The sequence below is a fragment of the Roseibium sp. genome, from assembly GCF_965229775.1.
GTDB lineage: Bacteria > Pseudomonadota > Alphaproteobacteria > Rhizobiales > Stappiaceae > Roseibium.
In genome coordinates, this window is sequence record NZ_OZ245929.1 from 2,152,529 (window position 1) to 2,209,054 (window position 56,526).

A 56,526-nucleotide genomic window follows, 5' to 3' on the forward strand; every position below is an offset into this window, starting at 1 on the left:
TCTCCGTCGCGATCATGGCGACAGGAATGGTGTTTGTCATCGTGACCCGTCACATCGATCTGTCCGTCGGTTCCCTTCTGGCGACCGTTGCCGCTGTCATGGCGGTGGTGCAGACGGATCTTCTTGCACATCCCGATGTGCTGGGGCTGGGTCATCCGGCGATCTGGGTTCTTGCACTGATCGCCGGGATCTGTGTTGGTGTCGCGATCGGCGCCTTCCAGGGCTGGATGATCGGCTATCTCGGCATTCCGGCTTTCATCGTCACGCTGGGCGGTCTCCTGGTGTGGAGAAACGTGGCCTGGTTCATTACCTCCGGCCAAACGATCGGCCCGCTGAACGAGACCTTCACCATGCTCGGGGGCATCGGTGGCACCATGGGCGAAACCGCGTCGTGGATCTTCGGTCTTCTTGCGGTCGGTATCGTGCTGTGGCTTCAGGTCGCCTCGCGCCGCCGCCGCGCCTCCCACGGCTTTCCGGTCAAGCCGGTCTGGGCCGAGCTTGCTCTGGGAGCAATCACGACGGTCGCCATTCTCGGCTTTGTGGCGATCCTGAACGCCTATCACATTCCGGCTGCACGGCTGAAACGGATGTTTGAGGCGGTTGGCGAAACGATGCCGGAAGGGCTTGAGGTCGGCTACGGCATTCCCTACTCGGTGGTGTTGCTGATCCTTGTGGCGGTTGCCATGACGGTGGTTGCGCGCCGCACGCGTCTCGGGCGCTACATTTTCGCAACGGGCGGCAATCCGGACGCGGCAGAGCTGTCCGGCATCAACACGCGGTTCCTGACGGTCAAGATCTTCGCGATCATGGGCGGCCTGTGTGCGCTTGCCGGGGCCGTTGCCTCCGCCCGTCTCGGGTTCTCGACAAATGACATCGGGACACTGGACGAACTGCGAGTCATCGCGGCGGCCGTGATTGGCGGGACCGCGCTCGCCGGCGGCGTCGGCACGATCTACGGCGCAATCCTGGGCGCATTGATCATGCAGTCCCTGCAATCCGGCATGGCGATGGTCGGTGTCGACGCCCCGCTGCAGAACATTGTGGTCGGCGTGGTTTTGGTCGTGGCCGTCCTGGTCGATATCATCTACCGCAAGCGCACGGGAGAGTAAGACATGGCAACACCTCTCGTAGAAATGAAGGACATGTGCATTTCCTTTGGCGGGGTGCACGCCGTCGATCATGTGACGGTGGATCTGTTCCCCGGTGAAGTTGTCGGACTTCTGGGCCACAACGGTGCCGGCAAGTCGACCCTGATCAAGATCCTCTCCGGGGCCTACAAGGCCGACAGCGGCCAGATCCTGATCAATGGCGAAGAAGCGCATATTCACTCGCCGAGGGACGCACGCTCCTACAACATCGAAACGATCTACCAGACGCTCGCTCTGGCGGACAATCTCGATGCCGCGTCGAACCTCTTTCTCGGTCGTGAGCTGACGACACCGCTCGGGTTCGTGGATGACGATGCCATGGAAGCGGAAACCCGCAAGATCATGGGCAAGCTCAACCCCAACTTCAAGAAGTTCCACGCTCCGGTGAAGGCTCTCTCCGGCGGTCAGCGCCAGTCGGTTGCCATCGCGCGTGCGGTCTACTTCAACGCCAAGATCCTGATCATGGACGAACCGACCGCTGCGCTCGGCGTGCACGAGACGCAAATGGTGGCCGAACTGATCGAGGAACTGAAAAAGCAGGGGCTCGGCATCTTTCTGATCAGCCACGACATCCATGACGTTTTCGCGCTCTGCGACCGCCTGGCGGTGATGAAGAACGGTCAGTTGGTCGGCAGCGCGAAAACCACGGACGTGACCGACGATGACGTTCTTGGCATGATCATCCTCGGCAAGTGTCCTCCCGGAGCAACACCGGGCCCGGGCGCACTTGTGGAAGAAGAGGCAGCAAGCTAAACCGGACCGGCCTGCGCTGGAATGTGCGCAGGCCGGTTGCATTCATGCATTTTGGAGCCGTGACCCCATGACGGGGACCGGCTTTCCTTTGAGCGAATTCTGAGGAACGCACCTCATGTTTATCGGTCTCGATATCGGCACAAGTTCCGTCAAAGCCATCCTGCTTGGTGAGGATCAATCCCTGATCGCCTCGGCGACCTCTGATCTCACGGTGGAGCGGCCGCATCCCGGCTGGTCCGAACAGGATCCCGACAGCTGGTGGCGCGCCTGTGAAATCGTGCTCGACGCCCTGAAGGCCGAAGCCCCGAAGGCGCTCGCTGGCGTCAGGGGCATCGGCCTCTCCGGTCACATGCACGGTGCAACGCTGCTCGATGGCGGCGGCCGGCCGTTGCGCCCCTGCATCCTTTGGAATGACGGCCGCTCCGGCCGGCAATGCGAGGAACTCACGCGCAGTGAACCGAAGTTTCAGACGCTGGGCGGCAATCTGGTGATGCCCGGCTTCACCGCCCCCAAGCTGCAATGGGTGCGCGAAAACGAGCCCGAGATATTCGCCAAGACGGACATGGTCCTGCTTCCCAAGGACTACGTGCGCTTCAAGCTGACCGGCGAGTATGCAGGTGACATGTCCGACAGCGCCGGAACATTGTGGCTGGATGTGGCGCGGCGAGACTGGAGTGACGACCTGCTTGCCGCAACCGGCCTCGACCGCAGCAAGATGCCCCGGCTCGTGGAGGGCTCCGAAAGCTCCGGAACGCTCAAACCGGATCTCTGTGTGCGCTGGGGATTTGACACGCCGCCGGTCGTTGCAGGCGGTGGCGGTGACAACGCGGCGTCGGCCTGCGGTGTCGGCGCGGTCGATCCCGGATCCGCCTTCGTCTCGCTTGGAACCTCGGGTGTCCTCTTCGTGACCAATGACCGGTTTTCACCGAATGTTGGGGGTGCGGTGCATGCTTTCTGCCACGCCGTGCCGCAGACCTGGCACCAGATGGGCGTCATCCTGTCGGCAACAGACAGTCTCAACTGGCTGGCGGGGATCCTGAAGAAATCGCCTGGAGAACTGACGCAGGCACTCGGGCGCGTCGCCGGTCCCGCGTCGGTGTCGTTCCTGCCCTATCTCGGCGGCGAGCGCACGCCGCACAACGACGTCGATATCCGCGCCGGTTTCGCCGGCATCTCGCACGAAACCGATGATGCCGTTTTGACCCATGCCGTCCTCGACGGGGTCGCCTTCGCGCTGAAGGACTGCCTGGAAGCGCTGAGCGTCGCGGGCACCCGGATTGACCGGGTTCTCGCGGTGGGTGGCGGCTCGCGCTCGCACACCTGGCTGGAGATCATCGCCAGCCTCTTGAACGTAACCGTTGATGTTCCGGTGGACGGCGATTTCGGCGCCTCGCTGGGGGCCGCGCGCCTCGGGCAGGCCGCCGCGCTCGGATCAACGGACGGGGTCTTCGGCAAACCGGCGCTTCAGACAAGCATCGATCCGGTTCCGTCCCTTACTGAACACTACGCCGAGGCCTACGGCCATTGGCGCAAACTTTATCCGGCATTCAAGCAAGCCGGCTTCTGAGGAGCAAGATATGAGCACTGGGTTCTTTGGCGATCTGCAGCCAATTCAATATTCCGGACCAGACAGCCGCGATCCGCTGACCTACCGGCACTACAACAAGGACGAAGTCGTTCTTGGCAAGCGGATGGAAGATCATCTGCGCCTGGCCGTTTGCTACTGGCATAATTTCTGCTGGCCGGGCGGCGACCCGTTCGGCGGGGAAACCTTCATGCGTCCGTGGATGGCGCCGGGCGGCGACCCGATGGAGCAGGCCCGGTTCAAGGCGGATGTCGCCTTCGAGATGTTCCAGATCCTCGGAATGCCGTTTTTCACTTTTCACGACCGCGACATTGCACCGGAAGGCGCGACGCTGGCGGAAAGCAACGCCAACGTGAACGCCATTGCCGACATCTTCGAATCAAAGATGGCCGACACCGGCATCGGGCTTTTGTGGGGAACGGCGAACATGTTCTCCAACCGCCGCTTCATGGGCGGCGCCGCGACCAACCCGGACCCAGATGTCTTTGCCTATGCGGCTGCCCAGGTGAAGAACGCCATGGATGTCACTTACCGCCTGAAGGGACAGAACTACGTGCTCTGGGGCGGCCGCGAGGGCTACGAAACACTGCTCAACACCAATGTGAAGCAGGAACTCGACCAGCTCGGCCGGTTCCTCAACATGGTCGTGGAATACAAGCACAAGATCGGCTTCACCGGCACCATCCTGATCGAACCCAAGCCGCAGGAACCCAGCAAGCACCAGTATGACTACGACGTTGCCACCGTGTTCGGCTTCCTCAAGGCCTATGGCCTCGAAAACGAGGTCAAGATGAACATCGAGCAGGGTCATGCGATTCTGGCCGGTCATTCCTTCGAGCATGAACTGCACATGGCACGCTCCCTCGGCATCCTGGGGTCCGTCGACATGAACCGGAACGACTACCAGTGCGGCTGGGACACGGATCATTTCGGCATGAATGTGCCCGAACTGGCACTTGCCTACTACGAGATCCTGATGGACGGCGGATTTACCACCGGCGGAACCAATTTTGACGCCAAGCTGCGCCGCCAGTCCCTCGACCCGGTTGACCTGATCCAGGCCCATGTCGGTTCGGCCGATGCCATTGCACGCGGCCTGAAGGCGGCGGCGGCCATGATCGAGGACGGCCGGCTGAAAGGCTTCGTGGATGATCGCTACCAGGGCTGGAAAAAGCCGGAAAACGCGGAAATCCTGAACGGTGGCTCGTCGCTCGAGGCTCTCGCGGACCGCGTCCACGGCACCGACCTGGAACCGCAACCCAGATCCGGCCGCCAGGAATATCTGGAAAGCCTCGTCAACCTGTTCGTCTGAGGTCAGGTATCATCCTGGTCCGATCCGTCATTGCAGGGCCTGTCCCTGCAATCCTTGCCGCTTCTGTGCGCCGGTCCGCAGTCAATGAGCTTGTCATTCCGGCTGAAGCAAAGCGGAAGGCCGGAACCCAGTAACCACCTGTTTCGCCTTCTTGTGACAATCACGAACCAAGGGGAGTACTGGTTCCCGGTCTTGCCGCTCGCGCGGCAAACCGGGACGACACCGGGGGTGCCGACAGGGTCAATTTTTCATTGCCGTCATTTCAGCCCACTCCGTCATTGCAGGGCTTGATCTGGCGACCCATTCCGTTCGGTCCCGGATCGGAAACCTCATCGAGCAGCGCTGGATCGGCATGGATGCCATGGTCGAGCCATGGCATGACCGGCGTGGCTTTTCAGCATTGGACACCTCTGCCACCGGTGGTCATTGCAGGGCTTGACCCTGCAATCCATTCCGTTTGCGCTCGGATCGGAAACCTCATCGAGTGGCACCGGATCAGGATGACCTTCGAGCGTGAAAACCTCATCCTGAGGAAGCGCGCAGCGCTGTCTCGAAGGATGGGCCCCGCCCTGCGAGTTTGCCGCCCATCCTTCGAGACGGACCTTCGGCGCTCCTCAGGATGAGGATGTATTCGGGGCCGAGGTCCATGCATTCATCCCCTTCAAGCCGCGGGTGGCTTCTGCTGCGCTTTCTGACGCCGGCATTTTTGCGAGCAGTAGCGTACCTCGTCCCAGGACTGTTCCCACTTCTTCCGCCATGTGAACGGCCGTCCGCAGGCGGGGCAGGTCTTCCTGGGCAGGTCGGATTTCCTGCGCATCTTCATGAGGAACTTTCGAACAGGTCAGCCTGCTCCGGTGAACTCGTCGCGCGCGTGCGGCGCCTGGCGCGCTCCTGGCCGCGCATGGGTATGCCGCTTTTCCGGCTGCCGTGCTTTTGCTGAATGTCCGCCGCCTTGCCGCGAAACGCCTGCCCTTTCCTGATGGCCCAGACCTTCTCGCGCGCTTCCTTCGCTGCACTCAGGTGATCGACGACCGGAAACGGGTAGGTCTTACCGAGAATCTTTCCGGCCCCGTCCGCCTTCCAGGGCTGATGAACAAGCTGGCCGTCGACGCCTGCAAGTTCCGGCACCCAGCGGCGCACGAACGTGCCGTCCGGATCCTGGTCCAGTCCCTGTTTGACCGGATTGTAGATGCGGATCGTGTTGATGCCGGTGGTGCCGGATTGCATTTGCACCTGGGGCCAGTGAATGCCGGGCTCGTAATCCGTGAACAGCCGCGCCAGATGTTCCCCGGGCGCCCGCCAGTCCAGCCAGAGGTGATAGCTGGAAACTGCGATCAGCATCGCCCGCATGCGGAAATTCATCCAGCCGGTCGCCGCTAGGCAGCGCATGCATGCGTCGACGAATGGCAGGCCGGTTTCGCCCGCCTGCCAGGCGTTGAGCCTCGCTTCGTCCGGCATGGACGGCCGCAGGCCGTCATAGGTGCTGTGCAGGTTCTGGTGCTCCAGCCGCGTCTCGTCTTCCAGCTTCTGCATGAAATGGCAATGCCAGTGAAGACGGCCCGAGAACGACCGCATGGCGCCCTGCCAGGTCGTGCGGCCGGCAAAGGTGCTTTGCTTCAGCTCGCGCTGCCGCGCCCAGGCCGCCTGTGCGGTTTCGCGCATCGAGACCGTGCCAAAGGTCAGGTGCGGCGACAGTCTTGAACATGAATCGAACGCGCGCACGGGCGTTGCCATGGCGGCGCGGTAGGTCTTGCCGCGTGAAAACAGGAAGCTCTCCAGCGTGGAGAGCGCATGGGACCGGCCGCCCTGCTGGCGTTCCGGGCAGGGCACGTCGGCAAGTCCAAGCTCCTGAAGGCCGGGCGCATGACCGGGATCGATCCCCGGAAGCGGCTCCAGATGGGGCGGTTCGACCGTCGCCTCGGCCATGAACCCGTCCCACTTTTGGGCCCAGCCGTCGCGGCTTCTCAAGCCGCGCAGGACACCGGTCTGCCGGCATTCGGTCCAGGCGACCCCCTTCGACCGGCACCAGCCGGCAACACGCTTGTCGCGTGCGAACGTCCAGGCATTCCCCGTTTCCTCGTGAGACCACAGACCCGCGATCGGATGCGTGCTGGAGAGCTCTTCGAGAACGCCGGTGACGTCTCCGGTTCGAATGATCAGGGCCTGGCCGAGCCGGGCCAGCTCCCGCCTGAGATCCTGAAGGCACTCAAGCAGGAAAGCGAAATGCCGGGCTGATGCATCCGGCAGCTGCCAGAAGTCCGGTTCGAAGACGTAGAGCGGAACAACGGGATCGCCGCGCAGGCTGGCGCGTTTGAGCGCAGCGTGATCCTGCACGCGAAGATCCTTTTTGAACCAGACGACCTGTACAGCTGTGCCCAAGGCTAATCCGCTTGAAAGTGGGTTGCGATGCTCTTTCTACGCACGAGTTCCGCAACGGATCGCGGCATCTCCGGCCCAGCCTGGGGTGGGATCACAGACCCTCGAAAAAGCGCTTTCCGTCCGGATCGGAGAGATCGTGCAGCCGGTTGGCCGCATGGCGGGCAAAGCGATGGGTCACCGACTTGCGCGTCGCCGCGGCGAGCTTGTGTTCCGGCGCGTCCCTCAGGATTTCCGCACCGAACCCGTCGGAAACAATCAGGCCGGTATCCTCGGGAAAAATTTCGAGGGGCACATCGGGGTGGGTCGCGAAAAACAGGCGGTCGCAATGTTGCCGGTAGTCGGGCCACTTGGTGTCGGCGCGAAAGTCGGCAATCGAGGATTTCACCTCGACGATCCAGAGCTCGTGTTTCGGGCCAATCGCCAGCAGGTCGGCGCGCCGTGCGGACGCAAGCGTGACTTCCGCCAGGCAGGAAAAATCAAGCTGGCGCATCAGCCGCGCGGTGCCGCGCCAGACCTTGAGTGCCGTTTCCGACTGGCGGCCATCGACCAGGGGGTTGTCCAGTCTCAGGCGTCCGGCAGCGGGATGCGTTTCCTGTGTCATATGGAGTTTGTTCCATCTTTGTTCACATATTGCAAGAGCCGTCATTTGGAAACTTCCGTAGCGGTCCCAATTTGACTGTTTCAGGATTCAGGCCGTGTCGTTATGCTGCAGTTGCCAGGCCAGGAGGGGGAATGCGCTTTAATCTGATTTGGCAGGGAGTTCTGCTCTCTGCACTGCTTGCTTTGCCATCGACAGCCGGTTTTGCCGCCAAGGGAGACCTGAAGGTTCAGGTGCCGAGATCCGCACCCCTGCTCCAGGGGCGGACCCTCGAACTTCGGTTTGCCGATTTCGCACAAGGCATCTGGGTCAGGGATCCGGGTGATTGCCCGCCGCCGAGCATAGACCGCAGTGCGCCGGGCAGTGCGCTTGCCATTTATCGCGGCCTCTGGGAAATGCCGGACCGCATCTGTCAGGTCTATGGGGCCGAACTCGGGGGCAGGGACACGCAACGCGCGGCAATCAACTGTCTCTTGAACAACGGCGCGGAATCGATCGAGCTGGTCACGGTTCAGCCGAGGGGAACCGGCGGTCTCATGGTGCAGGAAGGCGAGCGCCCTCCGGTTCATTTCCGTTTTTGCGAGAAGATCACACCGGTCCTGAAAGCGACGGACGAATAAGCGCCGGCACCTCGTTCACCGAACCGGGTCAACCGGGCGCGCCGGCGCGCCTTGCCGGCGTGCGCGCGCCAGCCTTTTGCACAGCCGGCGGATCGAGCGTGCGCAGGGCGTCATACTGGCTCAGAAAAACGTGCCCTGTCAGCTGATCCGGGAAATCCGACCGGTTCAAACGGTCCATCACGGGTCCCTTGACCTCCGAGAGATGGAATGTGACGCCTGCGTCAAAGAGCCGGTGATTAATTTCCTCAAGGCTTTCGAGCGCGCTTGCGTCGATCGCGTTGATGGCCGAGCACATCAGGATCACGTGGTCGACCTCGGGGCGTTCTGCAACGAGGGCATAGATCCGGTCTTCGAGATAGCGTGAATTGGCGAAAAAGAGGCTCTCGTCGACCCTGACAGTCAACACCGTCTCACCGGTCACGACCTTGTGCCGGTCAACATTGCGGAAGTGCTCTGATCCGGGGACGATGCCGACGATGGCCATGTGCGGACGGCTGCTCCGGTAAAGATGAAGGGCAATGGACAGGGCCACACCGGAGATCACGCCGGGCTCCACGCCGAAGAGCAGCGTGACGGCTATCGTGGCCGCCATGGCTGAAAAGTCGCTTTTCGAATAGTGGAACGTTCGCTTGACGGCGCCGAAGTCGACCAGGGCGAGAACCGCGACGATAATGGTTGCCGCGAGCGTCGCCTGCGGCAAATGAGCCAGCAGCGGCGTCAACAGGAGGGTGGCAAACGCAATTCCGGCCGCTGTGAAGGCACCTGCGGCCGGTGTCGCCGCCCCGGCATCGAAATTGACGACCGAGCGCGCGAAACCGCCGGTCACCGGATAGCCTCCGGACAAGGCCGAGGCGATGTTCGCCGAGCCCAGTCCGATCAGTTCCTGGTCGGGTTCGATCCTCTGACGTTTCTTCGCGGCAAGCGTCTGCGCCACGGAAACCGATTCCACGAAACCGATGACGGAAATCAGCAGCGCAGGGCCGGCGAGCGCCAGCCAGAGCTTGCTGTCGAAACCGGGCAACTGCGGAACCGGCAATCCGGAGGGAATATCGCCGACGACGCGCACACCGCGGTCGCTCAGGTGCAGGGCGTTCGAAAGAACCGTTGTGGCAACAACCGCGGCCACGGGACCCGCCTTGGTCAGGATGTCGGACAGGAACGGGGCCAGTCCGAGGCCGAGCTGCGTGGATTTCAACCCTTTGCGCACCCAGAAGAGAAAGGCTGTCACGGTTGCGCCGATGAAAAACGTGATCCAGTTGACGGCGTCCAGGTGCTGGGCGAGCGACAGCAGGATTTCGGTGAGCGTGTGGCCGTGTGCCGGGACGCCGAGCACATGTTTCAGCTGGCTTGCGGCGATCAGGAGACCCGAGGCGGTAATGAACCCGGAAATCACCGGGTGACTCAGGAGATTGGCCAGGAAACCGAGGCGCAGAAGGCCCATGGCGATCAGCATGAGGCCGGAGAGGAACGCCAGCACGATCGCAGCGCCGAGATATTCGGGTGTGCCCTGCTGCGCGAACTCGCCGACCGCGGAAGCGGTCATGAGCGACACCACGGCGACGGGCCCAACGGCAAGAACCCGGCTGGAGCCGAACAGCGCGTAGGCAACCAGTGGCAGGATCGAGGCATAGAGACCGACCTCCGGCGGCAGACCCGCCAGCAGCGCATAGGCGAGCGATTGCGGGATCAGCATGATCGTGACGATCAGCGCTGCCACCAGATCACGTGTCGCCGTTTCTCTCGTGTAGGACTTGCCCCAATCGAAAATGGGCAGATAGCGCGTGAGCCGGATCATTGACGGGCCTTGATGGAGACAAGCGGGGTGCCGGGCAGGACACAGTGGCGTCCCGCCACGGCCGGTTGGGGCGTGGTTGTTCAGTTCGGATGGTCGCCGGATGCCGGCCGGGTGCCTGCTGCCGTTACCGACAGCCTGGAACCAGTAGTCCCTAGAGCGCGTTGACCGGCACTTTCAGAAACGTCTTGCCGGTTTCGTCTGCCGGCGGCAGCTTGCCGGCACGCATGTTGACCTGCAGCGAGGGAATGATCAGCTTTGGCATGTCCAGCTGAGCGTCGCGCTCGGTGCGGAACTTCACGAATTCTTCCCGGGTCTTGCCGCCGCCGACGTGAATGTTGTGGGCCTTTTCGTCGCCGACGGTGGTCTCCCACTGGATATCGCGCCCGTTGGGGCCGTAGTCGTGGCACATGAACAGGCGCAGATCGTCCGGCAGCGCCAGAACCTTCTGGATGGAATCGTAAAGCTCGGCCGCATCCCCGCCGGGGAAGTCGGCGCGGGCCGAACCGCCGTCGGGCATGAAGAGCGTGTCGCCGGCGAATGCGGCGTTGCCCATCACATGCACCATGCAGGCGGGTGTATGCCCGGGCGTTGCCATGGCAAATGCCGTCATGTTTCCGATCCGGTAAGTGTCGCCGTCCTGGAACAGCCGGTCGAACTGACTGCCGTCGCGCTGGAACTCCGTGCCCTCGTTGAAGACCTTGCCGAAGGTTTCCTGAACGACCGTGATCTTGTCGCCAATGCCCAGTTTGCCCCCGAGGCGTTGCTGGATATAGGGCGCACCGGAAAGATGGTCGGCATGGACATGGGTTTCGATGAGCCATTCCAGGTCGAGCTTGTTGGCCTCGACATAGGCGATCATTTCGTCTGCGTGATCGTAGGTGATCCGCCCGGCGGCGTAGTCGATATCCATGACGCTGTCGACGATTGCGCAGGCGTTTGACGTCGGATCTTTGACGACGTAGCTGATCGTGTTTGTCGCGGCATCGAAAAAGGCCTTCACGTCAGGCTTTGTGTCCATGTCGACAGGGTAATTGGAACGGGGCATGTCGATCTCCCTGTAAGCAGTTGAGCGCATGGAGTGTCAGGCTCCGGCAGGCTGTTGTCCGGCAACGATCCGGGTTGTCCACCTGGCTGCGAGCATCCCGGCGGCAATGGCGGCAGCGGTCAAGAGCGGCCCGGCCATGCCCAGCCCAAGCACCGGCACAAGCCCTCCCGGGCAGAAACCGCTCATGCCCCAGCCGATGCCGAAGACCGCTGATCCACCGATGAGTTTCATGTCGAGATCCTGCCTAGTCGGCAGGGAAAACCCTGTTGCGAAGAGGGGGTCGTGCATCCGGAAAACCAGACGGTAGCCGACAGCGGTGACCAGGAGCGCACCGCCCATGACGAACGCCAGGCTCGGGTCCCAGGTGCCGGCAACGTCGAAGAAATTCAGGACCTTGGCAGGGTTGCCCATCCCCGACACCAGAATTCCGGTGCCGAAAACGAGGCCGATGGCAAATGCGGAAAGGACTTTGAGCATATCATACTCCAATCACGTGTCGGATCAGGAAAACGGTGCCGCCGGCCGTTGCCATGAACGTGAGCGTGGCGGCGATCGATCGGATGGAGAGGCGCGACATGCCGCACACGCCGTGCCCGCTGGTGCAACCGGAGCCGAAGGTCACGCCGGCTCCGATGAGAAAGCCGCCGGCTATGAGAAGCGCGGGCGACGACGGGATGCTGATGTCAGGAAGGTGTCCCGTCAGCCCGAGAAAGACCAGGGGACTGAGTACCATTCCGGCGACGAAGGCGGCGCGCCATGCCCAGTCCTGGTTCAGCCGGAGCGTCAGAAGTCCGTTGACCACACCGCTGATGCCGGCGATGCGCCCGAGCGTTGCCATCAGCGCAACGGCGGCAAATCCGATCAGGATGCCACCTGACAGGCTTTGAAGAGGCGTGAATTCAGTCATGGCTCATCCCTTAGATCTTATATTTTCGAATATATGAATATATTGGTTGCACTTCAAGCCCTTTTTGCGCTTCGCACCAGTGTCAGAGGCCGTGAAGGGGAGATTCGACCCGAAGGGGATTTGCCCACGTCCCGACAACGCTCTGCAAAGCAAGCCCTTTTGAGGCCTACTTCTTCGGATCGTCAGCCTGGGTGTCTGTTCCGGCCGTGCGTTTCGGATCGACAAGGCCCAGGACGACCCTGGTGCCGTCGGCACGGGTCTGTTGCGCAGCACCCGGGATGAGCAAGGCCGGATTTTCGGAATCGGGTGGTGTGTAGAGATCGGTTCTCGGACCCGAAAACTCGCCCATCGGCCTGAGGATGTTCTCGTGCACGACGCTTCCGAGGAACAACGGCTGCAGGCTGCCTTCGTCGAAAACCTGATATCGGCTCGGCCAGAGCCGCAGCACCCAGCGCCCGCCTTTCTCCTCGTCCGGGTCCTTATGGATGAGGACAAGATCCGGCTGTCTGCCGTTCTGGGTTCTGGGCAGGATCGGCAGCGAATCCGGCGGTGTCTGTCCCTCGACGAAACCACCCGCGGTTGTCAGGTTCCATTTCGGCGGGCGCTGCCATCCGTCTTTCTCCGCGATCGCGGCAAAGGCATCCAGCGGCCCCGCATACTGGATCACGAGCGGCTCTTCCCGGTCACCGTTGAGTTCGACGCGCCGGTCCGGAAGGGACCGCCATTTTCCCTCGCGCCACTCCGACGCCGTCAGCATCTCCTTGTGAACCTGCGGCTGATAGGTCACCAGGGCCTGGTTGAACGACGACCAGATATGCCAGCCGCCAAACGCCGTCAGGGTCGTGATGACAAGGGCGGCGAGTGTCGTCCGTCCGATTTTCTCGTTGTGGATCGGACCGAAGACGAACGCGAAGGCGGACACCATCGCCGTTCCGAACAAGAGGCCGGCCAGCACGTCCGACATCCAGTGCGCGCCAAGATAGATCCGCGAAAAACCGATGGTGATGACCAGGGTCGCGGACACGGTGAAAACCGTTGCCTTGAGCCAGCGGTTCAGATCATGCGCGATCAGAACGGCGCTGATGCCGAAAAGCACTGCGGTCAGCGTGGCGTGACCGCTCGGAAAGCTGTACGCATCTGCCCCTGCATAAAGTTCGATCGGGCGTGAGCGGTGCAGGATGAGCTTGAACAGGGGAACGAACATCGCCGTTCCGGCCATGGCGATGATGAAGCCGATGCCCCGACGCCAAGCCTTGCGGCCAAACAGATAGGCGGCAACGACGACGGTCACTGCCGTGACGACGACGCCGTCTCCCAGCATTGTGAAGAAGACCATGATCTTGTCGCCGGCCTGTGTGCGCAGGCTGTCGAAGAAATTCAGGATTGCCAGGTCGGCACGCACCATGGGTTCGCCCGGTGACACTTCGCCCACAATCCAGAAAAACGCCGGCATGGTGATCAACAGCAGCAGCGCGGAGGCGAGCATGCCTGCCGATCTCGGATGCGCGGGATCGAAATTGCGGGCAATCCACTGCGACGGGCGGTCCGGCCGTTTCGCGAACCAGGACACGATCGCCGCGTGTGCATTGGGAAACAGCGGCAGGATGATCAGGATCAGCCAGCGCCCCAGCATCACGATGAGGAAGATGATCAGCAGCAGCGCCCCGAGAACGAAGGCAAGCCGCCCGCTGATCTGACCGATCGCATTGAGTGCGGACCCGGCGATGATGCCAGGGCCCATGTGGGCAATCGTCCAGGCGAAAGCGGATGTGACGTTCACCACCGAAAACCGGGTGAAGTTCATGCCTGCCATCCCGGCAATTCCGGGGACCACGGATTTCACACCAGGCACGAAGCGACCGAAGAACACGCTCTTGCCGCCGTGGCGCTCGAAAAACTTCTCGCCGCTGACGATCATGTGCTCGTACTTGTTCAGCGGCCACATGCTCTTGATCCGGTCCTTGAACCGGTAGCCGATCCAGTAGGAGATGGCATCGCCTGCCGTTGCCCCGAGCGTTGTCCAGATGAACAGGGGCACCGGATCGAGCTTTCCCAGTCCGACCAGCGTTCCGGCACCGACCAGCACGACCGTTGTCGGCACGAACAGTCCGATGATGAAAAGCGCTTCTCCCATGGCAGCGAGAAAACAGATCAGGCCCGCCAGCCCGGGGTTTTCGGCAATGAAGGTCAGAACGGGGTCTATAAAGTCTGTCACGGACGCCTGTCAGTCTGACTGAAAATCAACATTTCAATGCACGCATGTCATTCCGTACAAGGTTCCGCAACGGTACCACCTGCGGACATGCATACGCAGTCTCATATAAGCGCCGCCACTCACAACCAACAGGAAAAAGTGTCTTTTCAGGGTTTCGCGCAGTTTGATCTGCACCATGGTCTTTTGGTGTCGGCTGGGACAAGATGCACTCAGCACGCTTTTTCAGGAGCCGTCGATGTTCGAATCTGCCCGCTTGCCGCAAAAGATGTCCAAGAAGGAATTCAAGAAGCTGGAGCCCGAACTCAGGGAACAGCTTCTTGCAGCGCAACTGCCGATGATCGAAAAGCAGCCCTTTTCGACACTGATCCTGGTGGACGGTCTGGATGGCGCCGGCAAGGGCGAGGCGGTGGCCCGGCTGTATGGCTGGATGGATGCCCGTCACCTCGTTTGCAATGCCTATGGAGAGCCCACCGACGAAGCCCGGCTGCGTCCGCCGCTTTGGCGCTACTGGAGGGACCTTCCCGCAAAGGGTGAAACGGCGATCGTGTTCGGAAGCTGGTATCAGGCGGTCCTGAGAGACTTGATCTACAAGAAAATTGACGAAGACGCCTTTGAAAAGGCGCTCGTGCGCATTCGCAGGTTCGAGGAGATGCTGTCCAAGGAGGATATCCTCATCCTGAAATTCTGGTTCTACTTGCCCAAGGACATTCAAAAGGAGCGTCTGAAGACCATCGAGAAGAAAAACAGCGCGCGCCACGTGCTCGCGGACTGGGCGGCGCTCAAGCACCACAAGAAGGCAAGTGAGGCCGGCGAAAAGATCGTGCTGGAGACGAGCAAGGGATATGCACCGTGGTTCGTCATCCCGTCCCAGGATGCCGAGTATCGCGATGCCGCCCTGGCACAGACGGTTGCCCGCAACATGACCCTGAAACTGGAGGACGGCGAAGCCGCATCCATCGCGGCCCCGCCGGTTGTCGGTGGTATCCAGAAGGAATCCGCCGTCGACAACATCGATCTCACGGCGTCTCTCGACAAACCCGAATACGAAGAAAAGCGCCGGGAATATCAGGACCGGCTGTCGGAACTTTCCGATCGCAAGTCCATGTCGAAGACCGGCGTGGTTCTGGTGTTCCAGGGCAACGATGCCGCGGGCAAGGGCGGTGCGATCCGCCGCGTGATCCGGCCGCTTGACCCGCGCATTTACAAGGTGCACCCGATTTCAGCCCCGTCGGACGAAGAAAAGGCGCGGCCCTATCTCTGGCGGTTCTGGCGGCGCGTACCGCGCAAGGGGCATTTCGCCTTCTTTGACAGGTCCTGGTACGAACGGGTCCTGGTCGAAAGGGTCGAGGGGTTTGCCGGGCATGACGATTGGCTCCGGGCCTATAACGAAATCAACGAGTTCGAGCAGGAACTCACCGATTTCGGCTACATCATCTGCAAGTTCTGGCTTGCGATCTCGGAAGACGAGCAGCTCAGGCGCTTCAAGGCCAGGGAAGACACGGCCTACAAGCAGCACAAGATCACCGACGAGGACTGGCGCAACCGGCTGAAATGGGACCAGTATGCGATTGCCGCCGGTGACATGGTTGACCGGACATCGACCCACTATGCGCCCTGGACGCTGGTCTCCTCGGAAAACAAGAGGCACGCACGTATTGAAGTCCTCAAGACAATCTGCGAGCGCCTCGAGGACAGGCTATAGCCCGCGTCTTCTTTGCTGTTGCGGATGCCCTGAGCTAGTTACCTGAATCTGAAGTTCGACTCACTTTGCAGTTGGCTTCGAACGAACTTAAAATTCACCGCGCTAGGTCGGAATGGAGTGAAAGTCGCCGAAAAGCGTTCTGGCGACTTTGACCAGATCCCGCGACATGTGTTTCGAGATGGCGCTTGCATTTATCAAATTGGCGCCTTCGGACGGCGTAATCTCCCGGCGGCGGATCAGCATGTCCACCTCTTCGAAGATCCGCGCGTCCAGTTGCGCGGCCTCCTTGCGCAGAGCCTTGAAGGCAGCATGGGTGCGCGTTTCGGGCGCCTGCTCGAAAAGGGCGAAAAGGGAGCGCAACAATTGCCCGATCACCAGTCGGATTGAATCCATCTCGCGAAGAAATGCGATATTCGGATTGTCGGTTTCCCGCGTCGCAATGCGGTTCAGGATGGCGCTGTTCTTAAGGATGTCCAGCATTCTGCGGTCCGCGACCCGGATCCTCTGGATCTGTCCCCTTTGCTCTTCAGAAAGATCCTGGTTGGCAAGCATGCTGGACGAATAGCTGAGCATTTCCTCAAAAAGCGGTTCGATCCGCTTCAGGAAAAGTGACCCGGTATCATAAGGTTGTATCTGTCCGGCCTTGCCGATTCCCTCTGCCAGGGGCGCGGCTGATTGTATCTGCGTGCGGGAGAGTGACAGCCCGTGGGCAACACCTTCGAAAATGGAATTGCTGTAGAGGCGGCGTGACTCTTTCAAAAATGCATCGATTGCCGTTTCCGGATATCTCATGGATGACGGTGTCAGGTATTTCGGGACGGCGAATTCCATCTCCGGATCAGGTTTTTCGGGTATGGCTTTCGTCACGAGACCTGCAAGGGGCCCGACAAAGCCAATCTGCAGCGCAACATTCAAAACGTTGAAGATGCTGTGAAAAAGCGCGAGGCCGAGAGGAACCGCGGCGGCATTTGTCAACGGAGAGCCGCCGCTCAGCAGCAGGGCCGAGTGGTCGACAAGGGAGACGAGCGGCTGCAGCAGGATCAGCGCCCAGATCACGCCGAACACGTTCACGATCAGATGCGCAAGCGCCGCCCGCTTGGCATTCGTGTTCGCAACCAGGGCGGCGAGATTTGCGGTGATTGTTGTTCCGATGTTTTCGCCGAGAATGATCGCCGTTGCCGCTTCGAAAGGAAGCCATCCCTGACTGGCTGCAACAATGGTGATGGCCATGGTCGCGCTGGAGGACTGGAGCACTACGGTGAGCGCCGTGCCGATCAGCAGGAACAGCAAGGTCGAAACGAAACCGTATCCTGAAACCTGTTCGATAAACTCGTATACGGCCGGATTATTCTGAAGATCGGGAACGGCGCCTTTCATGAATTCCAGGCCGATGAACAATATGCTGAACCCGATGATGACAGCACCCCATTTCCGCGCCTGTGACGATGACATCGAAAACAGGACGAACCCGATCGCCATGAGCGGAATCGCGATCGCCGTCATGGAGACGCCGAAGCCGAGAAGGGCGATGAGCCAGGCGGTGAAGGTCGTGCCGATATTGGCGCCCATGATGACCGGAATGGCCCCGGTCAGCGTCAGAAGCCCCGCATTGACAAAGCTGACGACCATGAGCGTTGTCGCCGACGAGGATTGGATCACGCAGGTAATGAAAATACCGGTAAACGTGGCTTTGAACCTGTTCGAGGTGAGTCTTCCGAGGGTACTTCTGAGGCGTCGTCCGGCAAGTTCCGAAAGGCCGTCGCTCATGACTTTCATGCCGTAGAGGAAAAGTCCGAGAGCGCCGGCGAGGTTCAACAAGATGATCATGGCTATTCGTTCTCAAGTCCGGTGAATGGACGGCGCGCTGCAAGCGCGGTCCTTCCGGGTAGAGAGGATAAGGGTGAAGGTTTAAAGACCCTAGTGCGGTGAAATTGAAGTTCGTCTCACCGGGCAGCCTGCTTGGTGCGAACTAAAGATTCGAAAGGATGACTAGATCGCACCGGCAAGATAGTCGATTGCGGCCTGAACACCGCCCTTTCCGTGGGGAATGGCAAGCCGCTCGAAGCCGAGTTCGATGGCCGACAATGTCCCCAGAAGCATGACCGCGTTCACGTGACCCATATGGGCGATGCGCACGCCCTTTCCGGAGAGATCCCCGATCGTTCCGCCGATCGTGACGCCGCAGACGGTTTTTGTGAAGTCGCGAAGCGCGTCCGCGTGCCCGTTCTCCAGCCGGACGACGGTGACGCTGTTGGAACGGGCGTGCGGTTCGCTGATGTTGAAATTCACCGCGCCCGCCTCGGACCAGCGCGCGACGGCCCTGCGGGTTGCTTCACCCAGAAGGGCGTGGCGGTGCCAGGCTTTCTCGAGCCCTTCCTCGAAGATCAGCTCTGCCGCCTTCTGAAAGGCGTAGAGCAGATGTTCCGGCGGTGTGCCGCAATATTTCTGATAGTGCTCCGGTCCCTGCCGGAAGGTCCAGTCGGTGTAGTTGGTCCTGAGATCCGCCGTTTCATGGGCCTTGTCCGCCTTCGGGCCGGCGGCGACGAAGGAGAGGCCCGGCGGGCACATGAGACCCTTTTGCGAGCCGGTCAGGGCGATGTCCACGCCCCAGGCATCCATCTCGAAAGGCATGCAGCCGAGGGATGCGATTGTATCGACCATGAACAGGGCCGGATGTCCCGCCGCATCGATGGCTTGCCGGAGGGCCGCGATGTCGTTCCAGACACCGGATGCCGTGTCGACCTGGACCACCAGGATCGCTGCAATTTCATGGGTTGTGTCCCGCCGGAGCCGCTCCTCCAGTCTCGCGGGGTCGACACTCCGGTCCCAGGACCCTTCCAGGACTTCCGCCTCCAGACCGCTGATCTCTGCGGCCTCGCCCCAGCCAAGCGCGAATCTTCCCGATTCCAGGACAAGAATCTTGTCACCCCGCTTCAGGGTGTTGCAGAGCGCGGCATCCCATGCACCGTGGCCGTTTGCGGCATAGATGTAGGTTCTGCCCTCGGTGCGGAACAGCCGTTTCAGGCTATGCAGACAATAGTCCGTCGTTTCCAGCAGCGGGCCTTCGTAGATGTCGACGGCCGGCCGGTGCATTGCCCTGAGCACTTCTTCCGGAACGTTGGTCGGTCCGGGAATCATCAGAAATTCTTTGCCGTGGCGAAGTGGCATTCGGTTTCCTTTTGCGAAATGCGGGTTCGGGCCGGAACAGGCCGCCAAGCCGAAACCCGATGGAAGGGCAGCTGACAGAAAATTGCCCGCTCCTCCGCAAAGGTCAAGGGAGCTGGCCAAGATCGTGAAGGCGAAGAGAGGCAAGCCACGCGGCAACGCGGTTTCCTTGGGTTCGGAGGCGGGCAGCAAGCGCCTCGGGAGTCCATCAAAACGACATCAGATAGGGTTATGTTAACGCCGGTTGATGTAAGGATCTTGCGTGCTGTCTCGCTGGATCTGCGTTTTCCTGCAAGGCAGATGTCATGAAGTCGCAAAGAAAATGTCTTGTTTCCGCTAGGTAAATTCTTCAAGTTGGCGGTAACCTGGTGTCGTCGGTTAGGCGTTGCAGCATGATTTTGGTTGAAGAAGGACAGAGCCCGCTGATCCTGTGCCTGCCTCACAGCGGCACGGACGTCCCGAAACCCGTGTCCGCCAGGTTCAATGCAACCGGGCGCCTGCAGGCCGATCTGTCGTGGCGGCTGGAGCAACTGTTCGGCTTCGGCACGGATCTGGGCCTGACGGTGCTGCGGTCGTCGATTTCGCGCTATGTCGTCGACGTCGACAAGGATCCGGCAACGCCTCTGTCGGCTGCCGCTGATCCCCTGGCCGCCCTGTGTCCGGTCACCACCTTGGACGGAAAGCGGATTTATCACGACGGGGAAGAACCGGGGCCGACCGAAATCGAACAGCGCCTTCTGCTGTTTCATTCCCCCTTTCACAAGATGCTGCGGCAGCAGATTGACCGGCTGATGCGCAGGCACGGGGCCGTCGTCCTTGTCGACTGCCAGTCGATGCGCTCGCACATCAAGGGTGTCACGGGCAAGGGCCTGCCCGAATTGAGCATCGGCACCGCCGACGGTGCCTCGTGCAATCCCGATCTGCGGAATCTGTTTGTCGGAACGCTGAGCGGGTTGAAAGGTCTTGATCTCGGTGTCGACGATCAGACCAGGGGCGGCTTCATCGTCGACTCCTTCGGCAGGCCGGAACGCGGCGTGCATGGGCTGACGCTGCTGATCGCTCAACGCGCTTATCTGCGTCATGAATCGCCGCCGTTCGAGCCGGACAAGGGGCACATCGCGCGCCTGCACAAGGTGTTGTCGGAGTGTTTTTCCAGTCTGATCGACTGGGCGGAAGAAGCAGGGCGCGAACGAAAGCGCATGTCTGCGGACATGCGGCCCGCCGATGTGCCGCATCAGGACGCCCCGGCGCCGGATGACCCCGGCGAAGACGGCAAAACCGCTTCGCACGCAGGCGATGATGGTGTTGCGGAGGAAGAAGAAGAGGTGTCTGCCGAAGCGCCGGACACGGAAGCGGACCGGGACGATGAGGTGCCCGGCTCGGAGCCGTTGGTCAAGCAGGAAGCTGCGTCCGACAACAATCCGCCGGTTCCCCTGCTCGTCGCCGAATGAGGCGTATGGTTCCGGAGGGACCAAAACCGCAACCCGACACACGGGGACGGCCGCGTTCGGCCTTGCGGACATCAACCGTTCACCGCCTGTGTATCTGAAAAGCCTTGGCGCGCAGGCAAAGCGCGGGGTGAACCCGCGCCGTGCTTCGAAGTTCGATCAGAAGAAAGCCTGGAGACCGGTCTGCGCACGTCCGAGGATCAGCGCATGGATGTCGTGCGTGCCCTCGTAGGTGTTGACGGTCTCAAGGTTCTGGCTGTGGCGCATGACATGGTATTCTTCCTGGATGCCGTTGCCGCCATGCATGTCGCGCGCCTGACGGGCGATATCGAGTGCCTTGCCGCAATTGTTGCGCTTGATGATCGAGATCATCTCCGGCGACACCTGCCCGGCATCGAACAGCTGGCCGACCCGCAGGGCCGCCTGCAGGCCCAGTGCGATTTCGGTCTGCATGTCGGCCAGTTTTTTCTGGAACAGCTGGGTCTGCGCCAGCGGCCGTCCGAACTGTTCGCGTTCCAGCCCGTATTGGCGTGACCGCATCCAGCAGTCTTCCGCAGCGCCCATGGTCCCCCAGGCGATGCCGTAACGGGCCCGATTGAGGCAGCCGAACGGCCCCTTGAGGCCCGACACGTTCGGCAAAAGCGCATCTTCGCCGACGTCCACGTCGTCCATGACGATTTCGCCGGTGATCGATGCGCGCAGGGAGAGTTTGCCGCCGACCTTCGGTGCGCTCAGGCCTTTCATGCCCTTGTCCAGCACGAAGCCCCGGATGGCGCCGTCATGGGCCTCGGACTTGGCCCAGACCACGAAGACGTCCGCGATCGGTGCATTCGAGATCCACATCTTGCTGCCGGTGAGCCGATAGCCGTTATCGGTCTTGATCGCGCGGGTGCGCATGCCCGCCGGATCGGAGCCCGCATCGGGTTCGGTGAGGCCGAAACAGCCGACAAATTCGCCGCTTGCCAGTTTCGGCAGGTACTTTTGCCGCTGCTCTTCCGAGCCATAGGCGTAAATCGGATACATGACGAGGGAGGACTGCACGCTCATCATGGAGCGGTAACCGGAATCGACCCGTTCGATCTCGCGGGCGACCACGCCGTAGGACACATAGGATGCGCCGGCGCAGCCGTAGTCTTCCGGCAGGGTGACGCCAAGCAGTCCGAGCTCACCCATTTCGTTGAAGATCGCCCGGTCGGTCGTCTCTTCGCGATAAGCGTCGATCACGCGCGGCAGCAGCTTTTCCTGGGCGTAGGCGCGTGCCGTGTCCTGGATGAGTTGCTCGTCTTCCTGCAGCTGGTCGCGCAGATGGAAGGGGTCCTGCCAGTCGAAGGCTCCGCCCCCGGATGGGCTGGATTTGATCTGTACGGGTGCATTCATGGATCTTCTCCTGTGCCGGATACCGGCAATCGTATCGAAGGCTGCGCGGTCGTGTAGATCACGACATGGCTTGAGATCATTCTGATTTTGCCAGTGTGTCCTGTTTTACGTTTGCGTTAAAGCGAAACCTGGTTCAACATTCATGACCAAATGGAATGAACCGGGATTTTGAATGAGACGCGCCTTTATTCCTTCTGCCGACACGCTGATTGCCTTTGAATGCGCTGCGCGCCATTTGAGCTTCACGCGTGCGGCCGAGGAACTGCACCTGACGCAAGGCGCGATCTCAAAGCAGGTCCGGCACCTGGAAACCAGGCTTGGCGTGGAGCTTTTCAGGAGGGTGCGCCAGCGCATTGTCCTGACCGATGCAGGGCGAATCTATCTTCACGACATTCGCGGCGCCCTGGAGCAGATGACATCCGCGACGCGCCAGGTGATGTCCTATGCGGGCAGCGCGGATGTCCTCAATCTTGCGGTTCTGCCGACATTCGGAACGCGCTGGCTGGCGCCGCGCCTGGCGGAGTTCGGCCGAAAATATCCCGATGCGGGCCTCAATCTGAGTGTCCGTCTGCAGCCGTTCGATTTCGATGAGGAACCGTTCGACGGGGCCATCCATCACGGTGATCCGGTCTGGGCGGGCGCAATTGCGGAACGGCTCTTTGCCGAGGAAGTCATTCCTGTTTCCTCCCGCGCCTTCAAGGAGCGGCATGACATCCGTTCGCCGCAGGACCTGGCCCGTGTCCCCCGTCTGCAGCTTGCGACACGGCCGCTGGCATGGCGGCAATGGTTCGACCTCGCCGGGGTCGAAACAGATACCGCCTTTCAGGGCGCGCGTTTCGAACAATTCGTCATGATCTCGGAAGCGGCGATACATCATGCCGGGGCGGCCCTGATGCCGAAACTGTTCATCGAGGATGAACTGGCATCCGGCCGACTTGTGCGCCTGTTCGATCTTTCACTTGATCAGCAGACCGCCTACTACTTCGTTTATCCCGAGGGCCGGACCATGCGGCCCGTCGTGTCCGCTTTCCGGAAGTGGTTGACGGAAGAAGCCGAAACCGCTCGGGTAAGACGGGAGACAATGCTTCCCGAATGAGCCGTGGTTCGGCGAGGTGCGATGTGACTGGAGCGTTATGAGACAGACGGAAAAACAGCATCTCCGGGTGATCCTGAACGGAAAGTCCGCGGGCCGGACCGATATCCGCGCAGCCATCAGCGCAGTGCGCGACATGGGCCATGACGTGTCGGTGCGGGTGACTTACGAGGCCGGCGACACCGCGCGCCTTGCACGGGAAGCCCTTGCCGACCACGGGTCCGAGCGGATCGACACGCTGGTGAGCGGCGGTGGCGACGGCACCATTCACGAAGTGGTCGACAGCGTTCTGCATGAACTCGGCACCGGCGACAGGCCCCCGTTTTCGTTCGCCGTCTTGCCGCTCGGAACAGCCAACGACTTTGCGCGTCATATCCGGCTGGACCCGGCGGATGTATCCGCCTGCCTGCGCTTTGCGGCGCGGGCGGGCGCCAAGCCGACGGATGTCGGTGAGGTCAATGGATGCTGTTTCGTCAACATGGCGACGGGCGGCTTCGGGACCCAGGTGACATCACAGACCGACCCGAACCTGAAACGGGTGCTGGGCGGGGCTGCCTATCTGTTCACCGGCCTGCACCGTTTTTCGGAATTGTCGGCATGCGAAGGCCGGATCGAGGCCGAGGATTTTGCATGGGAGGGGGCCTTCATCGCGCTTGCCATCGGCAACGGCCGCAGGGCCGGGGGCGGCATCCGGCTTTGCCCGCGCGCCAAGCTGGATGACGGTCTGCTCGACCTCACGATCATTCCGTTCCCGAAGTCCGGAAAGGTGTCGGACCTGCTGGCGACGCTGCTGGAGAGCGGCGTTGACGGCATGAAACACGGCATCGTGCAGCGCAAGGCGCGCAACATCGAAATCCGGACAGCGAAAACGGTTCAGTTCAACCTGGATGGCGAGCCCATGAATGGACAGGATTGGAAGATTGGGATAAGGCAGCACCAGATAGACATGCGGCGCTGACCGCACCGGAACGGCCCGGCCGACGAAGAAGATCCAGACGCCAACATGGACGAGTACCAGCTCAAGAACCTCCTGAAATTCGCTCTTCCGCGTTTCGGGATCGTCCCCCGGAAACACCTTCTGGTGCACATCCCGAAGAACGGCGGCATGGCAATCCGCGAGGCGCCGGCGCTGAAGGACAGGATCGTCATCGCCCATCGAAGACGCCTCGTCAGCAAAGCCTATGCCGATGACCTCAAGGGCTACATGGCGTCAAACGGGATGCACCCCGGATACGAACACGCGCGTTTGAGGGATATCGACATATCCGTTCGCAAGGGCACGATACCTTTCGCCGTCATCCGCAACCCATGGGCCCGGACCTTTTCCCGGTTCAAGTTCTACATCCAGACACGGCAGAGCCACGAACTCGACTTGCAGATGACCAGGAGCGATTTCGCTCGATTTCTCGAGACGCGGCACGAGTGGGGGCAAAAGGATTTTTTCTGGCACCGGGCATCGCTGGGCTGGTACCCGCAACACGACTACCTGGTCGATGAGGCGGGAAACATTGCCGTCGATATACTGCGCCAGGAACATCTCGGCCGGGAAGTGGCGGATTACTTTGGCATTCCGGACAGCCTGGAGCGCAAGAACGTTTCAAAGAACGCCGGTTCCGATTTCAGGGACTTCTACGACGAGACCAGCATTCGGATCGTCGCCGACTGGTACGCCACGGAAATAGATGTGTTCGGCTTCGATTTCGATACCCCGGCACAAAGGGCGACCCGGTTCTCATAGCCGTCGCCGTGCCGAACATCCGCCGTCCGCTCAGCTCTGCTCGGGCTTGACCCAAACACTGGATCCGTCTTCGACCGTCTTCGTGATACCGCGTTCGTCGCGATGCTGCCGGCCGATGTCGCGTGCCACATATTCACGCCGTTTGCCGATAAACCTGTTCCTGAATTTCGACGTGAAGCTGTTCAGGGCCGGGTTCAGATAGTTCAGCTGCTTTTCGGGATCCAGTGTCTCGTCCAGCAGCTCCGAGCAGCGCAGCGCAAATTCCCGGCGCACGAAACTCGGGCTTGTCGTGAAGATCGGGCGTTTCTTGTTGACGCTCTTGCCGAAGTCGCGGCCCAGAACCACGAACCGGCTCGGCTCATAGTGAAATCTCGACCGGTACCCCCAGTTCTTTTCGCGGGTCATGAGCGTGATCTGGGCAACGCGCCGCTCGTGTGCAGCCGTGAATTCCTCGCTTGTCACCTCCCGTTCAAGCATCCAGTCGTCTTCCAGGTGAAAACACCACGCGCTCCGGGGCTGGCTCCAGAGCCATTTTACGGCACGGGTGAAGTGCGGTTTTTCGGGCGTGCGCGTGACGACATTTTTAAAGACGCTCCGGCAGATTGCCTCGCAGGCGGCCACTTCGTCGGGACCGCCTTCAAAGGGGTCGATGTTGACGAAGCAGGTTTGCAGTTCGAAATTCTTGAAAAGAAACGCAGAAAAGCTCTTGAGCGTTGTCTCGAGCAGCGCTGGGCGCGCACCGGAAACGAGAGTGACATCCAGATCTGGTTTCAGGGACATTAATCCATCTGGCGAAAAACGGGTTGGGGCCGGTTCGTTCATGGCCGGCCGCAAGGATGACCACCTTATGCCAAGGGCAAGAAGAGAAATCCAGTGGAACTTGTGAGGGTCTTCGGGGTCAGGGAAAGATATATCGGGACCGTCGTTGCCGGGTGGATATCAGGCCAACCCCGCTTGCTCACGGTAATTGAAGGCATTCAGAGGGAGATGGACATGCCGGGTTTTGTTGCTTCTGAAGGCCGCTTGCGTTAACTGGGCGGACCGAGCCGAACGCGAACGTGAGTTCCAACGGATCGACGACCAGAAGCGGACCCAACGAAAAGCAACGAGCAAATGACCAAAACCGCCCTCGTGACCGGAATAACAGGCCAAGACGGTGCATATCTCGCGGAACTTCTGCTGGGCAAGGGATACACCGTCCACGGGATCAAGCGCCGGTCCTCCTCCTTCAATACCGGCAGGATTGACCACCTGTATCAGGACCCTCATGAGAGCGACGTCAGGCTGCACCTGCACTATGGCGACATGACGGACGCGACCAATCTGATCCGCATCATGCAGGAAGTCCAGCCCGACGAGGTCTATAACCTTGCCGCCCAGAGCCACGTTCAGGTTTCCTTCGAGACGCCCGAATATACCGGAAATGCGGATGCGCTCGGAACACTGCGTCTCCTCGAGGCGATCCGGCTGCTCAACCTGACACAGAAGACCCGGTTCTATCAGGCGTCCACATCGGAGCTTTACGGCAAGGTCCAGGAAATTCCGCAGTCGGAAACGACGCCCTTTTATCCGCGCAGTCCCTACGCTGCGGCCAAGCTCTACGGATACTGGATCGTGGTGAACTACCGCGAGGCCTATGGCATCCATGCCAGCAACGGGATCCTGTTCAACCACGAAAGCCCGATCCGCGGCGAAACCTTCGTGACCCGCAAGATCACCCGCGCGGTCGCGGCCATCAAGCTCGGGCTGCAGGACCAGTTGTTCCTGGGGAACCTGGACGCGGAGCGGGATTGGGGACATGCCAGGGACTATGTCGAAGGCATGTGGCGGATCCTGCAGCAAGACAAATCCGATGACTATGTTCTGGCAACCGGAGAAAAGCACTCCGTACGCGAGTTCGTCGATATGGCGTTTGCGGAAGTGGACGTGACGGTCAGGTGGGAAGGAACCGGCGTTGATGAGAAGGGGTTCGACGCGGACACCGGCAAACTGCTCGTCTCTGTTGACCCCCGCTACTTCCGCCCGACCGAGGTCGACCTGCTGATCGGCGACGCCAGCAAGGCCCAGCGCGTGCTCGGATGGGCGCCGCAGACGTCCTTCGAAGATATGGTGCGGCAAATGGTGCGCTCCGATCTGGAAGCCCTGCCGCGGGAGCTGAGCGGCCGCGGATTGCCGGCGATCAAGGACGGGCAATGAAGGGCAGGCTGCATGCAGGCGAATGACCGGAAGGGACATGAGGTCCCGAACAAGTGCGGCCTTGCAGGCAAGCGCATTTTTGTCGCTGGCCACAATGGCATGGTCGGTAGCGCGATCGTGCGTCGCCTCCAGGCGGAAAACTGCGAGATCCTGACGGCAGACCGCAAGGAGCTTGATCTCAAGCAGCAGGCCTCCGTCGACGCCTGGATGGAGAAGACGCGGCCCGACCTCGTCTTTCTGGCAGCCGCGAAAGTCGGCGGCATCGCGGCCAACGATACGCGTCCGGCAGACTTTCTATACGACAATCTGATGATCGAAGCGAACCTCATTGAGGCCTCCTTTCGCGTTGGCGTTGAGAAACTCCTGTTTCTTGGGTCGTCATGCATCTATCCGAAATTCGCCGATCAGCCGATCGTGGAAGACTCTCTCCTGACCGGTCCGCTGGAACCGACCAACGAATGGTATGCGATCGCGAAGATCGCCGGCATCAAGCTGGCACAGGCCTATCGCAAGCAGCATGGCTGCGATTTCATCTCCGCAATGCCGACCAATCTTTACGGACCGGGCGACAATTTCGACCTGGAGACCAGTCATGTGCTCCCGGCTCTCATCCGCAAGGCGCATGAGGCGAAGCTGCGGGGAGACAGGGAACTTGTCATGTGGGGAACCGGTTCGCCCAGACGGGAATTCCTGCACGCGGACGACTGCGCGGATGCCCTGGTATTCCTCATGGAGAACTACTCCGGGTATGAACACGTCAATGTCGGCAGCGGAACGGACTGTTCCATCCTGGACCTGACGAAGCTGGTCTGCCGCGTGGTCGGGTTCGAAGGCGAAATCACGCACGACCTCAGCAAGCCGGACGGCACGCCGCGCAAGCTCATGGACGGCAGCAAGCTCAAGGCCATGGGCTGGCAACCGCAGCGCGCCCTGGAAGACGGGATCAAAACGACCTACGAGTGGTTTCTGTGGGCTGAACAGGTCCGCACTGCGACCGCTTAGAGAGAGACCAGAAACGGCGTTTTTCAAAAACGCGCGTTGGGGAGACAGGGCAGCCGTGAACCGAAAGTGCGAAATCAAGGTCAGGAGGCACGCTTGATCAGGGCCGGGTTCGTTTCATCGGCGCCGCAATGGCATTGGGAACGCCAGTTTCCAGGATCCCGGCCGGTCTGGGACGATGTCGAATTCGTCTTTTCAGGCGGCTTCGATAACTGCGACATCGTCTTCGTCTACGACGCCGTACCCGATGACCTGTCAGGCCGTCTGAGTGCGCTGCGCAGCATGTTCATTGCCTCCGAGCCGGCAAGCGTGAAAACCTACCACCACGGCTTCCTGGCGCAATTCGACCGTGTCCTGACGACGGACAGAAGCACGCGGCATCCAAATGTCATCTTCGGGCAATTGGCATTGCCATGGCATGTCGGTGTCCGGGACAAGACCGGCGCCATGCTGGCAGAGCCGATGACACTGGATGATTTCGAGGGGTTTCAGCCCGCCAAGACGAAATCGGTCTCCGTCGTCACATCGAACAAGGCATTTACGGAAGGCCACCGAGCCCGTCTGGAATTCGTGCGCAGGCTGAAGGCCTATTTCGGAGACGAGATTGATCTCTTTGGCCGGAACATAAACGACTTCGGCGACAAGCTGGAAGTGCTCTCCGCGTACCGGTATCACATTGCGATCGAGAACAGCAGTTATGACGACTACTGGACGGAGAAACTGTCGGATCCGTTCCTCACGAATACATACCCCATCTATTACGGCTGTTCGAACATCTCGCAGTACTTCGACCTGCGCGCTGTTTCACCTTTCGACCTTGCCGACGAAGACGGCGCAATCGAAACGATCAAGCGGCTGATCGAATCGGACGAGGCGGAACGCGTCGGCGAGCACATGCGCGAAGCGAAGCGGAAGGTTCTCCGCGAGTACAACATCTTCGCCGTTCTGGCCAAGGCAGCAACGACGGGATGGAGTGGCGCGGCCGGGCGAAGGCACAGCCTCTTTGCTGAAAAGGAGCATGTGAAAAACAAGACGCGCTTCAAACTGAGGAAGATGATCAGCGCGGCGAGAAACAGGCTTTGATCCGCCTGGTCGGCGCAATCCTTGCAAGGTTCGTTTCGTGAAAGGCCCGGCCGCCGGCGCTCGAAACGGTAGCTACCTGCTCCAGTTTTCCCAGACGAACGTGTAGCACCAGTCGCATTTGTGGGTTTCGCTCAGCTTCTTCAAGATCGCCCGGCGCATCTTCTTTGCATCCTTGATGAAGGTGTGGAACTGCACCTGGATGTTGTCGATTTCGGTGATCATCGGATCCGACATCATGTGCGGCAGCAGATCAAACTCGCCGCCCTCGATATTGATCTTGATGAGATCGATGTGGTCGACCTCAAGTTCCCGCACGACCTCCGAGAATTTCCGGATGGAAACCGACGTTGACGCGTCCTCCGGCTGGCCGAGTTTGGTCGAGGACGCATCGGCGGCATCCGAAAGACTGACCGTCTCGTTCAGGTGGCCCAGGCCGAAATTGAAACATCTGACCTTGTCGTTGTTTTCGAAACGCGCGACGCACGCGTCGTAAAAGTCCTTGCTTGGCTCGAATACGTAGACATGGCAGTTGTAGCGGTCCGAGATCTTGTCCGCGAAATCACCCTGGTAACCACCGACATCAAAGACCACCGAGGTTTCGTTCAGGTCGTAGTCGAGCCGCAGCGTTTCGTCTCCCTTGTCCGCGAACCACCTGCGAACTTCCGTTGGGAACGGGTCGCGCAGGATCCAGACGCGATACGCCCGCTTCGCCTTGTTGGTCAGCTTGCGGACCTTTCGCTGGAAGTAGGTCTCGCCGGCATTGCCTGAAGTGTTGGACATGGACGTCGCGCTCGATGCTGTCTTTGATACCGCAGTGGGTGAAAGGTGTGTCTCGCTACGATGGCAATGCGCTGCGATCAAGTGGTTTTTGAAGATTGTTTGAAGATTCGGGAGGTCAAGCCAATTGCAAACGCGCTCATCCCGGACCGTGTTGTGCAACACGTGCATGTAGGCAGGTGACCGCCGCTGCACGGCTCAAAACGAAAGCCGCGCCGGTCTCGAACGTTCTCCAACGGCAATTTGCCGACAATTCGGGGCAAAGGTAGTTGACAAGTCGCGCGCGAAGAGGCCTAAGCACAGGCTAATCTGTCCCCGCCGGTGCAGGTTCCATCCTCGGCGGCGCGAAGTCTTTTTCACACGGTGCATGAAAAGCGGGTGCAGCGGTCGGGAACGCACTGTCAACGACACATTGCTGCGCATGCCGGAACTGGAATGTCGAGAACGAGCGATTCATCGGAGATTTTTCTCCGCCGGATGATCACGATAAGGAAACTCGAAGAGCGGTTGCTGGAGCTGTTCTCGAGTGGACGGCTTGCCGGCACAGTGCATACCTGCATCGGGCAGGAGGCCTGTGCGGTCGGCATCGCATCCGCTCTGGATCTTGACCGCGACATCGTCTTTTCAAACCACCGCGGCCACGGTCACTACATCGCATATAGCGATGACGTCGAGGGCCTGATCGCAGAGGTGATGGGCCATCCGGACGGGGTCTGCGGAGGCATCGGCGGCAGCCAGCATGTCCAGCTCCGGAATTTCTATACCAACGGGATACAGGGTGCGGGTGCCCCGATCGTGGTCGGCATGGCGCTGGCCGAAAAACTGAAGGGAACCGGCAGCGTCGCCGTCGTGAACCTGGGGGACGGAACCTTCGGCGAAGGCGCCCTCTACGAGGCAATGAACATCGCTTCGCTGTGGGACGTCCCGATGATTTTTTCCGTTGAACACAACCGGTATGCCCAGACGACACCGTTTGAGCTGCAGCATGCCGGTGATCTGTCCGGCCGCGGCGAAGCCTTCGGCATCGAGACCCATCGATTGGACGGCATGGACGTGCATGCGGTCGCAGAGGCGGCATCCGGCGCGGTGGCACGGGCCCGCTCCAGCATGCGCCCGCAGCTGATCTTCATGGAAACCTACAGATTTGCGCCGCACTCCAAGGGCGACGATTTCCGCGACCGGAGCGAGATCGAACGGTACCGGCAAAGGGATCCGATCAATCTGCTCGCCAGGCAGGCCGGGCTGGAGGCGCAGGTCGGCGAGATCGAAGCGGAGGTCAAGGAGCGCCTCGACGGCATCGTTCACCGGCTTTCGGAGGATCGCCCGTGACGCTCTACATTGACAGCGTGAGAGACGCGCTGGACCGCTGCCTGGCTTCGGATCCCACGGTACACGTGATCGGCGAGGATATTCTTGATCCCTACGGCGGCGCGTTCAAGGCGACGAAGGGTCTGTCGACGAAGTATCCGGAGCGCCTGCACACGACCCCGATTTCCGAAAGCGCCATTGTCGGCGTTGCGACCGGCATGGCAATGCGCGGATTGCGGCCGGTGGCCGAGATCATGTTCGGCGATTTCATGACGCTTTGCGTCGACCAGATCGTGAACAGCGCAGCGAAGTTTCCGCTGATGTACGGCGAAAAGGTCAAGGTGCCGACCGTGATCAGGACGCCCGTCGGCGGCGCGCGCGGATACGGACCGACCCACAGCCAGAGCCTTGAAAAGCTGTTTTTCGGCGTTCCGGGTCGCGATGTCGTCGCCCCCAGCCGCCTTCACAATCCAGGCGATCTGCTGGAGAAGGTGATCCTGAAAAGCGAGGTTCCGACGCTTTTCGTGGAAGACAAAGGGGACTATCCGCAGCACCTTTATCCTGACGCCTTTTCCCGCTTGTCGGTGACGGAAATCGAGGGCAAGGGCAAGCTTCCGACGGTAATTGCGGCCAACTTTCCGGAAAACGCCGTTCCCGACGTTGCGATCGTCGGATACGGGGGGGCCGCTTCGTTGTCGGCAGCCGTCCTTGATGAGCTGGCGGATGAGGAAATCCACGGTGTCCTGATCGCGCCTGCCTGCATCAACGACATCGAGACGCTTGACAAGGCCATCGGGCAGATACCAAGGAATGTGCCGGTCCTGATCGCCGAACAGGGGACGCTGGGATTTGGCTGGGCCGGCGAGGTCATGGCGCGCATGCTGGAAAGCGGAGCACCGCCCAAGCAGGTTGTGCGCCTTGCGGCCAGACCTGTCGCCATTCCGGCCGCCCGGCATCTGGAAGCGGATGTGATCCTGAACGAAGCGGCGATCAAAAACGCGATTTTCGAGGTCCTGTCATGACCACTGACATTTGTGTGCCCTTTCTGGGGGTCAACGACACGGAAGCCCAGCTTCAAGACTGGTTGGTGAACCCCGGAGACAGGGTTTCCCCGGGCGATGACCTTTGTATCCTGGAAACGACGAAGGCGACGATTGAAGTGTCCGCGGAAGTCGAAGGTTTCGTCTTCCCGCTCGCGCAGGAGGGAGACACCCTGAAGGTCGATCAGGTCATAGGCTTCTGCTCGGAAGATCCCCGATTTGATCTTGAGGGCCACCTTGCAGCGCTTGCCGAGGCATCATCGTCGATCCCGGCGCCGACCAAGAAGGCGGAACTGCTGATCGCCAGAAACGGTCTCGATCTCGGGAGTGTCCAGGAATTCGCGGGCGACAACCGGGTCACCGAACAGGCCGTTCTGGATTTCATGGCCAGGGACGTCGGAGACAAGGCGCGCCTTGGGTTCGATACGGGCACCCGCGTCGGTATCATCGGCGGCGTTTCCGGGGGCGGTGCACTAATCGTTGCGGACGCGCTCGCCCGGATCCCCGCACTCCATGCGGCGGCAATCTACGACCGCGATGACCGGTTTCACGGCAAGTCCGTGCTCGGGCTACCGGTGGCCGGCAATCTGGACATGTTCCTGAGCGACGTGTCGGACGGAAAGGTCGACGCGGGCGTTCTTGCTTTCAACAGCAATCTGGAAGAACGCGATCGCGTTTTCAATTCACTGGTCGAACAGGGCGTGCGTTTCGTCAACGTCATCGATCCGAGCGCTGACATCCGGTCCGGCGTCGAACTGGGCGTTGGAAACGTTATTCTGGGACATGTCTATATCGGTGCGGGAAGCCGCCTGAAGGACAACAATTTCGTGTCGGCGAATGTTGCGCTTGAACATGGCAACGTTCTGGGATCGAGTTGTGCCTTTGGTCCGGGTGTCTTCACCTCCGGAAATGTTTCGATTGGCAACAGGGTAAGATTCGGAACGGGTATTTTTGTCGAACCGGGTCTCAGCATAGGCGACGACAGTGTGATCGGTTCGGGCCGGACGATTGTGACCGGCATCAAGGCGAATACCAGGCTCACCTCACAAGCCAAGGCTTGAACTGCAAGGAACGACAAGGTGTCGAACGAAGAATTCTCCCTCCGCGATCCAAAGAACCAGAACTCGAATGAGCATCGGTACCGGGAAGACATCGGCCCGTATTTCGAGCAGTCGCGCGGGACGACGTTGAACAAGCTCGAAAACTTCACCCGCTTCGTGCCGCGACAGACGCTTGCTCTGTTTCTGGCGAAGAACGCGCTCTTCGAGCAGATCGTCAACGTACATGGGTCGATCGTCGAGTGCGGCGTGTTCATGGGCGGCGGGCTGTTTACCTGGGCGCAGCTCAGCGCAATCTACGAGCCGGTGAACCACAACAGGAAAATCATCGGCTTCGACACGTTCGACGGGTTTCCCGAACTCACCGAAAAAGACGGGGCGAACGAGAACGGAGACGGGGAGTTGTCTCATCGCAAGACCGGGGGCTATCGCTTTGATGGTGAGGAGGAACTGCGCGCGGGCGTCAAACTCTATGATCAGAACCGCCTTGTTGGCCACGTCAACAAGATGGAACTGGTAAAGGGGGACGCGCTGCAGACGATTCCCGAATATGTCGAAGACAACCCGCACACGGTCGTGTCGCTGCTTTATCTTGATTTTGATCTGTTCGAGCCCACCATTGCCGCGCTGAAAGCCTTTTTGCCGCGCATGCCGAAAGGGGCCGTGATCGCGTTCGACGAACTGAACCAGTCCTACTGGCCCGGCGAAACACTTGCCGTGATGGAAGCGGTCGGCCTGAACAATCTGCAGGTCAGGCGGTTTCCGTTTACGCCGGCGCTGTCCTACGCAGTCATCGATTGATCGTTAAGAGGAATTCGAGGTTTTTATGTCCGATCCGTATCATCAGTTCCTCAACGAGGTCTCCGGGAACATCGCCGCCCTCGGCGAAGACCGCGCGCTGCATCAAAAGACCCGCGACTGGCTGCTCCACTCCGCCATTCACAAGTACTCGTACAACTTCTCCTGGCTCGGCAGGCCGATAATCCAGTATCCGCAGGATATCGTCGCCTTTCAGGAACTGGTCTGGCAGGTCAAACCCGACCTGATCATTGAAACGGGCATCGCGCACGGCGGATCACTGATCCTGTCCGCGTCCCTGCTGGCAATGATCGATCTTTGCGAGGCAACCGAAAGCGGAGAGCTCCTCGATCCCCGCAAACCCAAGCGCACCGTGCTCGGGATCGATATCGATATCCGGCCGCACAACAGGGCCTTCATTGAAGCCCACCCGATGTCGGCACGGATTGACATGCTGGAAGGGTCGTCGGTCGATGAGGGGATCCTGTCGCAGGTGCGCGCCGCAGCCGGCTGGAAGGGAAAGGTCCTCGTGTCCCTGGACAGCAACCACACCCACGAGCATGTCCTCGCCGAACTTGAAGCCTATGCGCCGCTGGTCACCAGGGACAGCTATTGCTGCGTTTTCGACACGGTGATCGAGGACCTGCCGCCCGAGCTCATTCATGACCGGCCCTGGAAAAAGGGCGACAATCCCAAGACAGCCGTCTGGGCGTTCCTGGAACAGCATCCCGAATTCGAAATCGACAAGTCGATCGAGGACAAGCTGCAGATCACCGTCGCGCCCGACGGGTTCCTGCGCAGGACCGCGGACTAGGGTCAGGCCGTTGTTTTCAGCGTAGGAATGACCTGACGACGTCGGCCACGCGGTCGATATCCGCGTCGCTCATGTCGTGATAGCTGGGCAGGTTCACGGCCCTTTCCGGAACATCCCATGCAACGGCGTTTTGCTTTTCGGGCGTGAACATCGGCAGGGAGGAAAGCGGATAGAAGAAGACCCGGGCATCGATGCTGGTCTTCTTGAATTCTTCCAGAAGCATGTCCCGCGTGACGCCCAGATCCCGGTCAAACACGACCGTCGGCATCCACGCGCCGTTTACGGTTCCGGGAGGTTCGGGGTTCAGCTGAAGACCCTGATAGGTCTCCAGTTTTTCCCGGTATTTCGAAAAAATCTCGCGTTTGCGCGCAATCAGGTCGTCGATCCGCTCCACCTGGGCAAGCCCGATGGCTGCCTGAATGTTGGACATCTTGTACTTGAAGCCGAGTTCGTCGGGCCAGAACTGTTTGGGCTGGCTCCGGGACCTGCCGTGGTTGGACAGGGTCAGCACCTTTTCGAAGAGACCGGTGTCCGACGTTACGAACATGCCGCCTTCACCGGTCGTGAGTGTTTTCGTGCCGTGGAACGAAAAGGTACCGAACGTGCCGATCGATCCGGCGCGCCGACCCTGGTACTGGCTTCCGATGGCCTCCGCCGCATCCTCGATCAGGTAGAGGCCGCGCTCTGCAGCGATCTGCTGCAAGCGCCCGACATCGCAGAGATTTCCGTATAGGTGCACCGCGAGAATTGCCTTCGTGCGCTCCGTGATGGCCGCCTCGACCTTGTCCGGGTCCAGGCACCAGCTTACCGGATCGATATCGACGAACACCGGCGTCGCGCCGAGATGCCGGACGGGCGCAACCGAGGCGATCCAGTTCGTGTCGGCAAGGATGACCTCGTCGCCCGGGCCGATACCGAGGGCGGCCAGGCCCATATGCAGTGCGCCGGTACAGCTGGACGTCGCGATTGCGTGTCCCGTTCCCAGGTGCGCCGCGAAGGCCGTCTCGAATTTCTTGAGATAGTCATAGCAGCGCTCACCCCAGCCGTTTGCGGCGGCGTCGGTTGCATACGCGACTTCCCGGTCCGTGATGGACGGCTTTGTATACGCGATACGGTTTGTCATGAGAGTCTGAGTTCTGGAACTGCCGTGACGAACTTTACCGTGTCGGGCAGTTGCCCGGCAAGTTGCGAGCGCACTTCGGCGGCGATGTTCCATGGCAGGATCAGGACGTAGTCGACGTGCCGCTCGCTGAGCATGTCGGGCGGGAAGATCGGGATGTGGCTGCCGGGCAGGAACTTTCCCTGTTTTGCAGGAGCCGCATCGCAAACGAACGAGACCAGGTCCGGCCGCACGCCCGAGAAGTTAAGCAGGGTATTGCCTTTGGCCGCCGCTCCGTAGGCCGCAACCTTCTTGCCGTTCCGTTTGGCATCCAGCAGAAATTCCAGCAACTGGTCCTTGATGTTCTCCGCGCGCTGCTGAAAGTTCTCGTAGAAGTCCGGGGTGGTCATCCCCCGGTCGTTCTCTTCCGCCAGGAGACGCTGCAATGCGTCGCTATCGCGATGTCCGCTGTTGGAATGACATCCGTAGATCCGCAGGCTGCCCCCATGGGTCGGCAATTCCTCGACATCGAACACCCTGAGACCCGCCGCGGCAAAAATCCGGCTGACGGTTCCCAGCGAGAGATAGGAAAAGTGCTCGTGATAAACCGTGTCGAACTGGCAGAATTCGACCAGCCTCATCAGGTGCGGAAACTCCAGTGTGATAACGCCGTCCGGTTTCAGAAGCTGTTTCAGTCCCTTGGTGAAGTCGTTGATGTCGGGAACATGGGCATAGACGTTGTTCCCGATGATGAGATCGGCTTGTCTGCTGTCATCCGCGAGTTTGAGGGCAAGGGCTTCGCCGAAGAACTCCTGCAGGACATTGACACCGAGGGCTTCCGCCGCCTGTGCCGTGGAACGGGTCGGTTCGATGCCCAGTGACGGGATGCCGGTCTCGACGAAGTTTCGCAGCAGATACCCGTCATTGGACGCGACCTCGACAACGAAACTGTCCTGCCCGAGGCCGAGGCGCTTCGTGATCATCTCGCTGTAATGCGCCGCGTGGGTCAGCCACCCTTTGGACGTCGAGGAGAAATAGGCGTAGTCGTTTGCGAACAGGCTCTCGGCGTCCGTGTAGTCTTGCGTCTGAACCAGAAAACATGTGTCGCAGACCATCAGCCGGAGCGGATAGGTGACCTCCGGTGCAGACAGGTCGGAGGCTTCGAGATAGGCGTTCGACGGCGGGGCATATCCGAGGTCGAGAAACTCGCGGTGAAGCTTCGTTCCGCAATGGCGGCAGGTTTGAGTCATGCAATGGGTTCCACCTGGGAAAGGGGCGGCAGGGACTTGTCGCGGTCTGACAGGGTGCCGATCTCCAGAGGCCAGACGATGCCGACATCCGGATCGCTGAACAGCAAGCCGCCTTCGTGTTGCGGGCTATAGCTCTTGGAATGAAAATACAACAGCTCCGCGTCATCGGTCAGGGTCTGGAACCCGTGGGCGAAACCTTCGGGAACATAGATCATCTCGCCCCCCTCCGCAGTGAGCGTCACCGAGGTCCAGCCACCGTAGGTTGGCGAGCCTTGCCGCAGATCGACAATCACGTCGAAGACGGCTCCCTGCATGCATTTGACCAGTTTGGCATCGGCCTCAGGGGGGCGCTGGAAGTGCATGCCGCGCACCGTGCCATTCGTTGCGCTGTGCGAGACATTGCATTGCGACCAGTCTTTCGAAAGCCCGTGAGCGGCAAACTCCTCTTCGCAAAACAGGCGGGCGAAAAAGCCGCGGCTGTCGCCCTTGCGTTCGAGATCGAGCCTGTAGGCGCCTTCAAGGGGAAGCGGCGTGAACTTCATGATCCTGTCTCGAAAGCTGCAATCTGCGCCTGGCAAATCTGGGCTGCGTCGCTTCCGCCCGCGACCTGCCGGTACCATTCAACCGTCATTTCGACTGCGCGCTCGAACGACCACACGGGTTTCCAGCCGAGTTCGCTCTTTGCCTTTTCGATCGTGAGCGACAACCGGCCCGCCTCGTGGGCTGCCCCGGGGTCGCTCGCATCGATCCAATTGCCGGGCCAGTGAGACAGGATGGTTTCGACCAGGGTTTCAACCGGGCTCACATCGGAAAGCTCCGGCCCGAAATTATACGCGGTTTCGAATGCCGCACCGGGTTTTGAGCCGTGCAGTTTTTCTGCCAGCAGCAGGTACCCGTGCAACGGATCGAGCACATGCTGCCACGGCCGTATCGAAGCGGGATTGCGGATCTCGATCGGTCGCCCGGACATGAGTGCGCGGATGATATCGGGAACCAGGCGGTCTTCCGCCCAGTCGCCGCCACCGATCACGTTACCGGCACGCGCGGTCGCTATTTTCAGATGACTGTCGCCAAAGGACCGGCGCCAGCTGGCCGATACGAGTTCGGTTGCGGCCTTGGAAGCCGAGTAGGGGTCATGGCCGCCAAGGGCGTCGTTCTCGCGGTAGGCGTGCGGCCATTCATGGTTTTCGTAAACCTTGTCTGTCGTCACGATGACGGCAGTGATCGGGGCAGACAGGCTTCGGAGCGCCTCGAGGAGATGTGCCGTGCCCATGACATTCGTTGCCCAGGTTCCGACCGGGTCGCGATAGGACCGGCGAACAAGGGACTGGGCCGCCAGGTGCAGGACGATCTCCGGCCGTGCCGCTTCGACGGCCTCGGCAACAGCGGCTGCGTCCCGCACGTCGACGAAGTCGCCCGGCATTCGCGACTTGAGCTGCAACCGGGTAAACAGGCTGCCGTCATCTTCGGGCGGGAGGGCCAGCCCGGTGACGTGAGCGCCGCGCCCCAGGAGAAGTTCACACAGCCAGGCTCCCTTGAAGCCGGTGTGTCCCGTAACCAGAACCCGCTTGTCTTGCCAAAAACCCATGGGTGTCACCAGACCTTCCAGGGAGCGCTTCCGGACTGCCAGTGCTTTTCCAGCTGCATCTTGTCACGAAGCGTGTCCATCGCGGCCCAGAAGCCGTCATGCCTGTAGACACCGAGTTGCCCGTCTCGCGCAAGGCTCTCCAGCGGTTCGGCTTCCCACGGAACATCGTCCCCGTCGATCCGGTCGAGCACACTCGGCTCGCAGACGAAGTATCCGCCATTGATCCATTGGCCGTCGCCCTGGGGTTTTTCAAGGAAATTCGTGACGCGGCCGTTCGATATTTCGAGTGCTCCGTACCTGCCGGGGGGCTGGATGGACGTCACGGTCGCGTCCAGGCCGGAGGCCCTGTGATGGTTGACCAGACTTGCGATATTCACGTCCGCGACCCCGTCGCCATATGTCAGGCAGAACGTGTCGTCGATGTGGTCCGCGACGCGCTTGATCCGTCCGCCGGTCATGGTCGCATCGCCGGTGTCGACGAGCGTGACCTTCCAGGGTTCCGCCTGCTGCCTGTGCACTTCCATCCGGTTTTCGCCCATGTGAAAGGTCACATCGGACATGTGCAGGAAATAGTTGGCGAAATATTCCTTGATCACGTAGCCCTTGTAGCCGCAGCAAATGACAAACTCGGTGAACCCGTTGGCGGCATAGATTTTCATGATGTGCCAGAGAATGGGACGCCCACCGATTTCGATCATCGGTTTGGGCCGCAGATGGGACTCTTCGCTGATCCGCGTTCCCAGTCCGCCCGCAAGAATCACAACTTTCATGGCTATCCCACATCCAATTCAATGGGGCGACTTGTACATGTTTGCCTTTGAAAGTAAAGCGCGCCCGCTGCGCGCAAACACCGCCAAAAAATCGGTGATCCGGCTGCATTTTTAACTGGTGTAGCTGCTAGGACCTGCGCTATCTCACACGGTATTGACGCTGGGTCGCTTTGCGGCCTGAGCGCTCGGCAAAACGGGTTGTGATGCCAGCATGAAAATCAGCATAATTATTCCGACGCGCGAGAGGGCGACCTATCTCGGCGCGGCAATTCAGTCCGCATTGGCAATCGAAGATGACCACATCGAGCTGATTGTCAGCAACAATGCGAGCAGTGACCAGACGGAAGACGTCGTGAAGGCGTTTGACGATCCGCGCCTGAATTACATCAGGACGGAGAAACGCATTTCGATGCGTCAGAACTTTCAGTTCGCGCTGGATCGGGCGTCAGGTGACTACATCCTGTTCATAGGAGATGACGACGCAGTCCTGCCAGGCCAGTTTCCGGCGCTGCGCACGATTCTCGAGACTCACAAGCCGGACAGCCTGAGCTGGCCGCGCCTGGCCTACAGGTGGCCCGAGGACACGTCGGCACGCAAGTTCGGACGGGTGCGCATGACCGATGGCAACACGTTCGGTGCCGTCCGCAAAGTGCCGGCCAGGGAGCCGAAAGAGGCCTTGCTGTCTGCATCGGTGACCTGGGATGACAGTTTCCCGGCGCTCTATCATGGCATCGTGTCGCGCGCCTGCGTCGACAGGCTGACGCTGCCGCAGTCCGAGTTTTTCCAGTCTCACGTGCCGGACATCTATTTTTCCTATCTCGGAATTGTCGAGGAAATCGACCATGTCCATGCGGATCACCCGTTCACGCTCAGCGGATCGAGCCCCGCCAGCACCGGTTCCTCGACGCGGAATCAGAAGAATGATTTTTCAAAAGGCAGTCCGGCCGCAATGTTCGTCAGCGAAGCCGCCCGCGATCCGTTTCAGGACCCGGTCGTGATCGGAAGCGGTATTCCCGCCGGCGTTTTCCAGGTGCTTGAAGCGGTTCTGGCCGCCTTCCCGGAGGAAGCGGACAAGGTGGACAATGTCGCCTGGTACAAATTCGTCTTGAAAGGGTCCGCGTCTCATCCCGAAGCAAGCCGGAAGGTCATCGCGGCCAACCTCGCGGAGCATGCACGGCGCAAGGGATTGTCGGCTGAGCTCGAACGTATCGTCAGCGACGTCAGTCGGGAAGCGGGGCAAGCAGCCGAAGAACCGGCCGAAACCGCTGAAAACGCAGGCAAGGGCTGGTTTGAAAAACGGATAAATAGCTGGAAGGAAAAGAGAAAAACGCTCAAGTTTTTTGGAGCGGAGACGGCGCTCAATGCCGCGAACATGGTTGATGCGGTGCTGACCAAGGACTACCAGAGCGTTCTGGCGGGAAACAAACCCCGGTCCAGGGCCTGGAAAGACGCGAAAAAAAGATCACGGGCCTTGCGGGCCGGGCGATGAAGAACAACCGTGGCGGCCTGCCGGAGCGCCCCGTTTCCAGCTAGTTTGTTGTGGTGCCCGGAAACTCCAGAGGGTAGTCGAACCTGGTGAAGTCTTCCCGGTAGGCGGTTTGAACCCGTTTGACGAGATCGCTGGTCCACAAGGACCCATACGCATGCGAGCCTGTTGTATTGACGGCCGTTTTTCTCGGACTGAACAACTGCGCGTCGACGCCGAGCCTGTCCGCGACCGGTTTGATGTCCTCGTTCAGCGTCTCAAGCTTGGCAACATGAATGGACGGAACCGATTTGGGCACGTTTGCCGACATCAGGTTCCAATGATTGTTCAGCATCTTTTTCGATGTTGCGCAGGCATATTTTATGAACTGATCGAAAGTGATCGCATTGTTGGAAACATAGGTATCCGGCTGCGTGAACTGGTTGTTCTTCCGGTATTGCTTCATGAAATGGTCGTCCGGAGCGTCCCACGGAACGCCCGCGAACTTGTCTGAATAACAGGATTGCAGCCTGAGATAAGGGTTCCTCACAACCGTGAACATCAGCGTTTCGGGATCGCGCAACATCTTGCAGAATCCTTCAGGGCCAATCATCTCCGGCGATTTCAGGCCGGAAGACTCTCTGCGGTGGTAAAGGTAGAACTGGTCCTTGAAGTCGTGGCCATAGCACACGTTCGACAAGATCGACTTGACGGTGCTGCAGCCTGCCTTTGAGACTTCAACATAGATCAGCTTGTACTCCGGAACGACATTGAAGAAGTAGTTCATCCCGTAGACATGTCTGTCGATGTAGTGATAGTCGCGGGTGGATGCGTCGGCCGTCAGCAGGTTGTAGAGGTTTCTGCTGTAGAAAATGCGTCTTTGCACGAACGTCGGAAAGTTCGTGTTCTTCTTGATGTATTTGCCGATTCCCAACATCAGGTTCTGTTGCCGCGTGTCTTGAAGTGGTGCCAAGCTGCGCTTCTAGTTCAATCACGACAGGAGCGTCCACTGTTTTTTGTGCATTGCTGCAATGCCGGAGCAAACTATGCAGACGCGGGAAATCGGCAACATTCCGCGAGATCTCGCAAGAGCAGGCAACAACCTGATGCAAGGTTGTTTCGCAGGCGTATGAACGCGCTCGCCTTCCAGGTTCAAAATTTGAAGTGCACTGGATCTGCGACCGGCAAACCATGGTCTTGGAGGTTCGCCGGTCACGGATCAGGAAGCCGCCCGGAAGAGACCGGATGGGCCTGGCACAGGCGCAGTCAAGGGAACGCGCACTGCCTCAATCGACATATTCCGCGTGGTCCATGTGAAAGGCGCGTCCCTCGAGTTGCCCAACGGGCCAGCCTCTTTCGATCGCGTCCTCATTGTCGAAGTTGCCCATGCGAAACTGGGTCGTAACCCGCACCGGTTCGGTTTTTTGCGGCACGCTTCTGTGAACGGTCAGACCGGAAAAGACCAGCATGTCTCCCACGTCGAGACTTGGTATGGAACTGGCGTATTTGGAAAAGTCAATGTCGTGGTTGATCGACAGGGTTTTGGCGCCGTTCTTGTTTTCGTTCATCGGGTCCAGCATCTTCGCCCGCCTCAAGCCGTCGAGATGTGAGCCGTCCAGCAGTTCGACCGCACCGTCCTTGTCCAGGTCGGTAAAGGGGATCCAGAACACGATGGAATCCTGCGAAAGCTGGATGTAGTGGTAGTCCTGGTGCCAATCGAAGAGAAACTTCTCTTCGCCGAGGAAATCGATCCTGGTTCCGGTATACGGGCAGACATTGATCATGCCGATGTCCTGGAAGAGTTTCCGGTAGACCTCCTCGAACTTTGCCCCCAGCTGCATTTTCTGCAGCGACTGCAAATGCCTCAGTGACCGGTACACAGCGCCAAGGCCGGCACGGTCTGTCTTGAACAGATCGACGAGCAGCTCGAGATCGACCCGGTTTTCAAGTGGTTTGAGTTCGCCCTGCGTCTTGCCCGCTTTCAGGAGCAGAAGCCGATTGAAATCGCTGTAAAAGGACGAAAGCTCTTCGGCACTCAGGAAGCCTTTGAGAACGGCCCATCCCTTTTCCTGAAAATGCGCGACGTCGCTGTTTGAGAGGGTCAATGTCAGCTCCAGGGTTTGAAGAAATACGCGGACGGCGTGGAGGTCCAGGAAAACGTCTTGATGTCGGGCTGAGGCAGCTTTCTTTCTTCGAAGAAGACTTCCAGCGCGGAACTTTCTCCGCCCCACTCCATCATGGCGTATTCGTCCAGAACGATCAGCCCGCCCGGAACGACCCGGTCGTAGAGGTGGTCCAGCGCGGTTTTGGTCGGCTTGAAGACGTCGACATCCAGATGAAGCAGGGAAATGCGCAGCCCCGGGTTCTCTTCAACATATTGCGGAACCGTTTCGAGGATGTCCCCGTCGATCAGGAAGCATCTCTTCGACGCCTGCACGAACTGGTCGTTCTGATGAAGCATCATCAGCTCGTCGAAGGCGCCCTTGAAACCTTCCGACTTCCAGCCCCCATCCACTTTCGAGCGGCCCGGATACTCCGGCCCGTCCTCTTCCGTCAGGCGCAGGCCCTTGAAATCGTCGAAGCCGATGACGTGCCGGATACGGTCGCCCGGATGGAAGATTTCCAGGAACTTGTGAAAAGCGAAGAAGCTGTTGCCCTGGTAGACGCCGCATTCGACGATGGAACCCGGTTTGTCGGCGATGAGCTTGTAGAGTTCGTAGTGGGCAAGGAAACGGGTGACGTTGATCCTGCGCGTGTAGATCGCAAAGGATTCCAGGACGTCTCGGAGCGGAATATCGTATTTTGCAATGATTGCCTCGAGCGTTTTCCAGTTATCCTGGCCTGCTTTCCCGCCGTAGAGTTCCGCTTCGGGCTTATCAACTGCCATTGTTTTCTCCTGTTTCGAATTGTTTCCAAGTGGGTTTTGTTCACGTGACGCTTGTCTGATGGCAGTCAGTTCGCAGTCTTCTATCTCTTCGTGCGATGGAAGCGGCAAAAATCAGCCAGAGTCAATGGGTGTTGGGGGCGCTCCCCAACAAGCGCAGAGCCGGATGTTCCTTCAGGGAATGTATTCGCTTCGCACGTTGGCGGCGCACCCCGGTTTCCATCAGGTCTGCCTGTCGATGATTGGGCGAAATCAGAGCTCCATCGCGTAGATCTTGTTCTTTCTCAAGAAGTCCTTGGTGAGGTTCCTGGCGCAAAGCTTGCTCAGCGTTTCGTCTCCGCGAAACTTGAGCGCATATGCCAGGACGCCCCACACGACATCGGTAAATTCGCCGTTGAAGTGCGCAAGGAAATGAGGCCGGGCCACGAACCAGTCACAAACCAGCGCCACGTTCTCCGCGATCTGGTCTTCCGTGTAGTCGAAGGCAACGTTCTGATCAACGATGTCGGCGGGAATCTTCTCATGCAGGCGCAAGTGAACCGTACCGCCTTCATAAACGGAGTGAATTTCGGCGATCCCGTTTCTCAGGAGGTCCGCGGTCATCATCCAGTGCCACGGCAGCCGGCATCGTTCGAAATCCTGGAGGATAAGCCACGATCCTTCTGGAAGCAGGCTTTCAGCGATGACCGGAAATGTCGCCTGCCACAAGTCCAGCGATTTGGCCGAGTCCAGGTGAACGACTTCAACACTGTCGGTTTTCGAATAGGGCGCGAAATCCACGGACAGATCCAGTTGCACCGGATCAACAAATTCCGAAAAGTCGCGGTTCAGGTGCCGAAACAGGTCCAGGTCGTTGGCAGCACCGCGGGATTTCTTGACGTATTCCTTGATTGCGGGATGCTTCGCGAAAGCCTCCAGCGAATACCCGCCGAAGAGATCAAACCCCTTGATCGCACGATGCGCCACGGCGGCGTTGTCTTTCAATCCGCGGGCCATGCAGTAGGTCGACCCGCCGGCGGCGGTTCCGACATCCCAGATCTCACCGTCACCACGATAGTGGGTCGCGCAGAGCCGATACAATCCCATCCGCTCGTTGAGCGAGGTCTGGCTCGGCAGCTCTTCGAGCTCCGATTCGACCTCGTCATTCTTGTGCAGGTTGCCCAGTTTGTGGCTCAGCGCGTCAAAGGCCTGCATGTCCGCCCGTCCGCCCGGAAGCAACAACCGCGGATTGGCGAACTTTTTCAGCGTGTCCGATACTTTCTTGTTCGTCATATTCAAGCTCATCCCCACAAGCCCGGTTGCGAATGTCCTGCCTCAAATCACCAGGTGTCTATGATGTCCAGAATCTCGTCATAGGTTCCGTGTTTTGCGATCAGCCCTTGCAGCTCACCGACCAGCTCGGGATCCCGTTTGCGCCCAGCCTTGCGATTCAGGCTGTCTCTGGACAGGGACAGGACTGTCTCGGTCTCGGACGGATCCAGGGTTCCGTCGGCTCCCAGCTTTTGCGAAAATGACTGTGCAAACGCATATCCGTCTCTGGTAAGGTCCTCGTATTTCAAGTGAATTCTTGGCCGTCCTTCCAGGCGAGATAGGCAAAGACGCAGCTCAGGTAGCTGTTGTAGTTGTCCCTGATTTCCGCCCGCCAGTTGAATTCTTCCCAGGTCTTTCTTCTGTGCTTGGCGAAGAACAGTCGCTTTTTTTCGAGCTTGGACTTCCATCTCTCGTATTTCGGATAGAGATGCGACACGATTGCATCCGCCGGGTCGCGGGTGATCAGGATCAACCCGAAGGGAGAGGGCGACCTTGCCGCGTTCTCGACAAGTCGTTGAAGAGAGTGCGCCTTGTAACCTACCGGTTCATCGTCGTCGATCTTGATGACATTCGCAGCCTGGTTCGCGCTGCGAAGGTAGATCGCCTTGTCCGATTCCGTTCCCTCGAGCGAAGCGACCGTCGGACGTTTTGTTACGTATTCGACCAGGGCACGCACGGCGTGGTTTCCGCTTCGCGGATAGGAAACAATGTGCCAGTTCAGTCGTTCCGGAAAGGGCGCTCCAGCTTCGGCCGCTCCGTTTTCATTCATTGCCGATCTCCAATGATGCACCTTTCCAGGGATGCCGTCTGTTCTGCTTTGATTGCTGAATTGCGAAGGCGTCTCAGCGGTGCACCGGCACCGCACGGCCATTTGTGTGGCCGGTAATACGGCATGTTTCCGTGATTTAGCAAGGCAAGGTGGCGCAAAACCAATCCTTGCAGATGTCCCGGGTACCGATGTCTCGCCCGGTGTGCATGCAATCGGGCCAGTCTTTCGCCGGTTCCGCCACCGTGACGGAGTGCCGGATGCGCAAGGTCGGGCCGCGTTCCTCGATGGGCGGCGCCGCGCTACCTGAAGGATTGCAAAAAGTTCTGCACCTTTCCCGAGACCTTCAATCGTGCGGGCACTTTCAGCGAGATCGAGAGCTTTTTGAACGCCTTGAATTTCTTCTTTTCAGATTTCGGAGAATTCGGATGGCAGATGATTGCGTGTTTCACGCAGTCCCGGTTGGTGCCGTGACGCTGGAACTTCGCGTGGGGCAATGCCGCCAGTTTCAGGCCGTTGAGACGGCTCTGCCCGGAAACGGGCGTAACCCAGCCGGTTTCGAGATCGCAATGCTCCCATCCCTCGGGTCTTTTTTCCCATTCGAGATCGTAGTTTTCCAAAAGATGCTGGTTCATGCAGATCTGGTCGTCTCCCGCAAAGGCGTCCACCAGCTCCGCGCATAACCGCCGCGTGGCATCGTTGGCCCGAAGCGCAAAAAAGCCGGTGCAGATTGCAAAGCCCCAGGCCTCCTTGTTGCCCCTTGGAAAGGAGCCGGGCTGGAAGGCAAGATCGAACGCGTTGGAAGGCAGCTCCGGGAACGGGTTTTTCAGCCAGATCGCGTCCGCGTCGCTGAAGATGACGTTCTGTCCCTGTTCCAGATACGAAAGCGCGGAGGGGAATTTCAGCGATATCGCGTGTGTGGCGCTGTCACTATCGAAGCCGCTGTCTTTCCAGACCGTTTTTTCCCGGTCGGAATAGGCGCTTGAAACGAACTGGTCATCACATCGGAAGCCGGCCTTTGTGAGCTGACGATAGGAAGCCGGATCCGTGCAGATCAGGAGCGGATCGAGACCGGTGCTTTCCCGAACCCCCGTCGCCCAGGCCGCGGCCAGGCGGACATATTGATTGTTCACGACAGTGAAAACGACCGTTTTGTTACTGTCGAAAGAAGAATGATCCATGATGTCAGGGCTTTATCACTGTTTTGGTTCCGGGCGCGCTGCCGCCGTGTCTTTGCGGCTTCATCCCCGCATCACGTTGGGACGACAGGTTTGAACGGCCGCGCGCCGCCGATGTCCGGGTTCGTTCTAGCACGGCTCTCGGGTGGAAAATCAAGGTTCGGATCGCAGCGCGGTCTTGTTGAACATGCATATTGCCCCGTTAAATCTTGTGCCAGGTTTCGCGCGTCCAGCCGGTGCGGCTCTCCTGCCGGCGCGCGTGACGCGCGCGACGATATAGATTGCGGATTTCCGCGTCAAAGACGGCGGCAAGACAAGGTATCGGTCGCGGCAGCTGCACCGGCGGCTCGGTTGAATGCCGTTGCAGCCTGATGTATCTAGCAAGGCCGGAAATGGCGGCGAACTGTGAGTGACGTTTTTGCTGGAAATACACGTAGTCAATATGGCCCGGTCAACAGACCGCAAGTAGAGAATGGACAAGCTCCTCGCCGGGAAGGGCCTTGAATTCCGGTACTTCGAAGCGATTGACGGGAAGGCCGGCGAACATCCCCTGTTCGCGAAACATGATCGCCGGCTGGCCGAGATACGCTATGGATTTCAGCTGGCTCCGGGCGAGTTGGGTTGTTTCGCCAGCCACTATCTCCTGTGGGAAACTTTCGTGCGTGAACAGCGCCCTCTGCTGATCATGGAAGACGACATCGAGCTGGCCGATGACTTTGACGAAAGTTTCCGGATCGCCGGTGAGAAAATCGAGGACTACGGTCTCTTGCGGCTATCGTCCCACAAGCGGCGTGATTTCTTCATCCGGGAGGATGTCGGGTCCCGTCACAAAATCATCCAGTTCGTTCAGAACCCGTCCGGAACATCCTGCTATGCGATCGCCCCCTGGGCTGCGGCGCGGTTTCTGGAACACGCCGACGTCTGGTTCGAACCGGTTGACTGTCTTCTGGACAGATACTGGGATCACGGCGTCGGTTGCTGCGCAATTTATCCCTTCGCGGTCACGCACATCGCCCAGACCAACGAGCAATCGGAAATCTGGGACGGTGTCGGGCGCGGGCCCCGGTCCAGCCGCTCCAGGCGATTTCCCCTTGAACGCAGGTACTACCGGCTGAAAGACAACGTGAAGCGGAAGATTTTCAAGATCAGAAACGGACTGAACCTAGAAAAAGACCTCCAGAAAGCCGGAAAACCAAGTTGATCATCTCCAGGATAGAGGGCGGCGCGGGCAACCAGATGTTTCAGTACGCCTGCGGCCGTGCGGTTTCGCTTGCGTCACGTCAGAGTTTCCGGCTCGATCTCTCGGACATGAAGAAGGACAGGCTGCGCGACTACGTGCTCGACCAGTTTGCGATCAACGCGGAGCCCCTTACCCGGTTGGAAAGAACGGCGTGGTCCAGGCACCGGCATCAGCCCCTTGCACGCTTGCTGTTCCCGTCGGCGCGCTGTGTCGAAGTGAAGGAAGCCGGTTTGCCGTTCGCTCCTGAAATCAAGTCGATCAGCACGCCCTCCTATCTGTTTGGGTACTGGCAGTCCGAGAATTACTTTTCCGATGTGGCGGAGGTCATACGGTCCGACTTTCAGCTGAAATCGGAGTACACACCGGCGCGGCTGGAAACCCTTTCGAAAATCAGGGCGGCCGAGACTGCTGTCTCGGTCCATGTGCGGCGCGGAGACTATGTTTCCAACGCGAAGACGAACGCGATACACGGGACCTGTGATCCTGACTGGTATGCCGCCGCGCTGTCGGAGATGGCATCGAAGTTCGAGGACATGCAGCTTTTCGTTTTCTCCGACGATATCTCCTGGACCAGGGACAATCTGCCCTCCTATCCCTCGATGACCTTTGTCGAGCCCCAGGATGACGGCAAGGATGTCCAGGACATGCATCTGATGGCTTCCTGCCGGGCGCATGTCGTGGCGAACAGTTCGTTCAGTTGGTGGGGTGCTTGGCTCAACCCGCGGCAGGACAAACACGTGATTGCGCCGGCGCAGTGGTTCAGGTCATCGACCCACGATGCGCGCGACCTGATTCCGAAAAGCTGGCAGAAGCTGTGACCGGATTTGCCCGGTGAACCGGCGAGGGAGATCGGCGGAGCCGTATTTGCAAATCGACCGGCTTCAGATGATCTTGCGTTTTTTCAGTGACCGTTTCAGCTTCCACATGCGTCTGCTTTGGCGCACCTTCAGACCCTTTGGCTCGTTGAGCTGTGTCATGAAATCCGAGCGCTTGTCCAGTCTTGCCAGCCCGGTCCAGCCCCGGTGGATCGACAGGTCGAGCCGATCCATGTTGGCCTCGAAAACACAGTTGATGAAGTTCAGTATCTGTCGATTTTCCGTTTCAACGTAGAAGCTGTCCATCTCTTCTCCTTCCGCGTAAGGAGCGCTGTCGACATCATCCATGAAAATGACGCCGCCCTTCTTCAGGTACGGAAAGAAGCCGTAAATTTCCTTGTAGACATGGTCCACGGTATGCAGGGAATCGATGAAAAGAACATCGATCCCGTCCTTGAGCCAGGGGGCATGGTTGAGGATGTTGTCGGTGTCCGCTGAGTCCGACCTGATAAAGGTCCATTTGGGCGAACTCGCAACCGTCGAGCAGTCGGCGATGTCCACCGACACGAGCGTTCCGCGGTCGCTGTCCTGCAGGGCGTTCAGGAACAGTTTGGTCGAGTTTCCCGATTGCACGCCCAGTTCGAGCATGGTGGGGTTCTCAAGCTGAGAGATCAGCGCATGCATGCTCAAATAGTGCTTGGCTCTGAAATGCTTGTCGTTGCCAGAGTTCAAATTCGCTTTGTATTCGTTCAGTTTGTCTTCGTACATCTTTGAATTCTGGTTTTGCTGGGTGAAACGGGTTTTCAAAGTCGAATTCACGGGCAATTTGACGCTCGCAATCGAACCATCGCGTTCAGCGCCACAGTAGTAAAGTCACGTGTCCACTTCAATCGGCAGCCACGAAGCGCGCAATCAGCCGGTTGGGCGAAACCTTGTCGAACCTGAAGCCGCGTGACACCAGCAACTGGCACACCGCAGGCAGTGTCGGTTCCTTCGCAAGGCCGCGCTCCGGCCCGCAATCAACACAGATGTATTTGACGCGTTTCAGCGTTTCCTCGGCGCCGCGCAGGATCTCGGGTTCCGCGCCTTCTCCTTCGATCTTGAGCACCTTGATCTCTTCGATCCCGTTCTGAAGGCAATAGGCATCCAGTGTCGTCGTTTCGATTGTCGTGACGCTGTCATATCCCGAAAATTCGATCAGCGAGGAATCCGCTGTGTTCGACTTTTCAAAGAACTTCAGCGTGGTTTTCTCGTGCCAGAGCGCGAGCTGTTCGCAGGTGCCGTCCGGGTTGTTCAGCCGGCATCGGGACATCTCGCCCTCTCCCGGTTCGAAGGCAATGTAGCGGACCGATTTGCCCGCGAGTTTCAGTCCCAGACCTATTTCGCCGATATTCGCGCCGCAATCGATGACGACATCGCCGTCTTCGATCTCGTCCGGAAATATGAAGTAGTCGGACAGGAGGTCCGTGACACGCCTTTTCACGCCGTACCGGTAAAAACCCACGCGTCTCTGGTGCAGGATCGAGATACTGTTGTCTTCGTCGTCGGTGACAACGATCGCACCCTTCCGGATGGCCGTTGCGACTTTCCAAGGGCTTTTGCTGTTCAGGATGCGGCTGGCGCGGGCGTAAAGGTTGAAGAGCCGTGAGAAACTGTCGAGGCTTTCGCGCCCGAAGATGAAGTTAAGCAGTCTTTTTTTCTTTTTCACGCTTCAACCTCCCCGGTTCCAGATCAACGTCTCGTACTGCGCGCAAATGCCGTCTTCGGAATACCCTTCGTTCAGGCGTGCCGCTGATGCCGTCACAAGCCGTTCGGCTTCGGCCGGGTTCTCCAGCAATTGCAAGAGATGCCGCGCCAGGCCGTCCGTGTCGCCGCACTCGGACAAAAGCCCTGTTTTGCCATGCTCGATCAGCCAGCTTGGTCCGGGCGACGCGGTCGCAACGACCGGCAAGCCGGCGTTCCAGCCCTCCAGAACCACATTTCCCAGAGGTTCGTCGTCGGTCGGGCAGACGAGAATGTCCGCAGCTTTCAGGAATGGGGACGGATCCCTCTGCCACCCGAGAAAATGCGTGCGGTTCTCAACGCCCAGGTCCCGCGCAAGGCGGCGCATGTCTTCCTGCAGGTCTCCGTCCCCGATCAGCCAGGCGTGAACGGTTTCGGGCAGCCGGGCAAGGGCCTTGATCAAGAGGTCGAAGCGTTTGCGTTCAACGAAACGTCCAAGCGCGATCAGGACGGTTGCGTCGTCCGGCGTGTCGAATTGCGCGCGGCTGGCGGGTGCGAGCGTGTCCGGCAGCGGGTCCACGAAATTGCTGATCACGTGGGCGCGCTCTTGGGGCCAGCCGGCCTCAACCGCCTGCCGGATGATTTCCGGTGTATTGCCGATCAGGTTCTGCACGTTGCCGTAGGTATGGAACCCGTCGGGGAAGTCACCGAGACGCAGGAATGTGCGCATGTCGGGACCGGGCTTCGGCAGCCACTTGCTGGCCGGGCTCATCCAGCCGAGGGTTGCGCCCGCTCCGAAATGCCTGATGTCACGGGCGATGCCCCAGCGCACGAAATGCCGCTTGAAATGCGAGCGGCTGAATTTCAGTTCGCGTACGTCGCAATGCTCGGCAAGCTCGTCCCGCCAGGTTCTGTCATGCCGGATGAAGGCGATCTGTTCGACACCGCGTTTGGCGAGCGCACGGGACAGGCGCACGAAAAACTTTTCCGCGCCGCCATCGACGCCGAGGTGGATATGCGCGAGTTTGCGTTGAGCGGACACCGGGTCAGTTGCCATCGATGACATCATAGTAATTGTGTGCCCTTCCGAAGAGACCGCGCAGGTTGCCGGATCCCTTCATCAGGCGGATGAGACCGTAGTAGTAGAGTTTCTCGCCGCGTTTGTGCGCAAACGGCTTCAGGACAAAACCAACGATCGTCGCAAGAAGACCGAAGAACATGCGCCGGGCGCTCTTCGGGATGAAATGCAGCGCGGCCTTGCCCCGGCCTTCCCGCAGAACGATGTTGAACGCTCCGGAGGTTGCCGCCATGTGCATCCGGCTCAAGAGCCGTTTCGTGGTCACGCGCGACGCCGGAATGTCCTCTTCGACAAAGGCGTCGTCGACCCAGATCATCCTGGCACCCGCCGCGTGGGTGCGGCGGAAGAAGTCGATGTCCTCGCTGCCGAAGGTCAGTCTTTCGTCAAATCTCAGAGCCAGTCCGTCAGACCGCACGATGCGGGCGCTGATCAGCACGTTGTTGGTCGGCGCTTCCGTGATCTCGGTTCCCGTCGGACGGGGTTTCAGCAGCTGCGACTTCCACCAGTGCGGCGCCGGCTTTTCGTAGATCCGCCGCACCGGGCCGTTGGCGACCTCTGCATCGAAGGTTTTGCAGGCAGCCAGCAGCTTCCCGATCCAGTCGGGTTCGGCGCGCTCGTCATCGTCGATCAGGGCGATCCAGTCCGGGTCGAGTTCCAGCGCCGCCTCCAGCGCCGTGTTGCGGGCGAAGGGAATGCCCCTGCGCGGCTCGTGATGGAAGAAGACCGGTATGGTGAGCGCTTGCCTCACCGCGTCCGCAGCCTCGCCGGTGAAAAAGGGCACGGTGTCGTTCTCGACGACAACAACCGACAGATCCGTCTCGTCCGGCCGGACCAGCTTGTCCAGGCTGTCGAGGCACGCCTTGAGCATATTCGGACGCTGCGCCGTGCAAACGGCGATGACCAGTTTCTGGGCCATTGGGTAAATTCAATCCTCGGGTCGGCAGTCTCGCGGCTCGAGCAGGGGTTTGGCGCAACAGACGCTCGCTGTCAAAGGAATTCCGCAAACCCCGCTTTCCAGAACGCGACATGCGCGCTACGGTTTGGAGTACATAACCTAACCCTTTGAGCGATTGCGAAAACGCAACGGTGTTTGGGAGGACACGAATGAAGGGACAGATGATGCAACGTCCGCTGAAGATTGCGGACATCATCACCTTTGCCGCGGCCAACTATCCGAACGGCGAACTCGTTTCCGTGCGAACGGAAGGCGATATCCACCGAACCACCTATCGGGAGACGGCGCAGCGCGTGGCGCAACTGGCCCACGGGCTGCGAAGGCATGGCGTCAATCCGGGCGACAGGATCGCGACGCTTGCCTGGAACGGGTACCGGCACTTTGAGCTCTATTACGCGATATCGGGCATCGGGGCCGTCTGCCACACCATCAACCCGCGCCTGTCCGCGGAGCAGATGATCTATATCGTCAACCACGCAAGGGACAGGATCCTCTTCTGCGATACCACCTTCGTTCCGATCATCGAGAAACTAAAGCAGCACCTGCCTGAAGACCTTCTTGTGGTCATCATGACCGACAGGGCGCACATGCCGCAGACATCGCTCGAGGGGGCCCTTTGTTACGAAGAGCTCCTTGAAGGACAGCCCGGGGAGATCGACTGGCCCGATTTCGACGAGAACCAGGCGGCGGGCCTCTGTTACACGTCCGGGACGACGGGCAATCCGAAAGGCACCCTGTTCTCGCACCGCTCGACCCTGCTTCACGCCCTCACGCTGTGCATCACCATTCCGAAGGTATTGCAGGAGGGAACCCGAATCCTGCCGGTCGTCCCGCTCTTTCACGTCAACGCCTGGGGCTTGCCTTACGCCGCGCCGTTGTCGGGCGCGAGCCTGATCTTTCCGGGCGGCGCGCTGGACGGGAAGAGCCTGTTTGATCTTCTGGACCGCGAAAAGGTCTTTTCCGCGTGGGGAGTGCCGACGGTCTGGCTCGGCCTGATGAACGAGATCAATCAGCGGGGCCGTCTCCCGGACGGGTTCGGCGATGTCGTCATTGGAGGCTCCGCCGCCCCCCGGACGCTGATCGAGGCATTCGAGACCAGGGGCGTGAATGTCTGCCATGCCTGGGGCATGACCGAGATGAGCCCGCTCGGAACCCAGTGCAATCTGCCGCCTGACATGGCGGACTTGCCGCAGGAGCAGCGTATCGATCGCAAGCAGTCGCAGGGGCGCGGTGTCTTCGGCGTCGACATGAAAATCGTTGACGACGCCGGAAACCGGTTGCCTCACGACGGCAAGTCCCAGGGCCATCTCTACGTGCGCGGCAACACGATCACCTCCGGATATTTCGAAGATCCGGAAGCATCCAAACCCGTTTTCGACGTGGAGGGCTGGTTCTGCACCGGCGACATTGCGGTGATCGACCCGCAGGGCTTCCTGCAGATAACCGACCGCTCCAAGGACCTCATCAAGTCCGGCGGTGAATGGATCAGCTCGCTCGACCTTGAGAACATCGTCATGTCTCACCCGGACGTCGCCAATTGTGCGGTGATCGCCGTGCCCGATCCCAAGTGGGACGAGCGTCCCCTGCTGATCGTGGTCCCGCGCGAGGATGCCCAGCCGCAGGAAGACGAACTTCTGGCGCTGCTGGCGGAACGGCTTGCAAAGTGGCAGGTGCCCGACGAGATCGTCTTCGTCGATCAGCTGCCGCTGACGGCAACCGGAAAGGTCTCCAAACTGACCCTCAGGAAACAGCGCGCCGAGGGTGGTTTATGACCCCTGATGTTCTCTTCGGCCTCACCGGCAAGACGGCGCTCGTGACGGGAGGAGCGACCGGGATCGGCCGGATGGCGGCCGAAGGTCTGATGGCCGCCGGGGCACGCGTGCTTATCGCCAGCCGAAAACAGGACGCCTGCCGCGCGGCGGCCGAAGAGCTGAACGCTGCCGGGTACAGCGGCAAGGCGGAAGGCTTCGGCGGCGATGTCGCGAGCGAGGAAGGCATCGATGCGCTCAGCGCCGAGGTCGGCAACCGCTGCGACGGTCTCCACATCCTGATGAACAATGCCGGCACCAGTTGGGGCATGCCCCTCGGCGAATTCCCGTATTTTGCCTGGGAGCGCGTGCTGCAGCTCAACGTCACCGGGTTGTTCCACCTGACCCAGAAGCTGTTTCCGCTCCTGGAACGGGCAGCGAGCGATGACGACCCCGCGCGTGTCGTCAATGTCGGCTCGGTGATGGGCGAGTTGCCCCACGGCGACCGGGCCTACAGCTATGCAGCCTCCAAGGCCGCTGTTCACCACCTGACGAAGATCCTCGCCAAGGAACTGGCGGAAAAGCGCATCACGGTCAATGCGCTTGCACCGGGCCCCTTCGTCAGCAAGATGACGGCGTTTGCGACCGCTGACGAGGACGTCAGAAAGAGAGTGGGCGCGCAGGTTCCCCTCGGACGGGTCGGGCGGCCGGAGGATATTGCGGCCGCGCTGCAATATCTGTGCGGCCGTGGCGGCGCTTATCTGACCGGGGCCATTCTTCCGATCAGCGGCGGCATCAACGTCGAAACCGGACCGGACCTGTTTCAGGAGGCCTATGAGTGAGCGCAGGTGTGGCAGCGCGCGTGCTTTCGGTTGACGAGCTGAAACGGTTGATCGGGCAGGAAGTCGGCGTTTCGTCCTGGTACCGTGTCGATCAGGCGCGGATCGACAGGTTTGCGGATGTGACGGAAGATCATCAGTTCATTCATGTCGACCCTGAACAGGCGTCCCGGACCCCGTTCGGAGGGACGATCGCGCACGGGTTTCTGACCCTGTCTCTGCTCTCGGCCATGGGACAGGAGGCGCAGCCCAACGTCGCGGGGGCGCAAATGGGCATCAATTACGGCTTCGACCGGATCCGGTTTCTGCACCCGGTCAAGGCCGGGCAGAAGGTCCGGGGCCGGTTTGCGCTGGCACGTGTAACCGACGAGCGGCCCGGTGAAGTCGACCTTCACTGGCAGGCGACCATCGAGATCGACGGCGAGAAACGTCCCGCGTTGAAGGCCGACTGGCTCAATCGGTTCTATCTGGCTCAAGATGGTGAAAGGCAGACGGCATGCTGACGGCGCGACGGCTTCCTCCTGTCCTTCAGAACCTGCGGATACCGGCAATTGCCGCCCCGCTCTTCATCGTGTCCTGCCCCGCTCTGGTGATTGCGCAATGCAAGGCCGGGGTCATCGGCAGTTTTCCCGCGCTCAATGCCCGCGACGAACCGGGCGGACCGGTGATGCTCGAACTCTGGCTCAAAGAGATCACCGAGGCGCTCGATAGACACAATCAGGCCAATCCCGACAGACCGGCCGCGCCCTTTGCCGTCAACCAGATCGTGCACCGGTCCAACGAACGGCTGGAACGGGATGTGGAGATCTGCGCGAAGTGGAGAGTTCCGGTCTGGATTACGTCCATGGGCGCGCGCGTCGAGGTG

54 protein-coding genes (2 of these 54 only partly in view) are annotated in these 56,526 nt (G+C 60.0%); 25 read left to right on the top strand and 29 right to left on the bottom strand.

Going from position 1 to position 56,526, the window contains the following annotated elements; genetic code table 11:
- The 4 genes from ACO07N_RS09815 to xylA all read left to right on the top strand — a co-directional run.
- Positions 1-1,109: the 3' portion of a sugar ABC transporter permease gene (locus ACO07N_RS09815; protein ID WP_421980841.1), read on the top strand. It extends 187 nt beyond the left edge of the window; only the last 1,109 of its 1,296 coding nucleotides appear in the window; its start codon lies beyond the left edge, outside the window; it ends in the stop codon at positions 1,107-1,109.
- Positions 1,110-1,133: 24 nt separating this feature from the next.
- A complete protein-coding gene (locus tag ACO07N_RS09820) occupies positions 1,134-1,901 on the top strand; it encodes an ATP-binding cassette domain-containing protein (RefSeq protein WP_421984408.1) in 768 nt (255 codons plus the stop codon).
- A gap of 115 nt (positions 1,902-2,016) precedes the next feature.
- Positions 2,017-3,468, top strand: coding sequence for a xylulokinase (gene xylB / locus ACO07N_RS09825; RefSeq protein WP_421980842.1), 1,452 nt, complete (start codon positions 2,017-2,019; stop codon positions 3,466-3,468).
- A 10-nt stretch (positions 3,469-3,478) separates the two neighbouring features.
- Entirely contained in the window at positions 3,479-4,798 is a 1,320-nt protein-coding gene (gene xylA / locus ACO07N_RS09830; protein ID WP_421980843.1) for a xylose isomerase, read from the top strand.
- A gap of 661 nt (positions 4,799-5,459) precedes the next feature.
- Here the strand turns inward: xylA and ACO07N_RS09835 are convergent.
- The 3 genes from ACO07N_RS09835 to ACO07N_RS09845 form a co-directional block, all read right to left on the bottom strand.
- The gene (locus ACO07N_RS09835; protein ID WP_421984409.1) at positions 5,460-5,615 is read right to left on the bottom strand and encodes a DUF2256 domain-containing protein; all 156 of its coding nucleotides are present in this window, start codon (positions 5,613-5,615) and stop codon (positions 5,460-5,462) included.
- A 2-nt stretch (positions 5,616-5,617) separates the two neighbouring features.
- On the bottom strand, positions 5,618-7,177 hold the full coding sequence (locus tag ACO07N_RS09840) for an FAD-binding domain-containing protein (protein ID WP_421980844.1): 1,560 nt from the start codon (positions 7,175-7,177) through the stop codon (positions 5,618-5,620).
- 91 nt (positions 7,178-7,268) lie between these two features.
- On the bottom strand, positions 7,269-7,778 hold the full coding sequence (locus ACO07N_RS09845) for an MmcB family DNA repair protein (protein ID WP_421980845.1): 510 nt from the start codon (positions 7,776-7,778) through the stop codon (positions 7,269-7,271).
- 131 nt (positions 7,779-7,909) lie between these two features.
- Between ACO07N_RS09845 and ACO07N_RS09850 the strand changes: the two genes are divergently transcribed.
- Positions 7,910-8,395: a hypothetical protein gene (locus ACO07N_RS09850; protein WP_421980846.1), complete on the top strand. Its 486-nt coding sequence runs from the start codon at positions 7,910-7,912 to the stop codon at positions 8,393-8,395.
- Positions 8,396-8,423: 28 nt separating this feature from the next.
- On the opposite strand, the gene ACO07N_RS09855 is transcribed toward ACO07N_RS09850, so the two are convergent.
- From ACO07N_RS09855 to ACO07N_RS09875, 5 genes are all read right to left on the bottom strand, one after another.
- Entirely contained in the window at positions 8,424-10,190 is a 1,767-nt protein-coding gene (locus ACO07N_RS09855; RefSeq protein WP_421980847.1) for a SulP family inorganic anion transporter, read from the bottom strand.
- Positions 10,191-10,341: 151 nt separating this feature from the next.
- Positions 10,342-11,235: an MBL fold metallo-hydrolase gene (locus tag ACO07N_RS09860; RefSeq protein WP_421980848.1), complete on the bottom strand. Its 894-nt coding sequence runs from the start codon at positions 11,233-11,235 to the stop codon at positions 10,342-10,344.
- A 36-nt stretch (positions 11,236-11,271) separates the two neighbouring features.
- Positions 11,272-11,712 carry a DUF6691 family protein gene (locus ACO07N_RS09865; RefSeq protein WP_421980849.1) on the bottom strand — a complete coding sequence of 147 codons (441 nt, stop codon included), beginning with the start codon at positions 11,710-11,712 and terminating at the stop codon, positions 11,272-11,274.
- 1 nt (position 11,713) lies between these two features.
- Complete coding sequence (locus ACO07N_RS09870) at positions 11,714-12,142, bottom strand: YeeE/YedE family protein (RefSeq protein WP_421980850.1); 429 nt, start codon at positions 12,140-12,142, stop codon at positions 11,714-11,716.
- A gap of 166 nt (positions 12,143-12,308) precedes the next feature.
- The gene (locus ACO07N_RS09875; RefSeq protein WP_421980851.1) at positions 12,309-14,357 is read right to left on the bottom strand and encodes a VTT domain-containing protein; all 2,049 of its coding nucleotides are present in this window, start codon (positions 14,355-14,357) and stop codon (positions 12,309-12,311) included.
- A 235-nt stretch (positions 14,358-14,592) separates the two neighbouring features.
- Here ACO07N_RS09875 and pap point away from each other — a divergent pair, with 235 nt between their 5' ends.
- A complete protein-coding gene (gene pap / locus ACO07N_RS09880; RefSeq protein ID WP_421980852.1) occupies positions 14,593-16,059 on the top strand; it encodes a polyphosphate:AMP phosphotransferase in 1,467 nt (488 codons plus the stop codon).
- Positions 16,060-16,161: 102 nt separating this feature from the next.
- Here pap and ACO07N_RS09885 read toward each other — a convergent pair whose 3' ends face one another.
- A complete protein-coding gene (locus tag ACO07N_RS09885; protein WP_421980853.1) occupies positions 16,162-17,886 on the bottom strand; it encodes a Na/Pi cotransporter family protein in 1,725 nt (574 codons plus the stop codon).
- A 162-nt stretch (positions 17,887-18,048) separates the two neighbouring features.
- Complete coding sequence (locus tag ACO07N_RS09890; RefSeq protein ID WP_421980854.1) at positions 18,049-19,227, bottom strand: pyridoxal-phosphate-dependent aminotransferase family protein; 1,179 nt, start codon at positions 19,225-19,227, stop codon at positions 18,049-18,051.
- A 389-nt stretch (positions 19,228-19,616) separates the two neighbouring features.
- Here ACO07N_RS09890 and ACO07N_RS09895 point away from each other — a divergent pair, with 389 nt between their 5' ends.
- Positions 19,617-20,675 carry an N-formylglutamate amidohydrolase gene (locus ACO07N_RS09895; protein WP_421980855.1) on the top strand — a complete coding sequence of 353 codons (1,059 nt, stop codon included), beginning with the start codon at positions 19,617-19,619 and terminating at the stop codon, positions 20,673-20,675.
- A gap of 156 nt (positions 20,676-20,831) precedes the next feature.
- Here ACO07N_RS09895 and ACO07N_RS09900 read toward each other — a convergent pair whose 3' ends face one another.
- On the bottom strand, positions 20,832-22,049 hold the full coding sequence (locus ACO07N_RS09900; RefSeq protein ID WP_421980856.1) for an acyl-CoA dehydrogenase: 1,218 nt from the start codon (positions 22,047-22,049) through the stop codon (positions 20,832-20,834).
- A 172-nt stretch (positions 22,050-22,221) separates the two neighbouring features.
- Here ACO07N_RS09900 and ACO07N_RS09905 point away from each other — a divergent pair, with 172 nt between their 5' ends.
- Genes ACO07N_RS09905 through ACO07N_RS09915 form a run of 3 tightly spaced genes read left to right on the top strand, consistent with a single transcriptional unit; the run spans position 22,222 to position 24,880 of the window.
- A complete protein-coding gene (locus ACO07N_RS09905) occupies positions 22,222-23,145 on the top strand; it encodes a LysR substrate-binding domain-containing protein (RefSeq protein WP_319385249.1) in 924 nt (307 codons plus the stop codon).
- Positions 23,146-23,182: 37 nt separating this feature from the next.
- Complete coding sequence (yegS, locus tag ACO07N_RS09910) at positions 23,183-24,100, top strand: lipid kinase YegS (RefSeq protein WP_421980857.1); 918 nt, start codon at positions 23,183-23,185, stop codon at positions 24,098-24,100.
- A gap of 45 nt (positions 24,101-24,145) precedes the next feature.
- On the top strand, positions 24,146-24,880 hold the full coding sequence (locus ACO07N_RS09915) for a hypothetical protein (protein ID WP_421980858.1): 735 nt from the start codon (positions 24,146-24,148) through the stop codon (positions 24,878-24,880).
- Between the two features lie 30 nt (positions 24,881-24,910).
- On the opposite strand, the gene ACO07N_RS09920 is transcribed toward ACO07N_RS09915, so the two are convergent.
- Positions 24,911-25,660: a hypothetical protein gene (locus ACO07N_RS09920; RefSeq protein WP_421980859.1), complete on the bottom strand. Its 750-nt coding sequence runs from the start codon at positions 25,658-25,660 to the stop codon at positions 24,911-24,913.
- Positions 25,661-25,993: 333 nt separating this feature from the next.
- Between ACO07N_RS09920 and gmd the strand changes: the two genes are divergently transcribed.
- The 3 genes from gmd (at position 25,994) to ACO07N_RS09935 (ending at position 29,158) form a co-directional block, all read left to right on the top strand.
- Positions 25,994-27,076 carry a GDP-mannose 4,6-dehydratase gene (gene gmd, locus ACO07N_RS09925; RefSeq protein ID WP_421980860.1) on the top strand — a complete coding sequence of 361 codons (1,083 nt, stop codon included), beginning with the start codon at positions 25,994-25,996 and terminating at the stop codon, positions 27,074-27,076.
- Positions 27,077-27,088: 12 nt separating this feature from the next.
- Positions 27,089-28,078: a GDP-L-fucose synthase gene (gene fcl / locus ACO07N_RS09930; protein ID WP_421980861.1), complete on the top strand. Its 990-nt coding sequence runs from the start codon at positions 27,089-27,091 to the stop codon at positions 28,076-28,078.
- A 93-nt stretch (positions 28,079-28,171) separates the two neighbouring features.
- A complete protein-coding gene (locus ACO07N_RS09935; RefSeq protein WP_421980862.1) occupies positions 28,172-29,158 on the top strand; it encodes a glycosyltransferase family 10 domain-containing protein in 987 nt (328 codons plus the stop codon).
- A gap of 72 nt (positions 29,159-29,230) precedes the next feature.
- Here ACO07N_RS09935 and ACO07N_RS09940 read toward each other — a convergent pair whose 3' ends face one another.
- Positions 29,231-29,938, bottom strand: a complete 708-nt coding sequence (locus ACO07N_RS09940; protein WP_421980863.1) for an FkbM family methyltransferase — start codon at positions 29,936-29,938, stop codon at positions 29,231-29,233.
- Between the two features lie 474 nt (positions 29,939-30,412).
- On the opposite strand from ACO07N_RS09940, the gene ACO07N_RS09945 reads away from it, so the two are divergent.
- The 5 genes from ACO07N_RS09945 to ACO07N_RS09965 are packed head-to-tail and all read left to right on the top strand — an operon-like array spanning position 30,413 to position 34,953.
- Complete coding sequence (locus ACO07N_RS09945; RefSeq protein ID WP_421980864.1) at positions 30,413-31,264, top strand: thiamine pyrophosphate-dependent dehydrogenase E1 component subunit alpha; 852 nt, start codon at positions 30,413-30,415, stop codon at positions 31,262-31,264.
- Positions 31,261-32,265 (top strand): alpha-ketoacid dehydrogenase subunit beta, encoded by a 1,005-nt coding sequence (locus ACO07N_RS09950; protein ID WP_421980865.1) that lies wholly within the window; start codon positions 31,261-31,263, stop codon positions 32,263-32,265. The genes ACO07N_RS09945 and ACO07N_RS09950 overlap by 4 nt, the downstream gene beginning before the upstream one ends.
- Positions 32,262-33,344, top strand: coding sequence for a biotin/lipoyl-containing protein (locus ACO07N_RS09955; protein ID WP_421980866.1), 1,083 nt, complete (start codon positions 32,262-32,264; stop codon positions 33,342-33,344). The genes ACO07N_RS09950 and ACO07N_RS09955 overlap by 4 nt, the downstream gene beginning before the upstream one ends.
- An 18-nt stretch (positions 33,345-33,362) precedes the next feature.
- Positions 33,363-34,142, top strand: a complete 780-nt coding sequence (locus ACO07N_RS09960) for a TylF/MycF/NovP-related O-methyltransferase (protein ID WP_421980867.1) — start codon at positions 33,363-33,365, stop codon at positions 34,140-34,142.
- Between the two features lie 25 nt (positions 34,143-34,167).
- Positions 34,168-34,953, top strand: coding sequence for a cephalosporin hydroxylase family protein (locus ACO07N_RS09965; protein ID WP_421980868.1), 786 nt, complete (start codon positions 34,168-34,170; stop codon positions 34,951-34,953).
- A 16-nt stretch (positions 34,954-34,969) separates the two neighbouring features.
- On the opposite strand, the gene ACO07N_RS09970 is transcribed toward ACO07N_RS09965, so the two are convergent.
- The 5 genes from ACO07N_RS09970 to rfbF are packed head-to-tail and all read right to left on the bottom strand — an operon-like array spanning position 34,970 to position 39,660.
- Complete coding sequence (locus ACO07N_RS09970) at positions 34,970-36,076, bottom strand: DegT/DnrJ/EryC1/StrS family aminotransferase (RefSeq protein ID WP_421980869.1); 1,107 nt, start codon at positions 36,074-36,076, stop codon at positions 34,970-34,972.
- Positions 36,073-37,302: a methyltransferase domain-containing protein gene (locus tag ACO07N_RS09975; RefSeq protein ID WP_421980870.1), complete on the bottom strand. Its 1,230-nt coding sequence runs from the start codon at positions 37,300-37,302 to the stop codon at positions 36,073-36,075. Before ACO07N_RS09975 ends, ACO07N_RS09970 begins: the two co-directional genes overlap by 4 nt.
- Entirely contained in the window at positions 37,299-37,844 is a 546-nt protein-coding gene (gene rfbC, locus ACO07N_RS09980; RefSeq protein ID WP_421980871.1) for a dTDP-4-dehydrorhamnose 3,5-epimerase, read from the bottom strand. Before rfbC ends, ACO07N_RS09975 begins: the two co-directional genes overlap by 4 nt.
- Positions 37,841-38,890, bottom strand: a complete 1,050-nt coding sequence (rfbG, locus tag ACO07N_RS09985; protein ID WP_421980872.1) for a CDP-glucose 4,6-dehydratase — start codon at positions 38,888-38,890, stop codon at positions 37,841-37,843. The genes rfbC and rfbG overlap by 4 nt, the downstream gene beginning before the upstream one ends.
- A gap of 5 nt (positions 38,891-38,895) precedes the next feature.
- Positions 38,896-39,660, bottom strand: coding sequence for a glucose-1-phosphate cytidylyltransferase (gene rfbF, locus ACO07N_RS09990; protein WP_421980873.1), 765 nt, complete (start codon positions 39,658-39,660; stop codon positions 38,896-38,898).
- A 211-nt stretch (positions 39,661-39,871) separates the two neighbouring features.
- Between rfbF and ACO07N_RS09995 the strand changes: the two genes are divergently transcribed.
- Entirely contained in the window at positions 39,872-41,149 is a 1,278-nt protein-coding gene (locus ACO07N_RS09995; RefSeq protein WP_421980874.1) for a glycosyltransferase family 2 protein, read from the top strand.
- Between the two features lie 40 nt (positions 41,150-41,189).
- On the opposite strand, the gene ACO07N_RS10000 is transcribed toward ACO07N_RS09995, so the two are convergent.
- From ACO07N_RS10000 to ACO07N_RS10030, 7 genes are all read right to left on the bottom strand, one after another.
- Positions 41,190-42,098 carry a sulfotransferase family 2 domain-containing protein gene (locus tag ACO07N_RS10000; RefSeq protein WP_421980875.1) on the bottom strand — a complete coding sequence of 303 codons (909 nt, stop codon included), beginning with the start codon at positions 42,096-42,098 and terminating at the stop codon, positions 41,190-41,192.
- Positions 42,099-42,411: 313 nt separating this feature from the next.
- Positions 42,412-43,230 carry a phytanoyl-CoA dioxygenase family protein gene (locus tag ACO07N_RS10005; RefSeq protein ID WP_421980876.1) on the bottom strand — a complete coding sequence of 273 codons (819 nt, stop codon included), beginning with the start codon at positions 43,228-43,230 and terminating at the stop codon, positions 42,412-42,414.
- Between the two features lie 2 nt (positions 43,231-43,232).
- The gene (locus ACO07N_RS10010; protein ID WP_421980877.1) at positions 43,233-44,012 is read right to left on the bottom strand and encodes a TylF/MycF/NovP-related O-methyltransferase; all 780 of its coding nucleotides are present in this window, start codon (positions 44,010-44,012) and stop codon (positions 43,233-43,235) included.
- Between the two features lie 249 nt (positions 44,013-44,261).
- Positions 44,262-45,281, bottom strand: coding sequence for a hypothetical protein (locus ACO07N_RS10015; RefSeq protein ID WP_421980878.1), 1,020 nt, complete (start codon positions 45,279-45,281; stop codon positions 44,262-44,264).
- 47 nt (positions 45,282-45,328) lie between these two features.
- On the bottom strand, positions 45,329-45,568 hold the full coding sequence (locus ACO07N_RS10020) for a hypothetical protein (protein WP_421980879.1): 240 nt from the start codon (positions 45,566-45,568) through the stop codon (positions 45,329-45,331).
- A complete protein-coding gene (locus ACO07N_RS10025; protein WP_421980880.1) occupies positions 45,565-46,089 on the bottom strand; it encodes a hypothetical protein in 525 nt (174 codons plus the stop codon). Before ACO07N_RS10025 ends, ACO07N_RS10020 begins: the two co-directional genes overlap by 4 nt.
- A gap of 299 nt (positions 46,090-46,388) precedes the next feature.
- The gene (locus ACO07N_RS10030; RefSeq protein ID WP_421980881.1) at positions 46,389-47,267 is read right to left on the bottom strand and encodes a putative nucleotide-diphospho-sugar transferase; all 879 of its coding nucleotides are present in this window, start codon (positions 47,265-47,267) and stop codon (positions 46,389-46,391) included.
- A gap of 469 nt (positions 47,268-47,736) precedes the next feature.
- Here ACO07N_RS10030 and ACO07N_RS10035 point away from each other — a divergent pair, with 469 nt between their 5' ends.
- A complete protein-coding gene (locus ACO07N_RS10035) occupies positions 47,737-48,465 on the top strand; it encodes a glycosyltransferase family 25 protein (RefSeq protein ID WP_421980882.1) in 729 nt (242 codons plus the stop codon).
- Positions 48,462-49,322: an alpha-1,2-fucosyltransferase gene (locus ACO07N_RS10040; RefSeq protein WP_421980883.1), complete on the top strand. Its 861-nt coding sequence runs from the start codon at positions 48,462-48,464 to the stop codon at positions 49,320-49,322. Before ACO07N_RS10035 ends, ACO07N_RS10040 begins: the two co-directional genes overlap by 4 nt.
- A gap of 63 nt (positions 49,323-49,385) precedes the next feature.
- On the opposite strand, the gene ACO07N_RS10045 is transcribed toward ACO07N_RS10040, so the two are convergent.
- The 4 genes from ACO07N_RS10045 to ACO07N_RS10060 all read right to left on the bottom strand — a co-directional run bounded on the left by ACO07N_RS10045 (position 49,386) and on the right by ACO07N_RS10060 (position 53,035).
- The gene (locus ACO07N_RS10045) at positions 49,386-50,087 is read right to left on the bottom strand and encodes a class I SAM-dependent methyltransferase (RefSeq protein ID WP_421980884.1); all 702 of its coding nucleotides are present in this window, start codon (positions 50,085-50,087) and stop codon (positions 49,386-49,388) included.
- Between the two features lie 118 nt (positions 50,088-50,205).
- Positions 50,206-51,027: an FkbM family methyltransferase gene (locus tag ACO07N_RS10050; protein ID WP_421980885.1), complete on the bottom strand. Its 822-nt coding sequence runs from the start codon at positions 51,025-51,027 to the stop codon at positions 50,206-50,208.
- Positions 51,028-51,030: 3 nt separating this feature from the next.
- A complete protein-coding gene (locus ACO07N_RS10055; RefSeq protein ID WP_421980886.1) occupies positions 51,031-52,098 on the bottom strand; it encodes a glycosyltransferase in 1,068 nt (355 codons plus the stop codon).
- Positions 52,088-53,035, bottom strand: coding sequence for a glycosyltransferase family 2 protein (locus ACO07N_RS10060; protein WP_421980887.1), 948 nt, complete (start codon positions 53,033-53,035; stop codon positions 52,088-52,090). The genes ACO07N_RS10055 and ACO07N_RS10060 overlap by 11 nt, the downstream gene beginning before the upstream one ends.
- 188 nt (positions 53,036-53,223) lie before the next feature.
- Here ACO07N_RS10060 and ACO07N_RS10065 point away from each other — a divergent pair, with 188 nt between their 5' ends.
- The 4 genes in view from ACO07N_RS10065 to ACO07N_RS10080 are tightly spaced (each overlapping or abutting the next) and all read left to right on the top strand, a layout consistent with a single transcriptional unit that may run on beyond the window.
- A complete protein-coding gene (locus ACO07N_RS10065; protein ID WP_421980888.1) occupies positions 53,224-54,846 on the top strand; it encodes a long-chain fatty acid--CoA ligase in 1,623 nt (540 codons plus the stop codon).
- Positions 54,843-55,664, top strand: a complete 822-nt coding sequence (locus tag ACO07N_RS10070; RefSeq protein ID WP_421980889.1) for an SDR family NAD(P)-dependent oxidoreductase — start codon at positions 54,843-54,845, stop codon at positions 55,662-55,664. Before ACO07N_RS10065 ends, ACO07N_RS10070 begins: the two co-directional genes overlap by 4 nt.
- Positions 55,661-56,164 (top strand): MaoC family dehydratase, encoded by a 504-nt coding sequence (locus tag ACO07N_RS10075; RefSeq protein WP_421980890.1) that lies wholly within the window; start codon positions 55,661-55,663, stop codon positions 56,162-56,164. The genes ACO07N_RS10070 and ACO07N_RS10075 overlap by 4 nt, the downstream gene beginning before the upstream one ends.
- Positions 56,158-56,526 carry the start of an NAD(P)H-dependent flavin oxidoreductase gene (locus ACO07N_RS10080; RefSeq protein WP_421980891.1) on the top strand. 615 nt of this gene lie beyond the right edge of the window, so the window shows 369 of its 984 coding nt (coding positions 1-369); the start codon lies at positions 56,158-56,160; the stop codon falls past the right edge of the window. Before ACO07N_RS10075 ends, ACO07N_RS10080 begins: the two co-directional genes overlap by 7 nt.

What these genes read in the sequence shown, in the direction of transcription:
- ACO07N_RS10025 (WP_421980880.1), bottom strand. Translation starts at nt 46,089, where the DNA reads ATGAATGAAAACGGAGCGGCCGAAGCTGGAGCGCCCTTTCCGGAACGA.
- ACO07N_RS10060 (WP_421980887.1), bottom strand. Translation starts at nt 53,035, where the DNA reads ATGGCCCAGAAACTGGTCATCGCCGTTTGCACGGCGCAGCGTCCGAAT.
- ACO07N_RS09920 (WP_421980859.1), bottom strand. Translation starts at nt 25,660, where the DNA reads ATGTCCCTGAAACCAGATCTGGATGTCACTCTCGTTTCCGGTGCGCGC.
- ACO07N_RS09865 (WP_421980849.1), bottom strand. Translation starts at nt 11,712, where the DNA reads ATGCTCAAAGTCCTTTCCGCATTTGCCATCGGCCTCGTTTTCGGCACC.
- gmd (WP_421980860.1), top strand. Translation starts at nt 25,994, where the DNA reads ATGACCAAAACCGCCCTCGTGACCGGAATAACAGGCCAAGACGGTGCA.
- ACO07N_RS09870 (WP_421980850.1), bottom strand. Translation starts at nt 12,142, where the DNA reads ATGACTGAATTCACGCCTCTTCAAAGCCTGTCAGGTGGCATCCTGATC.
- ACO07N_RS09835 (WP_421984409.1), bottom strand. Translation starts at nt 5,615, where the DNA reads ATGCGCAGGAAATCCGACCTGCCCAGGAAGACCTGCCCCGCCTGCGGA.
- ACO07N_RS09975 (WP_421980870.1), bottom strand. Translation starts at nt 37,302, where the DNA reads ATGACTCAAACCTGCCGCCATTGCGGAACGAAGCTTCACCGCGAGTTT.
- ACO07N_RS09885 (WP_421980853.1), bottom strand. Translation starts at nt 17,886, where the DNA reads ATGATCATCTTGTTGAACCTCGCCGGCGCTCTCGGACTTTTCCTCTAC.
- ACO07N_RS10055 (WP_421980886.1), bottom strand. Translation starts at nt 52,098, where the DNA reads ATGGCAACTGACCCGGTGTCCGCTCAACGCAAACTCGCGCATATCCAC.
- ACO07N_RS09860 (WP_421980848.1), bottom strand. Translation starts at nt 11,235, where the DNA reads ATGCCCCGTTCCAATTACCCTGTCGACATGGACACAAAGCCTGACGTG.
- ACO07N_RS09890 (WP_421980854.1), bottom strand. Translation starts at nt 19,227, where the DNA reads ATGCCACTTCGCCACGGCAAAGAATTTCTGATGATTCCCGGACCGACC.
- ACO07N_RS10035 (WP_421980882.1), top strand. Translation starts at nt 47,737, where the DNA reads ATGGACAAGCTCCTCGCCGGGAAGGGCCTTGAATTCCGGTACTTCGAA.
- pap (WP_421980852.1), top strand. Translation starts at nt 14,593, where the DNA reads ATGTTCGAATCTGCCCGCTTGCCGCAAAAGATGTCCAAGAAGGAATTC.
- ACO07N_RS10045 (WP_421980884.1), bottom strand. Translation starts at nt 50,087, where the DNA reads ATGTACGAAGACAAACTGAACGAATACAAAGCGAATTTGAACTCTGGC.
- fcl (WP_421980861.1), top strand. Translation starts at nt 27,089, where the DNA reads ATGCAGGCGAATGACCGGAAGGGACATGAGGTCCCGAACAAGTGCGGC.
- ACO07N_RS09970 (WP_421980869.1), bottom strand. Translation starts at nt 36,076, where the DNA reads ATGACAAACCGTATCGCGTATACAAAGCCGTCCATCACGGACCGGGAA.
- rfbF (WP_421980873.1), bottom strand. Translation starts at nt 39,660, where the DNA reads ATGAAAGTTGTGATTCTTGCGGGCGGACTGGGAACGCGGATCAGCGAA.
- ACO07N_RS09900 (WP_421980856.1), bottom strand. Translation starts at nt 22,049, where the DNA reads ATGAATGCACCCGTACAGATCAAATCCAGCCCATCCGGGGGCGGAGCC.
- rfbG (WP_421980872.1), bottom strand. Translation starts at nt 38,890, where the DNA reads ATGGGTTTTTGGCAAGACAAGCGGGTTCTGGTTACGGGACACACCGGC.
- ACO07N_RS09905 (WP_319385249.1), top strand. Translation starts at nt 22,222, where the DNA reads ATGAGACGCGCCTTTATTCCTTCTGCCGACACGCTGATTGCCTTTGAA.
- rfbC (WP_421980871.1), bottom strand. Translation starts at nt 37,844, where the DNA reads ATGAAGTTCACGCCGCTTCCCCTTGAAGGCGCCTACAGGCTCGATCTC.
- ACO07N_RS09850 (WP_421980846.1), top strand. Translation starts at nt 7,910, where the DNA reads ATGCGCTTTAATCTGATTTGGCAGGGAGTTCTGCTCTCTGCACTGCTT.
- ACO07N_RS09895 (WP_421980855.1), top strand. Translation starts at nt 19,617, where the DNA reads ATGATTTTGGTTGAAGAAGGACAGAGCCCGCTGATCCTGTGCCTGCCT.
- ACO07N_RS09995 (WP_421980874.1), top strand. Translation starts at nt 39,872, where the DNA reads ATGAAAATCAGCATAATTATTCCGACGCGCGAGAGGGCGACCTATCTC.
- ACO07N_RS09940 (WP_421980863.1), bottom strand. Translation starts at nt 29,938, where the DNA reads ATGTCCAACACTTCAGGCAATGCCGGCGAGACCTACTTCCAGCGAAAG.
- ACO07N_RS10070 (WP_421980889.1), top strand. Translation starts at nt 54,843, where the DNA reads ATGACCCCTGATGTTCTCTTCGGCCTCACCGGCAAGACGGCGCTCGTG.
- ACO07N_RS09855 (WP_421980847.1), bottom strand. Translation starts at nt 10,190, where the DNA reads ATGATCCGGCTCACGCGCTATCTGCCCATTTTCGATTGGGGCAAGTCC.
- ACO07N_RS10010 (WP_421980877.1), bottom strand. Translation starts at nt 44,012, where the DNA reads ATGGCAGTTGATAAGCCCGAAGCGGAACTCTACGGCGGGAAAGCAGGC.
- ACO07N_RS09945 (WP_421980864.1), top strand. Translation starts at nt 30,413, where the DNA reads ATGATCACGATAAGGAAACTCGAAGAGCGGTTGCTGGAGCTGTTCTCG.
- ACO07N_RS10015 (WP_421980878.1), bottom strand. Translation starts at nt 45,281, where the DNA reads ATGACGAACAAGAAAGTATCGGACACGCTGAAAAAGTTCGCCAATCCG.
- ACO07N_RS10065 (WP_421980888.1), top strand. Translation starts at nt 53,224, where the DNA reads ATGAAGGGACAGATGATGCAACGTCCGCTGAAGATTGCGGACATCATC.
- xylA (WP_421980843.1), top strand. Translation starts at nt 3,479, where the DNA reads ATGAGCACTGGGTTCTTTGGCGATCTGCAGCCAATTCAATATTCCGGA.
- ACO07N_RS10030 (WP_421980881.1), bottom strand. Translation starts at nt 47,267, where the DNA reads ATGGATCATTCTTCTTTCGACAGTAACAAAACGGTCGTTTTCACTGTC.
- xylB (WP_421980842.1), top strand. Translation starts at nt 2,017, where the DNA reads ATGTTTATCGGTCTCGATATCGGCACAAGTTCCGTCAAAGCCATCCTG.
- ACO07N_RS09915 (WP_421980858.1), top strand. Translation starts at nt 24,146, where the DNA reads ATGGACGAGTACCAGCTCAAGAACCTCCTGAAATTCGCTCTTCCGCGT.
- ACO07N_RS09845 (WP_421980845.1), bottom strand. Translation starts at nt 7,778, where the DNA reads ATGACACAGGAAACGCATCCCGCTGCCGGACGCCTGAGACTGGACAAC.
- ACO07N_RS09955 (WP_421980866.1), top strand. Translation starts at nt 32,262, where the DNA reads ATGACCACTGACATTTGTGTGCCCTTTCTGGGGGTCAACGACACGGAA.
- ACO07N_RS09965 (WP_421980868.1), top strand. Translation starts at nt 34,168, where the DNA reads ATGTCCGATCCGTATCATCAGTTCCTCAACGAGGTCTCCGGGAACATC.
- ACO07N_RS09820 (WP_421984408.1), top strand. Translation starts at nt 1,134, where the DNA reads ATGAAGGACATGTGCATTTCCTTTGGCGGGGTGCACGCCGTCGATCAT.
- yegS (WP_421980857.1), top strand. Translation starts at nt 23,183, where the DNA reads ATGAGACAGACGGAAAAACAGCATCTCCGGGTGATCCTGAACGGAAAG.